This window comes from Flexivirga meconopsidis (genome assembly GCF_026162425.1).
Classification (GTDB): domain Bacteria; phylum Actinomycetota; class Actinomycetes; order Actinomycetales; family Dermatophilaceae; genus Flexivirga; species Flexivirga meconopsidis.
In genome coordinates this window covers 170,510-226,945 of sequence record NZ_JAOBQJ010000001.1, presented here as the reverse complement: position 1 = coordinate 226,945, position 56,436 = coordinate 170,510, and the positions used below count along the sequence as shown (strand labels likewise).

The 56,436-nt window shown below is 67.6% G+C and carries 57 protein-coding genes, 2 tRNA genes and 2 pseudogenes (1 of these 61 running past the window's edge); 26 read left to right on the top strand and 35 right to left on the bottom strand.

All coding sequences use genetic code 11. The annotated features are described in order from the left end of the window. The 3 genes in view from N2M23_RS01130 to N2M23_RS01120 are tightly spaced (each overlapping or abutting the next) and all read left to right on the top strand, a layout consistent with a single transcriptional unit that may run on beyond the window. Positions 1-515, top strand: partial view of an ABC transporter ATP-binding protein gene (locus tag N2M23_RS01130; RefSeq protein WP_265442670.1) — the end only. The gene continues 529 nt to the left of window position 1, outside the view; the window shows 515 of its 1,044 coding nt (coding positions 530-1,044); its start codon lies beyond the left edge, outside the window; its stop codon occupies positions 513-515. Beyond that, the gene (locus N2M23_RS01125) at positions 512-1,195 is read left to right on the top strand and encodes a glycerophosphodiester phosphodiesterase (RefSeq protein WP_265442668.1); all 684 of its coding nucleotides are present in this window, start codon (positions 512-514) and stop codon (positions 1,193-1,195) included. The genes N2M23_RS01130 and N2M23_RS01125 overlap by 4 nt, the downstream gene beginning before the upstream one ends. Then, positions 1,195-1,986, top strand: coding sequence for an inositol monophosphatase family protein (locus N2M23_RS01120; protein WP_265442666.1), 792 nt, complete (start codon positions 1,195-1,197; stop codon positions 1,984-1,986). Before N2M23_RS01125 ends, N2M23_RS01120 begins: the two co-directional genes overlap by 1 nt. 5 nt (positions 1,987-1,991) lie before the next feature. Here the strand turns inward: N2M23_RS01120 and N2M23_RS01115 are convergent, their stop codons facing one another. After that, the gene (locus N2M23_RS01115) at positions 1,992-2,618 is read right to left on the bottom strand and encodes an aminodeoxychorismate/anthranilate synthase component II (protein WP_265442665.1); all 627 of its coding nucleotides are present in this window, start codon (positions 2,616-2,618) and stop codon (positions 1,992-1,994) included. Next, on the bottom strand, positions 2,615-3,343 hold the full coding sequence (locus N2M23_RS01110; RefSeq protein WP_265442664.1) for a DUF881 domain-containing protein: 729 nt from the start codon (positions 3,341-3,343) through the stop codon (positions 2,615-2,617). Before N2M23_RS01110 ends, N2M23_RS01115 begins: the two co-directional genes overlap by 4 nt. Positions 3,344-3,414: 71 nt before the next feature. Between N2M23_RS01110 and N2M23_RS20855 the strand changes: the two genes are divergently transcribed. Then, complete coding sequence (locus N2M23_RS20855; RefSeq protein WP_341870571.1) at positions 3,415-3,918, top strand: cell division protein CrgA; 504 nt, start codon at positions 3,415-3,417, stop codon at positions 3,916-3,918. A 22-nt stretch (positions 3,919-3,940) separates the two neighbouring features. On the opposite strand, the gene N2M23_RS01100 is transcribed toward N2M23_RS20855, so the two are convergent. The 3 genes from N2M23_RS01100 to N2M23_RS01090 all read right to left on the bottom strand — a co-directional run bounded on the left by N2M23_RS01100 (position 3,941) and on the right by N2M23_RS01090 (position 6,114). After that, positions 3,941-4,489, bottom strand: coding sequence for a hypothetical protein (locus tag N2M23_RS01100; RefSeq protein WP_265442663.1), 549 nt, complete (start codon positions 4,487-4,489; stop codon positions 3,941-3,943). A 205-nt stretch (positions 4,490-4,694) separates the two neighbouring features. After that, the gene (locus tag N2M23_RS01095) at positions 4,695-5,579 is read right to left on the bottom strand and encodes a rhomboid family intramembrane serine protease (protein ID WP_265442662.1); all 885 of its coding nucleotides are present in this window, start codon (positions 5,577-5,579) and stop codon (positions 4,695-4,697) included. 16 nt (positions 5,580-5,595) lie between these two features. Next, positions 5,596-6,114: a peptidylprolyl isomerase gene (locus tag N2M23_RS01090; RefSeq protein WP_265442660.1), complete on the bottom strand. Its 519-nt coding sequence runs from the start codon at positions 6,112-6,114 to the stop codon at positions 5,596-5,598. 153 nt (positions 6,115-6,267) lie between these two features. Between N2M23_RS01090 and N2M23_RS01085 the strand changes: the two genes are divergently transcribed. Further along, positions 6,268-7,026: a hypothetical protein gene (locus N2M23_RS01085; protein ID WP_265442658.1), complete on the top strand. Its 759-nt coding sequence runs from the start codon at positions 6,268-6,270 to the stop codon at positions 7,024-7,026. Positions 7,027-7,084: 58 nt separating this feature from the next. Here the strand turns inward: N2M23_RS01085 and dinB are convergent, their stop codons facing one another. Beyond that, complete coding sequence (gene dinB, locus N2M23_RS01080; protein ID WP_265442657.1) at positions 7,085-8,296, bottom strand: DNA polymerase IV; 1,212 nt, start codon at positions 8,294-8,296, stop codon at positions 7,085-7,087. Between the two features lie 77 nt (positions 8,297-8,373). Here dinB and N2M23_RS01075 point away from each other — a divergent pair, with 77 nt between their 5' ends. From N2M23_RS01075 to N2M23_RS01060, 4 genes are all read left to right on the top strand, one after another. Next, positions 8,374-9,588 (top strand): ATP-grasp domain-containing protein, encoded by a 1,215-nt coding sequence (locus N2M23_RS01075; RefSeq protein WP_265442655.1) that lies wholly within the window; start codon positions 8,374-8,376, stop codon positions 9,586-9,588. A 7-nt stretch (positions 9,589-9,595) separates the two neighbouring features. Continuing rightward, entirely contained in the window at positions 9,596-10,573 is a 978-nt protein-coding gene (locus N2M23_RS01070; RefSeq protein ID WP_265442653.1) for a Type 1 glutamine amidotransferase-like domain-containing protein, read from the top strand. Continuing rightward, entirely contained in the window at positions 10,566-11,711 is a 1,146-nt protein-coding gene (locus N2M23_RS01065) for an alpha/beta hydrolase-fold protein (protein WP_265442652.1), read from the top strand. The genes N2M23_RS01070 and N2M23_RS01065 overlap by 8 nt, the downstream gene beginning before the upstream one ends. Positions 11,712-11,863: 152 nt before the next feature. Next, entirely contained in the window at positions 11,864-12,895 is a 1,032-nt protein-coding gene (locus N2M23_RS01060) for a GH25 family lysozyme (protein ID WP_265442650.1), read from the top strand. A 242-nt stretch (positions 12,896-13,137) separates the two neighbouring features. On the opposite strand, the gene N2M23_RS01055 is transcribed toward N2M23_RS01060, so the two are convergent. Both N2M23_RS01055 and N2M23_RS01050 read right to left on the bottom strand, forming a co-directional pair. Continuing rightward, on the bottom strand, positions 13,138-13,578 hold the full coding sequence (locus N2M23_RS01055; RefSeq protein ID WP_265442648.1) for an OsmC family peroxiredoxin: 441 nt from the start codon (positions 13,576-13,578) through the stop codon (positions 13,138-13,140). A gap of 26 nt (positions 13,579-13,604) precedes the next feature. Beyond that, complete coding sequence (locus N2M23_RS01050; RefSeq protein WP_265442647.1) at positions 13,605-14,072, bottom strand: MarR family winged helix-turn-helix transcriptional regulator; 468 nt, start codon at positions 14,070-14,072, stop codon at positions 13,605-13,607. A 72-nt stretch (positions 14,073-14,144) separates the two neighbouring features. On the opposite strand from N2M23_RS01050, the gene N2M23_RS01045 reads away from it, so the two are divergent. Further along, the gene (locus N2M23_RS01045; protein ID WP_265442646.1) at positions 14,145-14,630 is read left to right on the top strand and encodes a hypothetical protein; all 486 of its coding nucleotides are present in this window, start codon (positions 14,145-14,147) and stop codon (positions 14,628-14,630) included. Between the two features lie 54 nt (positions 14,631-14,684). Here N2M23_RS01045 and N2M23_RS01040 read toward each other — a convergent pair. After that, positions 14,685-15,428, bottom strand: a pseudogene (locus N2M23_RS01040) (phosphatase PAP2 family protein); the annotation flags it as partial. Between the two features lie 102 nt (positions 15,429-15,530). Between N2M23_RS01040 and N2M23_RS01035 the strand changes: the two are divergent. The 3 genes from N2M23_RS01035 (at position 15,531) to N2M23_RS01025 (ending at position 17,968) form a co-directional block, all read left to right on the top strand. After that, positions 15,531-16,178, top strand: coding sequence for a TetR/AcrR family transcriptional regulator (locus N2M23_RS01035; protein WP_265442645.1), 648 nt, complete (start codon positions 15,531-15,533; stop codon positions 16,176-16,178). 110 nt (positions 16,179-16,288) lie between these two features. Next, positions 16,289-16,672 carry a YciI family protein gene (locus N2M23_RS01030; RefSeq protein WP_265442644.1) on the top strand — a complete coding sequence of 128 codons (384 nt, stop codon included), beginning with the start codon at positions 16,289-16,291 and terminating at the stop codon, positions 16,670-16,672. A gap of 24 nt (positions 16,673-16,696) precedes the next feature. Next, positions 16,697-17,968: an RNA polymerase sigma factor gene (locus N2M23_RS01025; protein WP_265442643.1), complete on the top strand. Its 1,272-nt coding sequence runs from the start codon at positions 16,697-16,699 to the stop codon at positions 17,966-17,968. Here N2M23_RS01025 and N2M23_RS01020 read toward each other — a convergent pair. Then, the gene (locus tag N2M23_RS01020) at positions 17,965-18,360 is read right to left on the bottom strand and encodes a VOC family protein (protein WP_265442641.1); all 396 of its coding nucleotides are present in this window, start codon (positions 18,358-18,360) and stop codon (positions 17,965-17,967) included. The genes N2M23_RS01025 and N2M23_RS01020 overlap by 4 nt on opposite strands. A 254-nt stretch (positions 18,361-18,614) precedes the next feature. On the opposite strand from N2M23_RS01020, the gene N2M23_RS01015 reads away from it, so the two are divergent. Together N2M23_RS01015 and N2M23_RS01010 are read left to right on the top strand one after the other, a co-directional pair. Further along, the gene (locus N2M23_RS01015; RefSeq protein WP_265442640.1) at positions 18,615-20,819 is read left to right on the top strand and encodes an MMPL family transporter; all 2,205 of its coding nucleotides are present in this window, start codon (positions 18,615-18,617) and stop codon (positions 20,817-20,819) included. A gap of 19 nt (positions 20,820-20,838) precedes the next feature. After that, a complete protein-coding gene (locus N2M23_RS01010) occupies positions 20,839-21,450 on the top strand; it encodes a TetR/AcrR family transcriptional regulator (protein WP_265442639.1) in 612 nt (203 codons plus the stop codon). A gap of 209 nt (positions 21,451-21,659) precedes the next feature. Here N2M23_RS01010 and N2M23_RS01005 read toward each other — a convergent pair. The 9 genes from N2M23_RS01005 to recF all read right to left on the bottom strand — a co-directional run bounded on the left by N2M23_RS01005 (position 21,660) and on the right by recF (position 30,662). Then, a tRNA-Ala gene (locus N2M23_RS01005) sits at positions 21,660-21,732 on the bottom strand. A 29-nt stretch (positions 21,733-21,761) separates the two neighbouring features. Then, on the bottom strand, positions 21,762-21,890 hold the full coding sequence (locus tag N2M23_RS01000) for a DLW-39 family protein (protein ID WP_265442637.1): 129 nt from the start codon (positions 21,888-21,890) through the stop codon (positions 21,762-21,764). A gap of 31 nt (positions 21,891-21,921) precedes the next feature. Then, positions 21,922-21,998: transfer RNA gene (locus N2M23_RS00995), tRNA-Ile, on the bottom strand. 118 nt (positions 21,999-22,116) lie between these two features. Then, positions 22,117-22,728 carry a DUF3566 domain-containing protein gene (locus N2M23_RS00990; protein ID WP_265442636.1) on the bottom strand — a complete coding sequence of 204 codons (612 nt, stop codon included), beginning with the start codon at positions 22,726-22,728 and terminating at the stop codon, positions 22,117-22,119. Continuing rightward, the gene (gene gyrA, locus N2M23_RS00985; RefSeq protein ID WP_265442634.1) at positions 22,725-25,388 is read right to left on the bottom strand and encodes a DNA gyrase subunit A; all 2,664 of its coding nucleotides are present in this window, start codon (positions 25,386-25,388) and stop codon (positions 22,725-22,727) included. The genes N2M23_RS00990 and gyrA overlap by 4 nt, the downstream gene beginning before the upstream one ends. 140 nt (positions 25,389-25,528) lie before the next feature. Beyond that, positions 25,529-27,625, bottom strand: coding sequence for a DNA topoisomerase (ATP-hydrolyzing) subunit B (gene gyrB, locus N2M23_RS00980; protein ID WP_265442632.1), 2,097 nt, complete (start codon positions 27,623-27,625; stop codon positions 25,529-25,531). 433 nt (positions 27,626-28,058) lie between these two features. Continuing rightward, entirely contained in the window at positions 28,059-28,883 is an 825-nt protein-coding gene (locus N2M23_RS00975; RefSeq protein WP_265442631.1) for a hypothetical protein, read from the bottom strand. A 101-nt stretch (positions 28,884-28,984) separates the two neighbouring features. Continuing rightward, positions 28,985-29,524, bottom strand: coding sequence for a DciA family protein (locus N2M23_RS00970; RefSeq protein ID WP_265442630.1), 540 nt, complete (start codon positions 29,522-29,524; stop codon positions 28,985-28,987). Further along, the gene (recF, locus tag N2M23_RS00965) at positions 29,514-30,662 is read right to left on the bottom strand and encodes a DNA replication/repair protein RecF (protein ID WP_265442629.1); all 1,149 of its coding nucleotides are present in this window, start codon (positions 30,660-30,662) and stop codon (positions 29,514-29,516) included. Before recF ends, N2M23_RS00970 begins: the two co-directional genes overlap by 11 nt. A gap of 97 nt (positions 30,663-30,759) precedes the next feature. Between recF and N2M23_RS00960 the strand changes: the two genes are divergently transcribed. After that, on the top strand, positions 30,760-31,815 hold the full coding sequence (locus N2M23_RS00960; RefSeq protein ID WP_265442628.1) for an alpha/beta hydrolase: 1,056 nt from the start codon (positions 30,760-30,762) through the stop codon (positions 31,813-31,815). Here the strand turns inward: N2M23_RS00960 and N2M23_RS00955 are convergent. The 4 genes and pseudogenes from N2M23_RS00955 to N2M23_RS00940 all read right to left on the bottom strand — a co-directional run bounded on the left by N2M23_RS00955 (position 31,775) and on the right by N2M23_RS00940 (position 35,675). Next, complete coding sequence (locus tag N2M23_RS00955; protein WP_265442626.1) at positions 31,775-32,569, bottom strand: class I SAM-dependent methyltransferase; 795 nt, start codon at positions 32,567-32,569, stop codon at positions 31,775-31,777. The genes N2M23_RS00960 and N2M23_RS00955 overlap by 41 nt on opposite strands. A gap of 18 nt (positions 32,570-32,587) precedes the next feature. Further along, entirely contained in the window at positions 32,588-33,886 is a 1,299-nt protein-coding gene (locus tag N2M23_RS00950; protein WP_265442625.1) for a DUF3422 family protein, read from the bottom strand. A gap of 271 nt (positions 33,887-34,157) precedes the next feature. Next, a pseudogene (gene gnd / locus N2M23_RS00945) lies at positions 34,158-35,072 on the bottom strand (phosphogluconate dehydrogenase (NAD(+)-dependent, decarboxylating)); the annotation flags it as partial. A 120-nt stretch (positions 35,073-35,192) separates the two neighbouring features. Continuing rightward, positions 35,193-35,675, bottom strand: coding sequence for a MarR family winged helix-turn-helix transcriptional regulator (locus tag N2M23_RS00940; protein ID WP_265442623.1), 483 nt, complete (start codon positions 35,673-35,675; stop codon positions 35,193-35,195). Between the two features lie 47 nt (positions 35,676-35,722). On the opposite strand from N2M23_RS00940, the gene N2M23_RS00935 reads away from it, so the two are divergent. After that, entirely contained in the window at positions 35,723-36,337 is a 615-nt protein-coding gene (locus N2M23_RS00935) for an NAD(P)-dependent oxidoreductase (RefSeq protein WP_265442621.1), read from the top strand. Positions 36,338-36,355: 18 nt separating this feature from the next. Here N2M23_RS00935 and dnaN read toward each other — a convergent pair whose 3' ends face one another. Next, on the bottom strand, positions 36,356-37,486 hold the full coding sequence (dnaN, locus tag N2M23_RS00930) for a DNA polymerase III subunit beta (protein WP_265442620.1): 1,131 nt from the start codon (positions 37,484-37,486) through the stop codon (positions 36,356-36,358). A 672-nt stretch (positions 37,487-38,158) separates the two neighbouring features. Continuing rightward, a complete protein-coding gene (dnaA, locus tag N2M23_RS00925; protein WP_265442619.1) occupies positions 38,159-39,619 on the bottom strand; it encodes a chromosomal replication initiator protein DnaA in 1,461 nt (486 codons plus the stop codon). A gap of 486 nt (positions 39,620-40,105) precedes the next feature. Between dnaA and rpmH the strand changes: the two genes are divergently transcribed. From rpmH to N2M23_RS00885, 8 genes are all read left to right on the top strand, one after another. Further along, entirely contained in the window at positions 40,106-40,243 is a 138-nt protein-coding gene (gene rpmH / locus N2M23_RS00920) for a 50S ribosomal protein L34 (RefSeq protein WP_171152134.1), read from the top strand. A gap of 29 nt (positions 40,244-40,272) precedes the next feature. Beyond that, positions 40,273-40,629, top strand: coding sequence for a ribonuclease P protein component (gene rnpA / locus N2M23_RS00915; RefSeq protein WP_265442618.1), 357 nt, complete (start codon positions 40,273-40,275; stop codon positions 40,627-40,629). Further along, positions 40,626-40,904: a membrane protein insertion efficiency factor YidD gene (gene yidD, locus N2M23_RS00910; protein ID WP_265442617.1), complete on the top strand. Its 279-nt coding sequence runs from the start codon at positions 40,626-40,628 to the stop codon at positions 40,902-40,904. The genes rnpA and yidD overlap by 4 nt, the downstream gene beginning before the upstream one ends. A gap of 13 nt (positions 40,905-40,917) precedes the next feature. Next, the gene (yidC, locus tag N2M23_RS00905) at positions 40,918-41,976 is read left to right on the top strand and encodes a membrane protein insertase YidC (RefSeq protein WP_265443850.1); all 1,059 of its coding nucleotides are present in this window, start codon (positions 40,918-40,920) and stop codon (positions 41,974-41,976) included. An 88-nt stretch (positions 41,977-42,064) separates the two neighbouring features. Then, a complete protein-coding gene (locus N2M23_RS00900; RefSeq protein WP_265442615.1) occupies positions 42,065-42,598 on the top strand; it encodes a Jag family protein in 534 nt (177 codons plus the stop codon). A 10-nt stretch (positions 42,599-42,608) separates the two neighbouring features. After that, positions 42,609-43,343 carry a 16S rRNA (guanine(527)-N(7))-methyltransferase RsmG gene (rsmG, locus tag N2M23_RS00895; RefSeq protein WP_265442613.1) on the top strand — a complete coding sequence of 245 codons (735 nt, stop codon included), beginning with the start codon at positions 42,609-42,611 and terminating at the stop codon, positions 43,341-43,343. Positions 43,344-43,384: 41 nt separating this feature from the next. After that, the gene (locus N2M23_RS00890) at positions 43,385-44,503 is read left to right on the top strand and encodes a ParA family protein (protein ID WP_341870570.1); all 1,119 of its coding nucleotides are present in this window, start codon (positions 43,385-43,387) and stop codon (positions 44,501-44,503) included. A 34-nt stretch (positions 44,504-44,537) separates the two neighbouring features. Next, positions 44,538-45,701 (top strand): ParB/RepB/Spo0J family partition protein, encoded by a 1,164-nt coding sequence (locus N2M23_RS00885; RefSeq protein WP_265442611.1) that lies wholly within the window; start codon positions 44,538-44,540, stop codon positions 45,699-45,701. Between the two features lie 69 nt (positions 45,702-45,770). Here N2M23_RS00885 and N2M23_RS00880 read toward each other — a convergent pair whose 3' ends face one another. The 7 genes from N2M23_RS00880 to N2M23_RS00850 all read right to left on the bottom strand — a co-directional run bounded on the left by N2M23_RS00880 (position 45,771) and on the right by N2M23_RS00850 (position 52,589). Beyond that, on the bottom strand, positions 45,771-46,397 hold the full coding sequence (locus N2M23_RS00880) for a superoxide dismutase (protein WP_265442610.1): 627 nt from the start codon (positions 46,395-46,397) through the stop codon (positions 45,771-45,773). Between the two features lie 125 nt (positions 46,398-46,522). Further along, a complete protein-coding gene (gene trxA / locus N2M23_RS00875; protein ID WP_265442609.1) occupies positions 46,523-46,852 on the bottom strand; it encodes a thioredoxin in 330 nt (109 codons plus the stop codon). Positions 46,853-46,915: 63 nt separating this feature from the next. Then, on the bottom strand, positions 46,916-47,893 hold the full coding sequence (gene trxB, locus N2M23_RS00870) for a thioredoxin-disulfide reductase (protein ID WP_265442608.1): 978 nt from the start codon (positions 47,891-47,893) through the stop codon (positions 46,916-46,918). Between the two features lie 118 nt (positions 47,894-48,011). Further along, a complete protein-coding gene (locus N2M23_RS00865) occupies positions 48,012-48,737 on the bottom strand; it encodes a hypothetical protein (RefSeq protein WP_265442607.1) in 726 nt (241 codons plus the stop codon). 156 nt (positions 48,738-48,893) lie between these two features. Further along, complete coding sequence (gene sigM / locus N2M23_RS00860) at positions 48,894-49,457, bottom strand: RNA polymerase sigma factor SigM (protein WP_265442606.1); 564 nt, start codon at positions 49,455-49,457, stop codon at positions 48,894-48,896. Beyond that, a complete protein-coding gene (locus N2M23_RS00855; RefSeq protein ID WP_265442604.1) occupies positions 49,454-51,124 on the bottom strand; it encodes a hypothetical protein in 1,671 nt (556 codons plus the stop codon). The genes sigM and N2M23_RS00855 overlap by 4 nt, the downstream gene beginning before the upstream one ends. A gap of 217 nt (positions 51,125-51,341) precedes the next feature. Beyond that, positions 51,342-52,589: an MFS transporter gene (locus tag N2M23_RS00850; protein ID WP_265442603.1), complete on the bottom strand. Its 1,248-nt coding sequence runs from the start codon at positions 52,587-52,589 to the stop codon at positions 51,342-51,344. Positions 52,590-53,461: 872 nt separating this feature from the next. On the opposite strand from N2M23_RS00850, the gene N2M23_RS00845 reads away from it, so the two are divergent. Then, positions 53,462-53,797 (top strand): helix-turn-helix domain-containing protein, encoded by a 336-nt coding sequence (locus tag N2M23_RS00845; RefSeq protein WP_265442601.1) that lies wholly within the window; start codon positions 53,462-53,464, stop codon positions 53,795-53,797. Between the two features lie 36 nt (positions 53,798-53,833). Here N2M23_RS00845 and N2M23_RS00840 read toward each other — a convergent pair whose 3' ends face one another. The 3 genes from N2M23_RS00840 to N2M23_RS00830 form a co-directional block, all read right to left on the bottom strand. Beyond that, positions 53,834-54,265 carry a hypothetical protein gene (locus N2M23_RS00840; RefSeq protein WP_265442600.1) on the bottom strand — a complete coding sequence of 144 codons (432 nt, stop codon included), beginning with the start codon at positions 54,263-54,265 and terminating at the stop codon, positions 53,834-53,836. 344 nt (positions 54,266-54,609) lie between these two features. Further along, a complete protein-coding gene (locus N2M23_RS00835) occupies positions 54,610-55,869 on the bottom strand; it encodes an MFS transporter (RefSeq protein ID WP_265442598.1) in 1,260 nt (419 codons plus the stop codon). Positions 55,870-56,032: 163 nt separating this feature from the next. After that, a complete protein-coding gene (locus N2M23_RS00830) occupies positions 56,033-56,380 on the bottom strand; it encodes a general transcription factor IIF subunit 2 (RefSeq protein WP_265442597.1) in 348 nt (115 codons plus the stop codon). Positions 56,381-56,436: the final 56 nt, after the last annotated feature.

Genomic DNA, 56,436 nt, shown 5'->3' with positions numbered 1-56,436 from the left:
TCCGCGCGCTCCAGCAGCGCACCGGCACCACGATGGTCTTCGTCACGCACGACCAGGAGGAGGCTTTGGCTCTGGCTGATCGCATCGCAGTGATGAATGCCGGCCGCATCGAGCAGTTCGACACCGCGGACGCCGTATACCGCCACCCGGCAACCGAATTCGTCGCGAGGTTTGTCGGCACGATGAACCTGCTCGACTGCACGCTGACTCCGGGGAGCGCGAAACTGGACGATGGCACGCTGCTGCCGGTCACCGGACCTGTGGAGCCGATGTCCAGCTCGGGGGCGACCGGTCGCGTGCGTCTCGCCATACGCCCGGAAGACGTGCGGCTCGACGATCCGGACGGCACACCCGCGACCGTGATCCGCCAGGTCCCGCTCGGGCATTACCGCGAGGTCGTGCTCGGTGTCGGGGGCGTCGAGTTGCGGGCATTCACGGGCGCGGCCACCGCGACCCCGCCCACGGTCATGGTTTCGGCAAGCCGCGCGGTCGGCTATCCGCTCGCTCCCGCATGAGCATCATCACCGTCGCCCACCGCGGCGCGCCAACCGTGGCACGAGAGAACACCCTCCGGTCGATCCGCGCCGCGATCGACCGCGGCGCGGACTGGGTCGAGATCGACACCCACGTGACGGCGGACGGCCGGCTCGTCGTGGTGCACGACCCGACGTTCGAGCGGCTCTGGGGTGTGAAACTAGCCGTCGCAGAAGGAAATTGGCCGCAGCTCGAGAAGGCACTGGACGGCGGCACCGACGACGGAGTGCCGCTGCTGGGTGAGGTGCTCGAGGTCGTGCGCGACGCCGGCCGCACCCTGATGATCGACCTGCCGGACAGCCGCATCGCACGGGTGTGCTGCGACTTCCTGCAGCAGGACCAGTCCGCAGTCGTGCTCACCGGCGATCCCGACGGCCTCACGCTCGCTCGTGACCGGTTGCCGCGGATCCCGATCGCGCTGAGCTGGGAGTCGCCCGACCTTCCGGGTGCTGACCTGCTCGCCGCCTGCCGGCCGCAATGGGTCAATCAGCAGCACGACCTGCTGGACGACGCCGCGGTGGATCAGTTGCACAGTGGCGGTCACGGGGTGTGCTGCTACACCGTCGACGATCCCGACGACATGCACCGCCTTGCGAGCCTAGGAGTCGACGCGATCATCAGCAACGACATCTCCCTGCTCCGAAAGACGTTGGTGCCCTGATGGATTCGGCCCAATTACCGCAGCGCCTGAAGGCCGCGCGCGCGATCGCACGCGACGCAGCCGACCTGGTCCGCCGGTCGCCACCGGGACTTGTGGACGAGAAGCACGACGCGGCCGATCTGGTGACCGAGGTGGATCGCGCGGCCGAGTTGCAGATCAGACTCGCGCTCGGCGAGCAATTCCCCGAGGATGCCGTTGCCGGCGAGGAGTTGCAGGACACTTCGGGCAGCAGCGGGTTTACCTGGCTGATCGACCCGATCGACGGCACCACCAACTTCGCGTCCGGGGTGCCATGGTGCTCGGTGAGTGTCGGCTGCCAGGACCTGTCCGGACCGCTGCTCGGCGTCATTGCCGACCCGTGGCGCCGCGAAGTCTTCAGTGCCGCACGGGGATCGGGATCATGGATCGACGAGCGGCCGGTGACCGAGCCGGCCCACGTGCAGCTCGCCGGTGGCGTGGTCTTCACCGAGTGGCTGAACCACGTGCCGTGGCCGGGCATGGTCGAGACGCTCGCCGCACTGTCCGACGACTTCGCGACCGTGCGCATCATGGGCTCCTCGGCGCTGTCGCTCGCCGCGACGGCGGCCGGTCGCGGCTGCGCCTTCCTCAACGGCAGTTACTCACCGGTGGACACGCTGGGAGCCACCGTCATCGCGCGCGAATCCGGGCTGGTGGTGCGTGATTTCGCCGGCGGTGAGCCGCAGGTCGGACGGCCGTTCTACGCGGCGTGGCCGGCGGTCGCCCCACGCATCGCCGCACTCGCCGCAGCGGCGGCGGCGAAGCGCGGCTGAGCCGGTCAGGCCGTGTGCACCAAGGGCGCCAGACCGACCGACTTGTCGACGGCGTCCGGCATGCCGCACATCGCAAGCCAGTTGGCGAGCATCCGGTGGCCGCCTTCGGTGAGCACCGACTCGGGGTGGAACTGCACTCCGTGCAGCGGCAACTCACGATGCCGCACCGCCATGATGACGTCGCTGTCGGTGCGCGCGGTGACCTCCAATTCGCCCGGCACAGTGCCGTTTTCGATCGCGAGCGAGTGATAGCGAGTCGCGGTGAACGGACTCGGCAGTCCCTCCAGCACGCCGGCGTCGTCGTGCACGATCTGTGAGGTCTTGCCGTGCAACAACTCCGGGGCGCGATCGACGGTGGCGCCGAAGACGACACCGAGGGCCTGGTGACCGAGACACACCCCGAACATCGGCTGCGCGCGGTCGGCGCACGCTCGGATCATCGCGGTCGAGACGCCTGCCTCCTCAGGCGTGCCCGGGCCCGGGGAGATCAGCACACCGTCATACTCCGCGCCATCGGCGGGCGTGATGGCGTCGTTGCGCACGACAGTGGTCTCAGCGCCGAGCTGCTGCAGGTATCCGACGATCGTGAAGACGAAACTGTCGTAGTTGTCGACGACCAGAATTCTTGTCATTGCTTAACTTTCGCGTACTTGAGATCGGTGCCGCCGACGTATGCCGGGAAGGTCGCCTTGCTCTCGGTCTTGACGTCATACCCCAACCCGACCGCGTCGACGTAGTCGCGGTAATTGGCCACGGCGGGGTCGTCGGTGAGCGCCTTGCGGAGTTTGGCCGGGTCTCCCATGGCTCGGATTACGAACGGCGGCGAGTAGACCCGTCCCTGCAACAGCAGGGTGTTGCCGACGCAGCGGACCGCCGAGGTGCTGATCACCCGCTGGTCCATCAGCATCATCGCCGTGGCGCCGCCCGCCCAAAGCGCATTGACGACCGCTTGCACGTCCTGCTGGTGCACCACGAGCCAGTCGAGGTTGGCGCCGTCGGGCAGGGTCGACGGGTCGCGCTTGGAGTCGTTGAGCGCCACGCTCACCACCCGGCCGGTGACACTGGTCAGCCCGGCAGCCGTGGCATACCGGTCAGCCCTTTGCTGGGTGGTGGCGAGCTTGCTCGACCCGGGAGCGTCCTTCTTGGACAGCGAGTCGACCTCGCCCTGCAGGCTTTTCACACCGGCCGCCTGGTCGGCAACGCGACGGTTGCCCGCCTGGACGACCTGCACCAGGTCGCGGGTGCCAGGTCGCAGGTCGGAGCCCTGGGACGTGCTGGCGCTGATGCCGAACATGCCACCGGCAGCGATCGCGACGACCGGCACGGCATAGGCCCACCGGCTGCGTGGTCTGCGCACCTGCCCGCACCTTCCCTGAATTACGCTGTACCGCAATTCTGTCATCCAGACCGATCGCAGGGAGCAGCGCCGTGAGTGAGTCCGACAAGCCGTCGACCGACGACCAGGACGGCGCCGCGACCGAGCGCGAACTCGTCGAGGCCGAAGCCGCGGACGACGCCCCGGCCAAGGCGGCGGCCAACAAGGCGGGCGCAGCGCAGGAGGAGGCGGACGCCAAGCAGGCCAAGGTCAAGAAGGCAGCAACCGAGAAGGCCGATGCGCAGGACGCCGAAGCGGCCCGCGACAACCAGGACGCCAAGGACCTCGCCGCGCAGGCCAAGCAGAAGAAGGCCGAGGCCAAGGCGGAGGCCAAGCAGGCCCGCGCCGACCGTCGAGCGGCAGGCATCGCCGACGGCCCGAACCCCAGCTGGTGGGTGCCAACCATGTGCGGCCTGATGATCGTCGGCCTCTTCTGGCTGGTGACCTACTACCTGTCGTCCGAGAAGTACCCGATCCCCGGGATCGGCCTGGGCAACATGGCGATCGGCTTCGGTCTCATCCTGGTCGGCTTCGCGATGACCACCCGCTGGCGGTAGCCCGCAAACCGCCTGCGGACGCTCAGGCGCACACGACTCCGACTCCGAACACGACCGGCCGCACGCCGGCGGTGGCGGAGTCGTTGGTGGTGACGGTGTTGGTGTTGCCGACGCTGGACCCGAGGCCGAGGGTGAAGGTGGTCGTGCTGTTGAAGATCGACACACCGTTGAAGCTCAGACTGAGCGACCAGCAGGAACCGGCGCCCAGATCTCTCGTTGTGGTGTAGCTGATCTGCCTCCCGGAGCTGACCGTGGCAGAGCTGTTGGCAGCGAATGTGCCGGAGATCGCCGGTCCTGCGGTGTCGAAGGCGTTCCGGGTAGCTGTCAGAGTGAAGGTCGAACCGGCCAGCATCGCGGCGTTCACCGCGCACACCCGGAACGTGATCGTGGGGCCGAGCACACCGTCACGGCATGCCCCGCTGACCGACACGTCCTGCGCGGATGCCGTAGCCGCGAGCGCCGGCACCCCGATCACCATCACCGGCACGGACCACGCGGCGCCACGCGCGAGTGTCCGGCGAGACAGCGCGCCGTCCGGCGGGCCGGGCTCCCTGCCTGACAGCTGACTCATGCGGCAATCTTCCGCCCGTCAAGCAGCGCTGTCCACAGGGTTATCCACAATGGTGGATAACTACATCCGTGTGACTTCGCATCTTCGTTCGTATGACGGGAGCCGCGCGAACGTCACTGTCCACAGGGTTATCCACAAGAGGTGGATAACCACATCGATGTAACTTCGATCAGTTGTGCCCGGCTGTGCGGCGGGAACGGCAGGCTCAGCCGGTCGGCAGGTGCACCGACTCGAACCGGACTGCGGCCAGCACGGCGAGCAGCACCACGATCGCGGCGAGCGCGGCCCACTGCCACTGCCGGCGCTCCCGGCCGAGCAGAGCGATCGCGCCGGCGCAGACGGCACCGGTGATCGCGCCACCGAGGTGCGCCTGCCAGGCGACATTGGGCACCACGAAGCCGATGACGGCATTGATCACGATCAGCGTGACCATCGGGCCGATCTCCCGGCCCATCCGCCGGTTGAGCACGACCACGGCGAGGAACAGTCCGAAGACCGCACCGGAGGCGCCGACGGTCGGGGTGTTCCAGCCGGTCACCTGATCCGACACCGAGCTCGGTGTTGAGGCGAGCAGTTCGTAGCCGACCGAGCCACCGATCGCCGAGATCAGGTAGATCGCGAGGAACCGGGCGCGACCGAGCAGCGGCTCGAGGTACTGCCCGCAGATCCAGAGCGCATACATGTTGAACAGCAGGTGGAACGGCGAGTAGGGCGAGTGCACGAACGCCGCCGTCAGGAAGCGCCAGGGGTCTTCCTCCGAGAGGATCGGCGCATAGAGCAGGTTGTCGGTCACCGTCGGGTCGAGCCGCTGCGCAACCCAGACGACCGCACAGATCGCGATCAGAGCGATCGTGACGACCGGCCGCCCCTGCGCCAGGCCTCCGCCGAAAACGGAGACCTGGCGCGGGGTTTCGCGCCTGGCTTGATTGACGCAGTCGACGCACTGGATGCCGACGGCGGCGGGCCGCTGGCACTCGGCGCAGGCCGGCCGGCCGCACCGTTGGCACGACACCATCGCCACCCGGTCCGGGTGACGTGGGCAGGTCGGCGCCTGGGTCGCCGGGTCGTTCACGTCGGGTTCCTGCGTCATACCGAGGTCGATCCGATCACTTCTCGACGGTGACCTTCTCGATCACGACGGGCTCGACCGGCTTGTCCTGCGCACCGGTCTGGACCGCCGCGATCTGGTCGACCACGTCACGGCTGGCCTGGTCGGCGACCTCACCGAAGATGGTGTGCTTGCCTTGCAGCCAGGTGGTCGGGCCGACGGTGATGAAGAACTGCGAGCCGTTGGTGCCCTTGCCGCCACGCTTGCCGGCGTTGGCCATCGCGAGCATGTACGGCGCGGAGAAGTTCTTGTCCGGCGAGATCTCGTCGTCGAACTCGTAACCCGGGCCGCCGATGCCGATGCCCTGCGGGCAACCGCCCTGGATCATGAAGCCGGGAATGATGCGGTGGAAGGTCAGGCCGTCGTAGAACGGTGTCGGGCTGGTGCGTCCGGCGTCGTCGCGGTAGTCCTTGGTGCCCTCCGCGAGGCCGACGAAGTTGTCGACGGTCTTCGGCGCCTCGTTGGGGAAGAGGTTCAGCTTGATGTCGCCATGATTGGTCTGCAGCGTTGCGATCATGCGTCAAGTCTCGCATTTCGTATGGCGAGAGCGGCGCGCGAGCCTGGTGCTCGGTTCCAACTTCAAGCGCCCGCCCGGCTGCGGACCGGCGGCCTGGCCTGGCAGGATGAGCCGAAGCGCCATACCAAGGCTTCATTTCCAAGGAGGGCACCAGTGCTTCGCAGGACCTCGCGTTCCGACGCGGTCAAGGACAAGGCTTCCGACCTGCTGTCGGCCGCTTCCGACGCGGTCGAGGACGTCGCCGGCACCGTCAAGGAGAAGGTCGGCCCCGTGGTCGACGACCTCGCCGAAAAGCTCGACGACGCCAAGGGCTCGGCCGCGGACGCGGCAGCTCCGCACACCAAGGACCTCGGCAAGCGGGCCAAGAAGGTCAACAAGCAGGCCAACCGGCAGCTCAAGAAGGCGAACAAGAAGGCCCAGCAGGCGGCTGCCCCGCACCTGGCCCGGGTGCAGGACGCGGGCCTGACCCGCGAGCAGGCGCACAGCCTCTTCTCCGAGGAGTGGATGCCGCGCATCCAGCAGGCGATCCAGTCCGCCTCGGCCACCGGTCAGCAGGCGTATGCCGCATTGCCGGCGCAGGCCCGCGACACCGTCGAGACCGTGGCGCCCGCGGTCAAGAAGAAGAAAAAGAAGAAGGGCGGGCTGCTGATCGCGCTCGGGCTGCTCGCCGGCGCAGGCGCCGTCGCGCTGATCGTGTCGGGCAAGAAGGGCGGCGCCAGCCCGGTCGGACCCGGCGGTGAGGCCGTTCCCGAGCAGTTGGTCGAGGTCGAGCAGGTCGACATCACCAAGGCCACCGACGATTCGTCCGACCTGGTCGGCAAGGTCGAGACCAAGGTCGAGGGGACCATCGCCGGCGGCAGCCGGCCGGCCGGCAAGGACCAGCCCCGCGGGCGGCACGCCGCGCGCGACTGACCGGCGAAACAACGGACCCGACAAGCACGGGCCCGAACAACACACGGAAGGGACGTGCTCACCGGGCACGTCCCTTCGGTGTGTCCGGCAGGAGCGGCGCCTCGAAGCCGGGGTCGCGCCCGACCAGCACCCCGCGGGTGATCGAGGAGCTGCCGAATTTGTCGCGCACCGCGTCCAGGGCGCCGTCCAGCTGGGACGGTTCGCGGGTGTCGAACGGCAGCTCCAGCTGCTCGGTGTCGCTCTCGTCGAGCCCGCTGATGCTGATGCCGAGCAGGGTCAGCCCACGGTCGGCGATCAACGGCCGTGCTTCGGCCAGCAGCTCGCGGCCGGTTGCCAGCCACGCGTCGGTGCCGGCCCCGGAGCGGCGCACGGTGCGCGACCGGGTCGCCCGGGTCATGTCCTCGAAGCGCAGCCGCAGCGTGAAGGTGCGCCCGACCCGCTCACCGGCGCGAAGTCTGCGGGTCACCCGGTCGACCAGGCTGATCAAGGTCGCGTCCAGCTCTTCGGCGGTATGTCGACCGCGGCCGATCGCCCGCTGGGACCCGATGGACCTGCGTCGACGGCCGACCTCGACCCGCCGCGGATCGCGGGCGTTGGACACCTCGTGCAGGTGGCGGCCTCCCGGTCCGACGATCGAGACGAGCGTCTCGCGGTCCAGCCGGGCGAGCTGGCCGACCGTGCCGATGCCCCGCTCGTGCAGCTTGCCCGCGGTGACCTTGCCGACTCCCCAGAGTGCCTCGACCGGCAGCGGGTGCAGGAAGTCGAGCTCGGACCCCACGGGCACACTCAGCAGCCCGTCGGGTTTGCTCGCGGCGCTCGCGATCTTGGCCAGGAACTTGCTGGCCGCGATGCCGACCGAGATCGGCAGCCCCACCTCGACCTTGACCCGGCGTCGCAACTCGGCCCCGATCTGACTCGGGGTGCGACCGGTGCGGCGCAGGCCTCCGACGTCGAGGAACGCCTCGTCGATCGAGATGCCTTCCACCAGCGGGGTGATGTCCCTGAAGACCTCGAACACGGCGTGACTGGCATCGACATACGCGGTGAAGGTGGGCGGGACTTCGATCAGGTCCGGGCACAGCCGACGGGCAACCCGGGTGGAGATGGCGGTGCGCACGCCATGGGCCTTGGCCTCGTAGCTGGCGGCGAGCACGATGCCGCCGCCGACCACGACCGGCTTCCCGCGCAGGCTCGGGTCGTCGCGCTGCGCCACGCTGGCGAAGAACGAGTCGAGATCCGCGTGCAGGAAGCTGCCCTCTGCCACGAACATATGTTCGCATATCCGGCGGGCGAATTCTGCCCGTTCGAGGGGAGTTACCCGGTGGTACGCCGTTAGCCTGGCGACCCATGAACGTCGTCTTCGTCGAGCCCAACTTCCCGCGCAACCAGCGCGAGTTCGTGCGGGCGCTCAGCCAGGTCGGCGCCACGGTCTTCGCCGTCGGGGAGACGCCCTGGGAGTGGCTGGACGAGGAGCTGCAGTCCTGGATCTCGCACTACTACCAGGTCGGTTCGGTGACCGACGTCGACCAGCTGCGCACCGCGGTGCAGCATTTCGCCTCGCTCGCCTGGATCGACGGCATGGAGGCGACGATCGAGTCGCACATGCTGCCCGCGGCGGTGGTCCGGGAAGAGCTCGACATCCCCGGCACCTCGGTGCACACCACGTGGCTGTGCCGGGACAAGCCGGCCATGAAGGATGCGCTGCGCGCGGCCGGGGTGCCGACGGCCGCCTCGGCGGCCGCGCACAACCTGGACGACCTGCGCGACTTCGTCGACGAGCACGGCTACCCGGTGATCCTCAAACCCCGCGACGGCGCCGGGGCGTCCGGCACCGTCCGCGTCGACTCCTACGACCAATTGCGAGCAGCCGCAGAGTCTTTCGGTGGCGTTGACTCGATCGCGATCGAGGAGTTCGTCGAAGGGCACGAGGGCTTCTACGACACGCTCAGCGTCGACGGCCACATCGCCCTCGACTTCGCGTCGCACTACTACCCGGGCGTGCTCGAGGCGATGCGCACCCGCTGGATCAGCCCGCAGTACATCTCGACGAATCGGGTGGACGAGGCACCGTTCTACGCGGAGCTGCGGGAGATGGGCGAGCGGGTCAACGAGGTGCTCGGCATCCACACCTCGGCGACCCACATGGAGTATTTCGTCAGCCCGAAAGGCCTGCGGTTCAGTGAGATTGGGGCCCGGCCGCCCGGTGTCGGCTGCTGGGACCTCTATGCCGCCGGCAACGATCTCGACATCTACCGGGCCTGGGCGGATGCGATCGTGCACCGGCACGTCTGGCACGTGCCCTCCCGGGCGTATGCCGCCGGCATCGTCGCGCTGCGCCCCGACCGCGACGGGCGCATCGTAGCGATCGACGGCATCGACGAGATCCAGCAGCGCTATGGCGAGTGGGTGCTCGACTCCCACCTGCCAGTGGGCGCGGACACCCAGCCGATCGAGGCCGGTTACATGGCAAACGCGTGGATCCGGATGAAGCATCCCGACTACGACGTGCTGCGCGAGATGCTCGATGACGTCGGACGGACGGTCCAGGTGCGCGCCGAGTGAGGATCGCGTGAATCTCACTGTCGATGCTGACAGCCCGTCGATGGTGCTGCTCGGTCCGCAACGTCGTCCAGGGCTCGACAAAGTGGTCGCCACGCTGGGGCTGGACGGCCCCTTCGCGACGATCACGGCGGGCTGGCAGGAGCGCGAGTCCGCCGACGACGAGCTGACCCAGCACCTGGGTGGAGCAGCGGTGAACCTGCGGCTGTGGCAGCGACGCCAGGACGTGCTCGATCGCGATCCGGAGTTCGCCGCGGCCTGGCGCCACCGGCGTGCGGTGATCGACGAGATGCAGGAGCTCTACCTGCTCGGTGTGGGTCACACCGTCGCGGCGCTGGATGACCTACGGGCGCAGGACGAGGCGTCGGATCGGGTGCGGGACTTGGCGATTCGCGATGCGGAGGAGGTGCTGCGGTCGCTGGACCGACGCCACCTGGAGCGGGTGCGCGAGGTGCACGCGGAGTTCTACGCCGCCGTGCGTCCGCACGAGCGCGACCTCATCGCCGGCCATCGGGCGGAGGTGGCCCAGATCCTCGGGCAGGCGCAAGCGGTGGTGATCGCCGGAGGGCACGTCGCGGAGCTGCTCGACTCGCAGCACCTGTTCAACGTGGTGCCCGCCGGGCTGGACCGGCTGCCGATCATCGCCTGGTCGGCCGGCGCGATGGCACTGACCGAACGCGTTGTTCTCTTCAATGACAACGCTTCTCGCGGGCCTCGGTCTCCGGAGATCTACGACGACGGCCTCGGCCTGCTGCGCGAGACGGTGGTCTTCCCGTCCGCTCACCAACGCCTACACATGCACGACCTGCCGCGAATGGCGACGATGACCCGCCGGTTCGCACCGGCATGGTGCGTGCCGCTCGACCCCGGCACCCGAGTCACGGTGGATGCCGGTGGCCGGTTGGAGGCGGGCACGACGGTGATCGGCCCGGCCGGTTCGGCCGCCTCCCTGGGTCATGGAGAGAACCAAGGCGGCATCAATGGCTAGGCAATTGGCCATCCACCGGCTTCGCGCTCGAAAGCCGTTGGACGAGAACGCCATCGACCGTTTCCTGGAGCGGCACGATGTGCCGATCGTCGAGGGTGAGAAGTGCACCTTCCTCTTCCGCGGCGCGGCCGACGAGGTCTGGGTGCGCCACCGCATCGTCGGCCAGCCGCAGCAGGTGCCGATGCGCCGCATGGGCGACACCTCGCTCTGGTACGTCATCCTCGAGCTGCCGGCCGGCTCGCGCGTCGAGTATCAGCTGGAGGTACGCCGGGGCGAGCACTACGAGCAGGGCAACGACCCGCTCAACCCCCGGGTCGCCAATAGCCCGGTGGGTTCCTCGTCGGTGTGCCAGGCAAGCGGCTACGTCGAGCCCGACTGGAGTTTCCCCGACCCGGAGGCGCGGCCGGGTGAGATCATCGACCTGGCCGTGCAGTCACGCGCCCTGCGCCGCGAAAACGTCTGTCGCGTCTACCTTCCCGCGCGGTTCCGCGACACGCACAGCTACCCGTTGCTGATCGTGCACGACGGTGACGACTACCTGGGCTACGCGTCGATGAAGCCGGTGCTGGACAACCTCATCCATCGTCTCGACGTGGCCGAAGCGATCGTGGTCTTCACCAGTCCCGGCGATCGCAACCGCGAGTATGCCAACTCGGCCCAGCACGCCCGGTTCGTCGCCAAGGAGCTGGTCCCGCGCCTGGAGTCCGAATTTCCCCTGCTGTCAAAGCCGTCCGGACGATGTCTGATGGGTGCGTCGTTCGGCGCGGTGGCGAGCCTGACCACGGCATACCGCTATCCGGACGTCTTCGGCTCGCTGCTGCTGCAGTCCGGGTCGTTCGTCTTCACCGACATCGGCAACGAGCACGGCGGGGGTGAGGTCTTCGACCCGGTCGTGCGCTTCATGAACCGTTACCGCGCGGCGCCACGCAAGGTCGCCGACCGGCTGTTCGTGTCGTGCGGCATCTACGAACCGCTGATCGTGCCCAACCGGTCGATGATCCCGGTCTTCGAGGGCGCCGGCATGCAGGTGCGCTATGTCGAGGCCCGCGACGGCCACTCCTGGGAGGACTGGCGCGACCGGCTCCGGGACGGTCTGTCCTGGATCTACCCCGGTCCGCAGAAGTACGTCTACGAATAGGCCAGTTGCGCTCGGCGAGGTCACTCGACGACGGCGGTCCGAGGAGGTCGCAGCCGCATCGCAGCGAGATCGCAGCGGGTGCGGCCAGGGTTTGTGGCGCCCGCGGGAGGAAGCGCGGCCCCCGTCATACAACATCAAGGAGCTGACCGCAGATGGGTACATCGCGACCGACGCTGACCGCCCTGCTCACGGCGCCGCTGCTGGCAGCCGGCATCGGGGCGGTCGCCGTGCCGCAGGCACAGGCGGCGGCACGCGACGGCGGCTGCGACGCCGGGGAGTTCTGCTACTACTACAACTCCGGCCAGGGCGGGTCGATCTCGGACTTCACCACCTCGATCTCCGACTACGGCGCCACCCAGCCGAGCTGCTACGACTTCAAGGGTGCGGGCGCCGGCCAGGGGCTGTGCGTGAAGAACAACGCCGCCTCGGTGTGGAACCGCACCGGCAAGGCGGTCACGGTCTTCTTCAACTCCGGGTATGGCGGAGCATCCCAGACGATCGCGGCCGGCGCGAAGGCCGACCTCAACGCCACCCTCAAGAACCAGAACGCTTCCCACCGGATCGGCGCGGCGACCGGCAGCGTGGCCGGCATCGACGTCAGCCACTACCAGGGCACCGTCGACTGGGGTGCGCAGTACTCCGCGGGCGTGCGCTGGGCCTACGTGAAGGCGACCGAGGGCAGCAGCTACATCGACCCGAAGTTCGCCACCAACTACGCGGGCGCGCGGAACAAGGGGATCATTCGCGGCGCGTACCACTTCGCCAATCCGGGCGGCGCGTCCGGCAAGGCCCAGGCCGACTACTTCATCGCCCATGGCGGCGGCTGGAAGGCCGACGGCTACACGCTGCCCGGGGCGCTCGACCTGGAGGCCGGCTGCTATGGCAAGACCGACGCCGCGATGGTGGCCTGGATCAAGGACTTCGTCGCGCAGTACAAGACCCGCACCGGCCGGGCGCCGGTCATCTACACGACGACCAGCTGGTGGAAGGACTGCACCGGCAACAGCACGGCCTTCGGCGGCACACCACTGTGGATCGCCCGCTACAACGGCGCGACCACGCCAGATGAGCTGCCGGCGTCGTGGAGCCGCTGGACGATGTGGCAGTACACCAGCTCGCCGCTGGACAAGGACAAGTTCAACGGCACGCTCGCCGCGTTGAAGAACTTCGCCAACAACACCTAGGCGAATCTCGAGCCCACCGGGAGGGTCACGGGCTATCCCCCGATCCGGGGCCCTCCTGGTGCACCAGCTCACCGTTCAGCGCGTCACCGTTCAGCGCGTCGGGATCCGCCGGACCTGCCGAGACTCACCGAAGAGGAAAACCCGGCGATACTCACCGAAAAGGTACGTGGCGCGCCGCGATTGGCCGCTATCACGGCGCGTCGTCCGCCTTATCGGTGAGTTTCGCGGGGTGTCGGGAGCGCTCAGCGCTCGAGCGCGGCGTCGAGGGTGATCTCGACCCCGGTCAGCGCCTTGCTGACCGGGCAGCCGGCCTTCGCGTCGGCGGCCGCCTTGGCAAAGCCGTCGGCATCCAGTCCGTCGACCTCCGCGCGCACCTTCAAGGTGATGCCGGTGAGCCGAAAGCCGGCGGCCGGGTCCGGGCCGAGCGAGACGTCGGCCTGCACATCGAGCGCCTGCGGGGTGCCGCCGGCCTCGGCGATCAGCGCCGACAGCTGCATCGCGTAGCAGGCGCTGTGCGCCGCCGCGATCAGCTCCTCGGGGCTGGTCGTGCCACCCGCATCCTCGGCGGCGCGCTTGGGGAAGGACACCTCAAATGTCGCCAGCTTGGAGCTGCTCAGCTCGACCTTGCCTGATCCGTCCTCCAGGCCGCCGGTCCAGTCGGTGCGTGCGGTGCGTGTGGGCATGCGAATCTCCTTGATTTTCAGTGGGTTCAGCGGGTCTTGGCATTTTCGGTCGGTATGGCGGTGCGCACTCGATCGGCGACGTCCTCCACCTGGTCACGCAGTCCGATCAGTTGCGCGCGCTCCAGCCCGATCGCCTCCGTAATGGCGTCGGGCACGGTCACCGCCTCCGCGCGCAGCGCCGTCCCCCGCTCGGTGAGGGCGACAAGCACCACCCGCTCGTCATGGTCGGCGCGGTTGCGACTGAGCAGCCCGAGCAGTTCCAGCCGCTTCAACAGCGGCGACAGCGTGCCGGAATCGAGCTGCAGTTGCGCGCCGAGCTCGCTGACGGTCAGCGGGGACTTCTCCCACAAGGCGAGCAACACAAGGTATTGCGGATAGGTCACGCCAAGCGGTGCCAGCAGCTCGCGATAAAGCCCGGTCAGCGCCCGCGAGGCGCTGTAGAGCGAAAAACAGAGCTGCTGGTTCAGCCGCAGGTTGTCCGGAGTGTCGGTCACGCCATACAACGTATCAGGTTGTGCACGATTGTGTTGTGCTCAACTTAAAAGCGTGTCGTAGCCATGCGTCGCATGGCATCTGGGGGAACGGATCGGGCGGCAGCACTGCGCCGCACCTATCTGAGTCTTGGCCTGGGCGAGTTGTGCGCGACGGCGGTGTTCGTCGGCGTCGCCCTCACCGGGGTGGTCCCGTCAAGCGCCGCGCTCTGGTCCGCGCTCATCCCGTTGGTGCTGGTCCTGCTGCAGGGCGGCGTCTACTGGCTGCTGGCCCGCCGATGGCTGGCGCGGGGTGTGATGCCGCGTGCGGTGGCCGCCGCCTACCGCAGCTTTCGGCTGCTCGACCCGCTGGTCATTGCGGCCGGACTCGTCGGCGTGCTCGTCACCCAGGTCTCAGCGGAGCAGCGTGTGCTGGCGCTGATGGTCTGGTTGCTCGCGGTCGTCGAATACGTCAACTACTTCGTGGTTCGGCTTGCCTATCCGGCCACCAGCTGGCTCAGCAAAGTCGGTGAGCGCCGCATCCCTCGACTGGTGAAGGACATTCAGGCGAGCGGCAGCTGAACCGGCGGCGCGCTGACGCTCCGACGTCACCCGATCGACCACCCACCAGGCAAGAGCCACGATGGCCCACCCGACCACCACATCGATCACCCAGTGGTTCGCGGTGCCGACCACGACGACGGCGGTCATCGCGGCATACCCGACACCGAGTGCGCGCAGCCACCACGAGCTGGTCACCGCGGCAACCGCGAGCGCGACCCACAGCGCCCAACCGGCGTGCATCGACGGGAACGCGGCGAGTTCATTGGTGGTGTTCGCGAAGGCGCGGGGTGCCGAAGCGTCTCCGCCCCACCAACCCGCGTCGGAGTGCAGGCTCAGTACGTCGGTGAGGCCGGCCATCCGCGGCGGAGCGGTCGGCATTGCCAGGTAGAAGCCGAGCGCGATGAAGGTCGCGAGCGCCAGCGCGTTCCGGGCGCGACGGTAGACCTCGCGGTGTCGGGTGAAGAGCCACACCAGCACGCCGAGGGTGACCACGTAGTGGGCGGTCGCATACCAATAGCTGCCGAAGAGCCCGAGCCAGTCGTGCTCGGTGAACAGCCCGTTCAGCGACCGCTCCCAGTCGAGGTCGAGCACCGACTCGAAGCTGAGCAGGTCAGCGGCGCGGCCCGCCGCGGCGTCGAACTTGTCGCTCGCGAGCAGCCGGCTCCCGGTATACGCGACATACAGCGCGGTCACCAGCAGCAATTCCCGTATGACGGGGGCCGCGTGCAGGGCCGCCCGCGACTGCCGGCGGGGCGCGCTGCTAGCGCGGGCACGCAGTCGCGAACCGCAGGGGCTGAGGGTGTGTCCGATGCTCATCGTCTATCGCCAACGTCTTAAATGGAGGTTTTCTTCCAGATACCCCCAGGCTACCGCGTGATCCGGAAGAAACACTCCACTTGTCTCGTTAGACTGTGTGATATGCCGAACACTCGCGATCCCGAGGCCTGCGCGCCGCTACGTGCGGATGCCGCGCGCAACCGCAGCAAGGTGGTCGAGGCCGCGTGCGAGCAGTTCCGACTGGGCGGTCTGGAGATCCCGCTGGAGGACATCGCCAAGGCGGCCGGCGTCGGCATCGCGACGCTCTACCGCCGGTTCCCGACGCGGGAAGACCTCATCGCCGCCGTCTTCGAGGAGATGTTCGCGTCATACCGCCCCGTGCTGGAGGACGCGGTCGGGCAGGACGACCCGTGGACCGGAGTCGTCCGGTTGGTCAACGGCCTCTGCGCGCTGCAGGCCGCCGGCGCCGGGCTCGGCGACCTGGTGGCGCTACGTTTCCCCGACAGTCCCGCGCTGGAGGAGCTGCGGCTGCAGGTCGAGACGCAACTGGACGACTTGCTAGATCGGGCCCGGAAGTCAGGACAGCTGCGGCCGGACGCCGACCCGTCCGACCTGATGTTGATCTTCCTGGGCAACGCCGAGGTGGTGCGTCGTACGGCCGAGCACGCGCCCGACGCGTGGAGGCGCTACGCCGCGCTGCAGCTTGAGTCGCTCCGGGCACGCCCGGACGCCGACAAGCTGCCCACGCCGATGACGCGCGAGCAACGGGTGTCAGTGCTCACGCGCTGACGACAGCGGACCGCGCGAAAAATTCTTTGGCGATCGATGTCGAAGGACGGGCAACTCACTCGACGTGTGGGTGGTAAGCAACCGACAACCAACCAACAGGAGTGATCGAAATGCCACGGTTCATGGGATTCGTGCGGATGGAAGAAGGCATCGGCACCCCGCCCAAGGAGATGTTCGCGGCGATGGACGCCTTCATCGGCGAGCAGGCCGCCAAGGGCGTCTTCGTCGACGGCGGCGGGCTCTACGGCACCGAGGACGCCGTCAATTTCGTCGCCCGCAACGGGCAGGTCAGCCGGGTCGACGGGCCGTACGCCGAGGCAAAGGAGGTCGTCGGAGGCTGGGCGATCCTGCAGTACGACACCGTCGAGGAGGCGATCGCCGGGCAGCAGGCGTTCGCCGAGCTGCACGCCAAGCACTGGCCGGAGGCGACCATCGTGGCAACACTGCGGCAGATCTCCGAGGGTCCGGAGGGCCCTGACACGCCCACCGACTGAGGACGGTGTCACTAGCCTGGCCCCGTGCCGGCACCGACCACTGGGCAGGATCCGAACGGGGCAATCGTCGCCGCGTGGCGGGCCGAATCGGCCCGCCTCGTCGGCGCCCTCACCCGGATGACGCGGGACCTGGCGCTCGCCGAAGACCTCGCGCAGGACGCGCTGGTCGCGGCACTCGAGCAGTGGCCGGCCACCGGCATACCGGACAACCCCAGCGCATGGCTGATGACCACCGCGAAGCGACGTGCCGTCGATCACTTCCGGCGCGCTGCCGTGCTGCGCCGCAAGGTCACCGAGTTGGCGCACGCCGGCCGGGAGAGCGAGACCGAGATGCCCGATCTCGACGCGCAGGTCGACCACATCGAGGACGACGTCCTGCGGCTGATCTTCCTGTCCTGTCACCCGTCGCTCACCCCGGAGTCGCGCGCCGCACTGACCCTGCGGCTGGTCGGCGGGCTCACGACCGCGGAGATCGCGCGCGGCTTCCTGGTGCCGGAATCGACCATGGCACAACGCATTTCGCGCGCGAAGAAGACGCTGGCGTCGCGTCGCGCGGAGTTCGAGCTGCCGACCGGCGCAGCGCGGACCGCACGGCTCGACGACGTAATGGCCGTCGTCTACCTGATCTTCAACGAGGGGTATGCCGCCACCTCCGGCGCCGACTGGATGCGGCCCGACCTCGCGCACGAGGCGATGCGCCTGGCGCGGATGCTTGCCGCGCTCGCACCCGATGACGTCGAGGTGCTCGGGCTGCAGGCGCTGCTGGAGATCCAAGGTTCCCGGATCCCGGCGCGCCTCGACTCCGACGGCACCCCGGTGCTGCTGGAGGCGCAGGACCGGACGCTCTGGGATCAGTTGCTCATCCGGCGCGGCCTCGCGGCGCTGTCCCGGGCCGAGGCCATCGCCGAGCGGGGCGCGCCCGTCGGGCGCTACTTCCTGCAGGCGTCGATCGCCGCGCAGCACGCCCGCGCCGCACGAGCCGAGGACACCAACTGGCGGCGCATCGCGGCGCTGTATGACGTGCTCGCATCCGCCGCGCCGGGGCCCGTCGTCGAGGTCAACCGGGCGGTCGCGCACGGCCGGGCGTTCGGCCCGGACGCGGGTCTCGTCATACTCGACGCGCTGGGGGAGGACGCGCTCGGCGACTCACCGCTGGTGCCGAGCGTCCGCGGCGACCTGCTGGAGCGGGCCGGTCGCCGCGACGAGGCACGGGCGGCGTTCACCGAGGCGGTGGCCCGCACCCGCAACGACGGCGAGCGCGCGATCCTGCGCCGCAGGGCGGGCGCGCTCGGTTAGCTACCCGCCGGCAGCTGCACGATCTGGATCAGGTTGCCGCAGGTGTCGTCGAAGACCGCGGTCGTCACCTCACCCATGTCGGTCGGGGGCTGGGTGAAGCGAACTCCCTTGTCCTGCAAGCGATCGCACTCCGCCCGCACGTCATCGACCGCAAACGACGCCGCCGGTATTCCGTCGGCGACCAGCGCCTTCGTGTAGGGACCGACCGCCGGGTGGCCGTTCGGCTCGAGCAGGAGCTCGGTGCCGTCCGGTGCGTCGGGCGAGACCACGGTCAGCCACCGCGCGTCACCGAGCGGGATGTCGTGCTTGACCCGGAAGCCGAGCACCTCGGTGTAGAACTTCTCGGCCGCGGCCTGGTCCTCGACGAAGACCCGGGTCAGGTAGATCCGCATGCGTTCACCTCGTAGTGGAGTCGGTCGATGTGGTGTGCTCGGTCGATGGCGTGGGCGTGCCGGGAAGACTACGCGGCGTCTTCGCCCAGGCCGACCTGGCCGACACCGAGCACCGACACGTCCTGCTTCAATCGCGCGACCACATCAGCCACTTCATCCTGGATCCTTTCCGTACTATCGTACTGAAAGATTTGAGAGCACCCACCGCTGACGTCGGTGTGCTGTCGGTGTGGTTGTCGTGTTCGGGAGGAACAGTGTCGAAATACCTTGCAAATATTGCCCGTTGGTGTTTCCGCCATCGCAAGACCGTGGTCGCCCTCTGGATCCTGGTTGCTGCTGCAGTGATCGCCACCGCGCAGCTGAGCAACGGCAAGACCAACGACAACTTCACCATCCCGGGCACCGAGTCCCAGCAGATGCAGGACCTGCTGGCCAAGGACCTGCCGGCGGCGGGCGGCGCACAGACCCGGGTGGTGTTCGCCACGCACGGCAGCCAGAAGCTGACGTCCCCGACCAACGTGCAGGCGGTCAAGGAGACGATGGCGCAGCTGGCCAAGATTCCGGGGGTGGTCGCGACCACCGATCCCTACACGACCAAACAGGTCTCCCGGTCCGGGCAGGTCGGGCTCGGCACCATCCAGTACAAGGACGCCGCGCAGGACGTCAGCACCTCGACGCTCGACCGGGTGAACGCCGTCTCCGACACGGCTCGCAACTCGGGGGTCCAGGTCGAGTACGCCGGATCGGTCTACCCAGGCTCGGAATTCACCATCAGTGAAATCCCCGAGATCATCGGCATCGTCGTCGCGTTCATCGTGCTGCTGGTGACCTTCGCGGCATTCGTCGCGGCCGGTCTGCCGATCATCAACGCGATCCTCGGCGTGATCGTGACGGTCATGTCGGTCACCGCGCTGGCCGCAGTCGTCGACATCGCGTCGACGTCGACCACGGTTGCGCTCATGCTCGGCCTGTCCTGCGGCATCGACTACGGGGTCTTCATCCTCGCCAGGCATCGCAACAACCTCATCGCCGGACTCGACGTCGAGGACTCGGTCTACCTCGCCGTCGGGACAGCCGGCAGTTCGGTGGTGTTCGCTGGCCTGACGGTCATCGTCGCGCTCTGCGGTATGGCGGTCGTCGGCATTCCGTTCCTCACGGTGATGGGCCTGGCCGCCGCCGGAGCAGTGTTCATCGCCCTGTTGATCGCGCTCACGTTGCTGCCCGCCTCGTTGGGGTTCGCCGGTCGCAAGGTCATCCGGTTCATTCCGTCGCCCGGCATGCCGGGGCACCACGAGGCGATCGCGCGGCAGGCGGTCGAGGCCCCGGAGAAGAGCGCGGGCGGGGTCTGGGCGCGGTTCGTCGTCCGCTTCCGGGTCCCCGTGCTCATCGTGGGTGTGCTGGGTCTGCTCGTCCTGGCCTCGCCTGCTCTCGATATGCAGCTCGGCCTGCCGAGCGGGGCGTCGCAGTCCAAGGACAACACCGCCCGGAAGGCGTACGACCTGACCACCGAGGGCTTCGGCGTCGGGTTCAACGGGCCGCTGCTGGTCACCGCACAGAACGTCGACAGCCCCGCCGACGTGCAGCAGCTCGTCGGCGCCCTGCAGAAGCAGGACAACGTGGTGACCGCGGCGCCGACGGTGAGCCAGGGCAAGCTCGCGATCATCTCGGTGATCCCCAAGACCGGGCCCAATGACCCCAAGACCGCTGACCTGGTCACCCACCTGCGCGACAACCGCAGCCAGATCGAGGGCACGACGGGCACCAAGATCCAGGTGGGCGGGCAGACCGCCTCCAACATCGACGTCTCGGCCAAACTCACCGATGCGCTGCCGATCTTCCTGGCCGTGGTGGCAGCACTGGCGTTCGTGCTGCTGACGTTCGCGTTCCGGACCATCCTCATCCCGATCAAGTCGATCGTCGGCTTCATGTTGTCGGTCGGCGCGGCGTTCGGCCTCGAGGTCGCGATCTTCCAATGGGGTTGGGGCGCAAGCCTGTTGGGCGTCACCAAGGGTGAGATCATCAGCTTCCTGCCGCTGATCATGCTCGCGATCATCTTCGGCCTCTCCAGCGACTACGAGGTGTTCGTCGTCTCGCGCATCAAGGAGGACTACACCAAGACCGGTGACGGCCGAGGCGCCGTCGAACGCGGGACCACTTCGTCAGCCCGAGTGGTCACCGCGGCGGCGCTCATCATGTTCTCGATCTTCGTCGCGTTCATGGTCACCGACGACCCGACCATCAAGGCGATCGGATTCGGTTTTGCCGCAGGCGTTTTCATCGATGCCTTCGTCGTACGGCTCACGCTGGTGCCGGCGCTGATGGCGATCGTCGGCTCGAAGGTCTGGTATCACCCGCAGTGGTTCGCCCGGCACGTTCCGGACCCGGACATCGAGGGTGAGAAACTCAGCAAGGAGTTCGAGGACCGCCTCCACCCAGCCGAAGCAGAACCACTGACCTAGCAACAAGGACCGACCCCGCATGACCGACGGCCGTCGCGCCCGCAGCGCACGCACCCGGGCCGCGCTCATCGATGCAGCACTGGAGCTCATCGTGCGCGAGGGTGCGGGGTCGGTCACCCAGCGGAAGGTGGCGGCAGCCGCGGGCACCTCACTTGCCTCGACGACCTACCACTTCCGCACCGCCGAGGACCTGGTCGTCGCGGCATTCGAGGAGAGTGTGCGCCGCACCAGCGCGCAACTGCGGGCGATGGCCGATGACGTCCTGTCCGGGAGAAGTGAGCTGATCGATGCCGCTATGGCGTTCGCGGCCAGGGCACCGTATGGCGTCGACTTCCCGTCCGATGCGATCCCGCAGTTGGTCGCCGCCGCGGCCCATAACCCTCGACTTCGCGCGGTCAGCGACACCTACTTCACCGGTATGGCGGAGCTGTTCTCCCCATGGACGACTCCGCCGGACGCCGGCAGCACCGTCGCCCACGCCCTGACCGGCATGCTGCTGCACGAGCTCGAACGCGGCGAGCACCGCCCGACGGCCGCCTTCCGCACGGACGTCACGCGGTTGTTCGACGCGTTCGGGATCACCGAGCGGGTGGCCGACGCCGCCCGTCGGGCGCGCGCCGCAGCCGAGTGACGCCGAGCGCGCCGCGATCCGCGCCCGGTCGCGCGCAAAGTCGACCCTCGGCATACGGACACGCCGACGATCCGCGCCGACGCGGCGTGTTGCTCTGCCGAGGGTCGACTTTTGCCGGCTCAGCGCAGCGCGCCACCACGACGAAGGCCGCCTCACCACGACGAAGGCCGCCTCCCACGCACGGGAAGCGGCCTTCGATCAAACACCAGTGGAGCCAAGGGGACTCGAACCCCTAACCCCCTGCTTGCAAAGCAGGTGCGCTACCAATTGCGCCATGGCCCCGTACTCGCCGCGCGAGAGGCGGCGGTGGGTCAGCCTTGCTTCGGCTGGTCGGCGGCCTGCGCCCACAGGTCCTTGGTGGACTTCTGCTGCTGCATCTTCTGCTTGACGGCGACCGCACCCGCGGCGACTCCGACGACCAGCAAGAGCTTCTTCAACATGTGGGGCTCCGATCCGACGAGGACGGTGCGGTGGTGGGCCTAACTGGACTTGAACCAGTGACCTCTTCCTTATCAGGGAAGCGCTCTAACCGACTGAGCTATAGGCCCGTGCACCGTTCGAACGCCCCGGCAGGGATCCGCCGTGGGCGCCGAACGAGGCTACCTCACCGGGGCGCGCCACACCAAAACGAGCCGGTATGACGGGGGCCCCGATCAGCGGCGACGACTACTCGTCCGACAGGGTCATCTGCACGCCGCCGACCAGCGAGGCGCAGATGTTGTAGAGGAACGCGACCAGCGTCGCGAGCGCGGTCATCAGCACCACGTCGATCACCGCGAAGACGACCGACAACGACACCACCCGGCCGAAGCCGATGTAATCCATGATGTCGAAGGTCGAACCGTTCTTGTCGAGCGTGCGCAGCACGTCGTTGAGGTTGCCCCACACGCCCATGCCCTGCAGCACGGTCCACAGCACGGCGACCATCACGACCATCGCAATGCCGAGCGCCACCGACAGCAGGAAGGCGATCTTCATCACCGACCACGGGTCGACCCGGGAGAGGGTCAACCGAACCCGGCGCGGGGTGGAACGGGCGGGGCGCCTGCCCTGCGGGCCACCCGGTCGCGGCGCCGGGCGCCGGGGCTGACCGGGCCGTCCCGGCGTACGCACCGGAGCCTGCTTGCCGCCGGGTCGGGGAGCGGTGCGCGCCGACGACCCCTTGCCGTCGCCCGACCCGCTGGAACCCGCTGCACCCGGCAGCTTGGCGGCGGGCACTTCCGCGGTGCGGGCGGATCCGCCGCCCTCACCGCGGCCGTCGGATGCGTCGCTGCTCACTCGTCGTCTCCCGGCTCGTCGGTCTCGTCAGTAGTGGGCGCGTCGCGGTCCTCGATCACGCCCTCGGCGTCGGAAGTGTCCGACTCGCCCGACGGTACGCCATCAACCTCGGCATCCTCGACTTCCCGCTCGGCGTTCCGCGCAACTGCCACGATCGCGTCGCCCTTACCGGGCACGGCGAACCGCACGCCCTGCGTCGAGCGACCGGTGCGGCGTACCTCATCGACCCGGGAGCGGACGATCTTGCCCTTCTCCATCACCACGAGCACCTCGTCGGTCTCGTCGACGGTCAGCGCGCCGACCAGGTCGCCACCGCGCTCGGAGATCGCAGCCACCTTCACGCCCAGCGTCGCGCGACCCTTGACCGGGTAGTCGGACGCCGCGGTGCGCTTGGCCAGTCCGTTCTCGAATACAACGAACACATCGGGGTCGGTGCCATCGCGCACGATGTTGAGCGACAGCAGGTCGTCGCCGTCGCGGAACTTCATGCCGGTCACGCCCGAGGTCGAGCGACCCATCGGTCGCAGCGTCGCGTCGGAGGCGGTGAAGCGCACCGCCTGCCCCTTGTGCGACACCAGCAGCACGTCGTCCTCGCCGCTCGCGAGCTGGGCGCCGACGAGCTCGTCGCCGTCGCGCAGATTGACCGCGATCAGGCCGCCGGTGCGTGGCGAGTCGTACTCGGACAGGCGCGTCTTCTTCACCAGGCCGCGCTTGGTGGCGAGCAGCAGGTATGGCGACTGCTCGTAGTCGCGCAGCGCCATCACCTGGGCGATCTCCTCGCCCGGCTGGAAGGCCATCAGGTTGGCCACGTGCTGACCCTTGGCGTCGCGACTGCCCTCGGGCAGCTCGTAGGCCTTCGCCCGGTAGACCCGGCCGGCGTTGGTGAAGAACAGCAGCCAGTGGTGGGTGGAGGTGGTGAAGAAGTGCGACACCACGTCGTCGCCGCGCAGGTTGGCCCCGCGCACGCCCTTGCCGCCGCGCCGCTGCGCGCGGTATTCGCCGAGCTTGGTGCGCTTGGCGTAACCGCCCCGGGTGATCGTGACGACCACGTCCTCCTCGGGGATCAGGTCCTCCATCGACATGTCACCGTCGAAGGGCACGATCTGGGTGCGGCGGTCATCGCCATACTGCGCGACGATCTCGGCCAGCTCGTCGCTAACGATCTGCCGCTGCCGCTCGGGCTTGGCGAGGATGTCCTGGTAGTCCTCGATCGCCCGCTGCAACTCGTCGTGCTGGTCGATGATCTTCTGCCGCTCGAGGGCCGCGAGGCGACGCAACTGCATGTTGAGGATCGCCGTCGCCTGGATCTCGTCGACGTCGAGCAGCTCCATCAGGCCGGTGCGCGCCTCGTCGACCGACGGGCTGCGGCGGATCAGGGCGATGACCTCATCCAGCGCATCGAGCGCCTTGAGCAGGCCGCGCAGGATGTGGATCTCTTCCTCGGCCTTGCGCAGCAGGTATGCCGTGCGTCGCTGAATGACGTCGATCTGGTGCTCGACCCAGTGCCGCACGAAGGCGGAGATCGGCAGCGTGCGCGGCACGCCCTCGACGAGGGCCAGCATGTTGGCGCCGAAGTTCTGCTGCAGCTGGGTGTGCTTGTAGAGGTTGTTCAGCACCACCTTGGCCACGGCATCGCGCTTGAGCACGATGACGAGGCGCTGACCGGTGCGGCCCGAGGTCTCGTCGCGCAGGTCGGCGATGCCGGCGATCCGGCCGTCCCGGACCAGGCTCGCGATCTTCTCGGCGAGCGCGTCCGGGTTGACCTGGTAGGGCAGCTCGGTGACGACCAGGCACTGCCGGCCCTGGATCTCCTCGACGTTGACCACCGCACGCATCACGATCGAGCCGCGGCCGGTGCGGTAGGCGTCCTCGATGCCCTTGCGCCCCATGATCAGCGCACCGGACGGGAAGTCCGGGCCAGGGATCAGCTCGATCAGCTTCTCCAGCAGCTCCTCACGCGACGCCTCCGGGTGATCCAGCAGCCACTGGGCGCCGGTCGCTACCTCGCGCAGGTTGTGCGGGGGGATCTGGGTCGCCATACCCACGGCGATGCCGCCGGAGCCGTTGACCAGCAGGTTGGGGAAACGCGACGGCAGCACGGTCGGCTGCATCGTCTTGCCGTCGTAGTTGGGCTCGAAGTCGACGGTTTCCTTGTCGATGTCACGCACCAGCTCCATCGCCAGCGGCGCCATCCGGCACTCGGTGTATCGGGGTGCGGCCGCACCGTCGTTGCCCGGGGAGCCGAAGTTGCCCTGGCCGTCGATCAGCGGGTAACGCAGCGCCCACGGCTGGGCGAGCCGCACCAACGCGTCGTAGATCGCGCTGTCGCCGTGCGGGTGGTACTGACCCATCACGTCACCGACGACGCGGCTGCACTTGTTGTAGCCGCGGTCGGGCCGGTAGCCGCCGTCGAACATGGCGTAGACGATGCGGCGGTGCACCGGCTTCAACCCGTCGCGCACGTCGGGCAGCGCGCGGCTGACGATCACGGCCATCGCGTAATCGATGTAGCTGCGCTGCATCTCGGTGTTGAGGTCGACCGGGTCGATGTTCGTCCCGGTGCCGGTGCTGGTGATCGCCGTGTCGCCGACCTGGTCCGAGGTGCCGAGGATCTCGTCCGGGGTGTCGCCGGGAGGAGTCTGGCCGTCGTCGTCAGTCATCAATGTCCTTGCTAGTCAGCATGTTTCACGTGAATCGCTTGGCTGGTCGAGTAGCGGAGTCGCCTCGCTGGTTGAGTAGCCGGAGGAGCGCAGCGGGGGAGGCGTATCGAAACCAGCCCCAACCTCCGCTGCGCGCTCCTTCAGATGTCAAGGAAGCGCACGTCCTTGGCGTTGCGCTGGATGAACCCGCGCCGGCTCTCGACGTCCTCGCCCATGAGTACGGCGAAAATCTCGTCCGCGGCGGCCGCGTCGTCGAGGGTCACCTGCAGCAGGGTGCGGTGGTCGGGATCCATGGTGGTCTCCCACAGCTCCTGGTAGTTCATCTCACCAAGACCCTTGTAGCGCTGCACCGAGTTGTCCTTCGGCAGCCGCCAGCCGTTCGCCTGGCCGACCTTGATCAGCCCGTCGCGCTCCTTGTCGGAGAAGGCGAACTCGTGCTCGTGGTTGCTCCACTTGATCCGGTAGAGCGGCGGCTGCGCCAGGTAGACGTAGCCGGCCTCGATCAGCGGCCGCATGAAGCGGAAGAGCAGCGTCAGCAGCAGGGTGCGGATGTGCATGCCGTCCACGTCGGCATCGGCCATCAGCACGATCTTGTGATAGCGCGCCTTGCTGATGTCGAAGTCCTCGCCAATGCCGGTGCCGAAGCCGGAGATCAGCGCCTGCACCTCGTTGTTGGCCAGCACCTTGTCGATGCGGGCCTTTTCGACGTTGAGGATCTTGCCGCGGATCGGCAGGATCGCCTGGTTGAAGGGGTTGCGGCCCTGCACCGCCGACCCGCCGGCCGAGTCGCCCTCGACGATGAAGATCTCCGAGACCGTCGGGTCGTTGCTCTGGCAGTCCTTGAGCTTGCCGGGCAGGCCGCCGGACTCCAGCAGGCCCTTGCGGCGGGTCGCCTCGCGCGCCTTGCGGGCGGCGAGGCGCGCGGCCGCGGCCTGGATCGCCTTGCGGACGATGCCCTGACCCTCCTTCGGGTGCTGCTGGAGCCAGTGGTCGAACTCGTCGCGCACCGCGCCCTGGACGAAGCCCTTGACCTCGGAGTTGCCGAGCTTGGTCTTGGTCTGGCCCTCGAACTGCGGCTCGCCGAGCTTGACCGAGATGACCGCGGTGAGGCCCTCTCGGATGTCGTCACCGGTGAGGTTGTCGTCCTTCTCCTTAAGCAGCTTCTGCGCCCGGGCGAAAGTGTTGATCAGCGAGGTCATCGCGGCCCGGAAGCCTTCCTCGTGGGTGCCGCCCTCGTGAGTGTTGATCGCGTTGGCGTAGGTGTGCACCGACTCACTGAATGCCGTGGTCCACTGCATCGCGACCTCGACCGACAGCAGCCGGTCGGTGTCCTCGTGCTCGAAGGCGATGATGTCCTCGTTGACCGGCTCGTTGCGCTTGGAGGAGTTGAGGTGCTTGACGTAGTCGATCAGCCCGTCGTCGTAGCGGTAGGTGATCGTGCGCGCCTCACCGCTCGCCACCGACTCCTCGCCCTCGGCGGTGGCGCCGGCCATCGCCTCTTCCTCCGCGCCCTCGTCGACCTGCTGGGGCCGCTCGTCGGTCAGCGTGATCGCCAGGCCCTTGTTGAGGAAGGCGTACTGCTGGAAGCGGGCGCGGATCGTCTCGAAGTCGTAGTCGGTGGTGTCGAAGATCGCCGCATCGGCCCAGAAGGTGATCGTGGTGCCGGAGTCCTCGGGGTCGGCCGAGCCGACCTCCTTCAGCGGCTCGACGCGAGTGCCGTGGTCGAACTCCATGTAGTAGACGATGCCGTCGCGTCGTACCTCGACGGTCAGCTTGGTCGACAGTGCGTTGACCACCGACGAACCGACGCCGTGCAGGCCGCCGGACACCTTGTAACCGCCACCACCGAACTTGCCGCCGGCGTGCAGCTGGGTGAGCACCAGCTCGACCGTGGACACGCCATACGCCTTGTTGATGTCGGTCGGGATGCCGCGCGCGTGGTCGCGCACCCGCACGCCGCCGTCGGCGAGCAGGGTGACCTCGATGCTGTCGCCGTAGCCGGCCATCGCCTCGTCGACCGCGTTGTCCACGATCTCCCAGATCAGGTGGTGCAGGCCGCGGGCGCCGGTCGAGCCGATATACATGCCGGGTCGTTTGCGGACCGCCTCGAGGCCTTCCAGCACCTGGATGTCGTCGGCGCCGTAGGACGCGCTGCCCTTGGCCGCAGTCTTGGCCGCCGGCTTCTTCTGCGGCTGCTCGTCGTCGGGCGAACCCTGGGGCGCAGGTGTCTCGGGCACAGTGCTCCTTCACGCAGCATGGTGGTCGCATCCGGGCACACAGGCGGCCCGCCGACGTCGCGGCGAGCCGTCATTCGATCCTGTATGCCGAATCAGACTTCCATGATACCTGCTGGTAGCCCGTAAGTGGCGCGTGGCACGCCCTGAACGCCGATGTGAGCCGCGAACCCACCCTCCGCCGACTCCCCACACCTGACCCCGGCCGGAAATCGACTCACGCAACGCTCAGCGCACTTGTCCGGTGCCGGTCCACTTGTCCACTGTGTGCGGACTTGTCCGCGGTTGGTGGACTTGTCCACGTTCGGTCGTCTTGTCACGTGCTACTGCACGTGACAAGACCACCCACGACGTGACAAGTCGACGTCGACGTGACAAGTGCGGCCCGACGTGACAAGTCCACCAAAGGCGTGACGAGTCCGCGCCGGTATGGCGGCTACTTGCGCAACATGTAGACGGTGGCGTTGGTGGTGGTGACACAGGTGACGACGTCGCCCGCGGTGCACGTCACGTCATACGACTTGCGCGTCTCCGGCGAGGTCGCCGAGAAGGAGGCGTTGCCGTCGCTGTCCTTGGCGGAGTTGTACTTGGTGGCCACCACCGCGGCGAACGCACAGGTCGTGCGCGGACCGACGCCGTAGTCGGCGCTGCCCGGGCACGGGCTCGCCGAGCCGGGCAGGGCGGTGGCGTAACTGGCCGACGACTGCGAACTGCTCGGGCTGGAGCTGCTGGACTCCGAGGACGACGAGCTGTCGGTCGAACTCGGCGATTGCTCGCTCGGCGATTGCGTCTGGGTCTTGGTGACCGTCTGGGTGGGCAGCGGCGAATTGGCCTGCTGCCCGCTGTCACCCGACCGGTTCAGCGCGATCGCGGCGATCACGCCGACCACGAGCAGCGAGGCGACGATGACCGCCACCGGCGCCCAGATGTTGCCGCGGCGGCGCGGCGGCTGCTGCCCGTAGTAGGGGCCGCCCTGCTGCTCATAGCCGTAGTAGTCCTCGTCCGGACGCGGCGGCTGCACGTAGCTGTGCTGGTCGTCATACCCCTGCCCGTTGTCGTATGACGGGGGCAGCGCGGTCTGGGTCCGGTCGTCATAGGGATCGCCGGAGGCCGGTTGGTCGTAGCCACCCTCGGCCCAGGCGGTTGCGTCCGGGTCGCGTTGCTGCGCGCGACGCGCGTCACGGTCGGTGAAGAAATGGTCGAACTCGTCCCGGCCCCCGCGCGGGTCTTTTCCGTCCTGACCGTTCTGGTCATGACTCACGTGTCTACTGCTTCCTGCCGGTGCCGGTGTGCAAAACGAGTTCACTGTAAGCGGTGGCAGGGGTGACCGGGCAACTGTCGGCGACGGTCCTCAGCAACTACTTATCCGTAGGTGTCACGGGGTCCGCGACCGCCGTGTGCCTTGCGTGGTCCCTTGGACCAGCTCGGTGCGTTGGGTCCCACGACCCGCAGTTCCTGCACCACGTCGGGCCCGACAGCCTGCTCCATCTTGCCCAGCAACGTCGAGCTGAGCAGCCGCAGCTGGGTGGCCCACGCGGTGGATTCGGCGCGCACGGTGAGCACCCCGTCGGTGAAGGTGACCGGTCGGGCGTGGGCGGCCACGTCGGCGCCGACGATCTCGGCCCACCGGCCCATCACCGAACCCGCCGCGACGTCGACCTGCCAGCCGCGGTCGACCAACAACCGGTCCAGCTGGTCCCCGAGCACCCCGGGGTCCCGCCCATCGTCCCGGGCCCGTCCGGTGCCGAGGTCGGCCGCCTTGCGAGCGCGGCGACGCACCGGACCGCCGGGGCGAAAACCCTTGTCCCGTGCGGTCAGTCGGGCGCGACGCAGTGCATCCCGTGCTGCATCGAGCGCGTCTTCGGGTTCGGTGTCCGTGGGCTCCGGCTCGTCACTGGTCATCGGGTGTCACCTTCCCGAGGGTGACGGTGAAGGTGGCGCCGGTCAACGAGTCGGGCACGTCGTCGCCGACGGCCGCGGTGATCAGCACCTGCTCGCAGTCGGCCACCATCAGCGCAAGGCGACGTCGCCGACCGGCGTCGAGCTCGGCGAACACGTCATCGAGCACCAGCACCGGGTCGGTGCCGAGGTCGTGCCGCAGGAGTTGGAAGGCCGCGATCCGCAGTCCGAGCGCGAACGACCACGACTCGCCGTGACTGGCATAGCCCTTCGCCGGCAACGCCCCGAGTTGCAGCACGACGTCGTCCCGGTGCGGGCCGACCAGGGTTTGACCGCGCTCGACCTCGGCCCGGTGCTGCTGCTCGAACGTCTTGGCGAACCCGGCTTCGAGCTCACCCACCTCCGGCACCTCCCCGGCGGCCAGTTGCTCGGCGAGCTCGTCATACATCGAGCTCTTGTATGACGTCCGCGCGTCCGACTGGCCCGCGCTCACCTCGTCATACGCCAGCTGCAGGTAGGGCTGCAGGTCCCGCAGGAGGCGCAATCTGGCGTAGACGAGGTTGGCGCCGACTTTGGCCAGGTGGCTGTCCCACACCGGCAACGTCGAGAGCGCTGACTGCCGATCCGTAGCGGTACGAGCGGTTTTCAGCAGCGCATTGCGTTGCTTGAGAATTTTGTCGTAGTCGGCGCGCGCCCCCGCCCAGCGCGGTTGCCGGGCAACGAGCAGGCCATCGAGAAAGCGCCGCCGCTCGCTCGGGTCGCCCTTGACCAGCGCGAGATCCTCGGGTGCGAACAGCACCGTGCGCAGATTGCCGAGCAGGTCGCGGGGCCTGGTCAGCGGTGACCGGCCGAGTCGGGCCCGGTTGGCGCGGCCCGGGTTGATCTCGAGTTCGAGTTGCTGCTCCCGGTCGTCACGCACGACCGCGGCCCGCACGATCGCCTGCCCGGCCCCGGCGCGCACCAGCGGCGCGTCCTGGGCGACCCGGTGTGAGGAGAGACTCGCCAGATAGCCGAGTGCCTCGACGATGTTGGTCTTGCCCTGCCCGTTCAGACCGACGAATGTCGTGACCCCACTGGCGAATTCGAGGTCGGCCGACTCGTAGGACCGGAAGTCCTGCAGGGTCAGGTGACGGACGAACACACCGCCAAGTCTAGGAGCCGTCCAGCCCGCGATCGGCCCCAGCGACATCCAGCCGATACCCAGTCAACGCTCGGGGACGCTGCTTAGCGTGCGGCAGGTGAGCCTGACGGGGGATGCGTTCTACTACGCGCTGATCGCGGGCACGGTGCTGATGGCCGTGCTGACCTTGCTGCTGTGGAGTCGGGTGCCCGGACCGGGCCTCCTCCGCGTCGGGCAGCGATTGGTGTTGCTGATGCTGTGTCAGGCGTGCGCGATCGCGGTGGCCGGCACCTGGGTCAACAACCACTACGGGCTCTACGCCTCATGGTCGGATCTGCTCGGCACCGACACCTCATCGCACCTGGTGATGTCCGGGCCGCCGCCGCAGACCGCCGACTTCACCCGCTTCGAGGGCGGCACGGTCAGCACCTTCTTCCGCGGACCGCACTCGCGGCTGGCCGGGCAGGTGATCGTCTGGACCCCGCCGCAGTATGACGAAAAGGCTTATCGGAAAAGGAATTTCCCGGTGATCGAGCTGCTGCACGGTGATCCCGGAGAGCCGGTCGACTGGATCCACCGCAGCGGTATGCCGGGGCGGCTCGCCAAGCTGATGGCCGACGGCCGGATGAAGCCGGCATTGGTGGTGATGCCGCAGATCATGCCGGGCGGGGTGGACACCGACTGCTCGGACACCCCGCAGTCGAAGGTCGCGACCTGGCTCGCGCAAGACGTGCCCGGGGTGTTGCACCGGCATTTCCGGGTGCAGCGGGCCCCGCGTGCCTGGGCGTTGGTGGGTCTGTCGACCGGAGGTCTGTGCGCGATCAAGCTGCCGATGCAATATCCGAAGGTGTTCGGGATCGGTGCCGCCATGAACGCCGACCCTTTCGCCGGTGACCCGTCGATCCTCCCCGACTCCGCGACCCGCGAGGCGAATGCGCCGCTAGTGCTGGCGAGGAAGCGCCCGCCGGTGCAACTCTTCGCGGCCACCAGTGCCCAGGACGTGTCGAGCCCGCCGGCCAACATCGCCGCGCTCGCCGCCGCGGTGCGGCCGCCGACGACGCTGGCACCGCCATACGTGCTGTCCGACGGGGGTCACAACTGGCAGACCTGGAACCGTCTGGAACCGGCGCTGTTCAGTTGGCTGAACGGAGTGCTCGCCTCGCCAGGTGGATGATCAGGTCCGCTCGGAGGGCGACCTGCTCCGGCAGGACGGCGCCAATCTGCGCGAAGACCGCGGCACGGTCGTCGTCGGTCAGTTGCAGGTATGCCGAGATCGTCCCGAGATGACCGATGAAGTCCTCGCGGCTCATCGGGATCTCCCGCGCTATCGTCTCCTGCCGTATGTCGATGAACCCGCTCACCGTCAGCAGCTCGCTACCGGGCCACTGCATCGCACTGTCGGCCGCGGTGCCGTCCGGTGCGGGAATGTGGTGGTCGCCCCCGAGATAGGGCCGGGTGATCTGCGCAACCGCGTCGTCGAGATCAGGGTCGGCGAGATCCATCGGGCCACCGAAGGACGCGAAAACGCCTGTGTCGCTGAGCAATCGAGCGATGCGGCTCCATCGGGTCGCCTGATCCGTCCAATGCAATGCCGCGGCGGCGAAGATCAGGTCGAAGCCGCGGGCTTGGTTCGGGTCGTCGAGTTGTTCCAGTTGTTCGAGAGTGGCCTGCCTGACGGTGACGGTCTCCGGGACGTGCCGACGCAGCTCGGCAAGCATGGCGGCGTCGGGATCCGTTGCAGTGACGGCGATGCCGTGGCCGGCGAAGGCCCGGGTGGCTTTGCCGGTGCCGGCACCGATCTCCAGCGCGGTGCGCACCGGCCGCCCGGTGTAGTCGAGCACCAGGTCGACCAGCTGGTCCGGGTAGCCCGGCCGGAAGCGTTCGTATGCCGCAGCGACCGCCCCGAAGCTGGTCGCTCGATTCGTCATACCCGAAAGCTCCCCATGTCAATGGTCGTGTGGTGGGTGTGACATGCGGCGGTGAATGCGCGACCGGACGGCCCGCATGCCGAGCCAGGTGAGGGCCACGACGACAGGGACGCAGCAGGCCAGCACCCATGCCTTGTTGAACCCGTAGTCCTCGGCGAACGGCGCCAGCAGGTAGGACAGGAGTGCGATCGCGTAGTAGCTGATCGCGATGACCGACAGGCCCTCGACGGTCGTTTGCAACTGGAGCTGCGTTTCACTGCGTTCGTCGAGTGAGCGCAACAGGTTCTGATTCTGCGCGGTCCGGGAGACGTCGACGCGGGTGCGCAGCAGGTCTCCGGCACGACTGGCCCGGCTGAGCATCCGGTCGAGGCGCGCCTCGCCGGCAAAGGCGGTCCGGATCGACGGTTCGTAGCGCCTGGCCAGGAAGTCACGCAGGGTCTGACGGCCACGGAAGCGTTCGTCGCCGAGGGCGTCGAGACGACCCTCGACGATGGCGGCATACGCTCGGGTGGCGCCGAGCCGGAAGTCGTTCTGCATGGCCAGCGCCTCCAATTGCTCAGTGAGAGTGAGCAATTCGTGCAGGACCTCCTCGGTGTTGCGTTCCTCGGAGTCGACGTGGTGGACCAGATCGCGCAGCTTGGGGTTGAGGTGGTTGAGCTTGGTGGTCAGGTCCCGCGAGTCGAGGAAGCCGATCATTGCCAACGCCCGGTAGGTCTCCAGGTCGAGCAACCGCTGGACGGTGTATCCGGTGCGGCCGGGCCCGGTGTCGGGGGAGACGAAGACGACGAACCGGGTATAGCCGTACTCGTCCGGACGGAAGTCGCCGGCGATGACTGCCGTGCCGTCCAGCACTCGCATGATCACGGTGCGTCGCGGGTCGAGCCACTGCTCGACCTGCCTGACCAGCTCGGTGTCGTCGGCGGGCATCGGCAGCACTTCGATGACCACGGCTGCGATGCGTCGCGCGGGGCTCGAGGTCTCCCATTCGGTGGGGAACAGCGCGCTCGGATCGGCCGAAAACGGCGCCGACCGGTTGTTGCGCAGCAGCGCGGTGTAACCGGCGTACTCGGTGTGGTTCTCCCAGTCGACGGTGTAGCCGCGGCGCTCGAACTCGAAGCTGCGCCGGTCCGGCACCGGCTCGCCGGCGAGCTCGGACAGCATCCGCCGGTCCTCGGCGCGATCGCGGGCCGCGGCGTCCCCGGGAGCCTTCAGCGCAAGGTGGACCACTCGCGCCGGCGCGCTGAAACGCGGCGCGGCACGAGCGTGCAGCTCGTCGAGCAGTGGCCGCCGCTGCGGGTGTTCGACCTCAACAGTCACGGCGAAACCCTAGCGACGATCACGTCCTCCGGCGGCCCAAGCGGCCGACCCGATCACCACACATCGAGCGGCCCACAACGGCCTCGAGAGGTCCACGAAACCGGGCCGCTCTCGTGGGCCTCTCGGTGGGGGCGCCGCGGAGCAGAGGTTCCGTTGCGAGGAATGCCACAGAGGACCGCTGCGACGACGACCAGGTCAGGCAGGGACTCGAGCGAACGCAGTGAGCCGAGTTCCTGCCTGACCTGCGAGGAGTCGGAGCAGAAGATTCAGTTCAGTGGTCGGTGACGACGCCCTTTTCGCCCTTCTTGGTGACCGCGTGGCCACCGAACTCGTTGCGCATGGCGGCGACCGCCTTCATCGCGGGGGAGTCGGTGCCCTGGCGGGAGAAGAACCGCTGGTAGAGCGAGCCGGAGATGACCGGCATCGGGACGCCGTACTCGACACCCTCCTGCACCGTCCAGCGGCCCTCGCCGGAGTCGTTGACGAAGCCTTCGATGCCGCTGAGGTTGCCGTCCTTGGCGAGCGCGGCCGCGGTGAGCTCCTGCAGCCAGGACCGCACCACGGTGCCGCGGGTCCAGGCCTTGAACGCGGCGGGGACGTCCTTGACGATCTCCTTGGCCTCGAGCAGCTCGTAGCCCTCGGCATACGCCTGCATCATGCCGTACTCGATGCCGTTGTGGACCATCTTCACGTAGTGGCCGGCGCCGACGTCGCCGGCGTGCACGAAGCTCTCGTCGCGCGGGCCCTCGGGGCGCAGCGCGTCGAAGACCGGCATCAGGCGCTCGATGTTCTCCGGCGAGCCGCCGACCATGAGCGCGTAACCGTTCTCCTTGCCCCAGACCCCTCCGGAGACGCCGCAGTCGACGAAGCCGATGCCCTTCTCGGCGAGCTCCTTCTCGTGCTTGGCGTCGTCGGTGAACTTGCTGTTGCCACCGTCGATCACCAGGTCGCCCTTGTCGAGCAGGGTGCCGAGTTCGTCGATCACCGACTGGGTGACCTTGCCGGCCGGCACCATCACCCACACATTGCGCGGGGCCTCGAGCTTGCCAACGAGTTCCTTCAAGTCCTTGACGTCGGAAATCTCCGGGTTGGTGTCGTAGCCGATCACGTCGATGCCCGCGGCCTTCAGGCGGTCACGCATGTTGCCGCCCATCTTGCCCAGGCCGATCAGTCCGAGTTGCATGTCACGCCCTTCGTTGGAAGCGGGAAGTCATCGCGCCCAAACGCTACTCCCGCGGACCCGGTGCTGAGTTGGTGCCCCGAGACCGACCTGCTGAAGGGCAACAACGCACCACGCGCGGTCCGCTCAGGTCCGGTCCGTGTGCCGGTTGCTGGCGAGGTGCGGATGTATGCCGGGTGTCAGGCCGGCGGTGTCGGCGAGCGTCTGCAATGCCCGCACCAGGGCTGCCTGCTCAGACTTGGTCAGGACGGCGCCGAGTTCGTGGTCCAGGTCCGGCACGATCCGCGCAGCGCGTTCCAGTCGGCGCCGGCCGGTCGCTGTGAGCTGCAGGACAAACGACCGTCGGTCCCGCGGATTGCGTTCTCTGCGCACGAGTTTGGCGGCTTCGAGGGCATCGACGAGGGCGACCACGTTGTTGCGGTGCATGCCGAGCTCGTCCGCGAGCTGCTGCTGATTGCGCGGCCCGAACTCCACCAGATTGCTCAACGCGGCGAACTCACGGGGCGTTAGTCCGGCGCCGACGAGGGCTTCGGCGAAGCGGCGGGCAGAGTGCGCGCCAACCTGCGAGAGCAGGAAGGACAGTGAGTTCGCGTAGGGCACCGTGTCCACCGACGCAACTGTAGCGTCATCAGTGATTGTCACCTAGAGTGACAATCATGGAGATTGCGGTGTGTGGTGCGACGGGGAACACCGGCCGGGCAGTCGTGGCGGAGGCGGTGCGGCGTGGCCTCCTCGTGCGGGCGATCGCGCGGTCGGCGACCGCTCACCCGTGGCCGGCCGGGGTGAGCGCGCAGGCGGTGGACGTGACGGACGCGGCGGCGGTGCGAGCCGCGCTGGACGGCGTGGATGCGGTGGTCTTCGCCGTCGGTCACGGCAGCAGCCGCGAGCGGACCGAGCTGTACTCGCGCGGCATACGCAATGTGCTGGCTGCTCTCGGAGAAGACCGGCCACTGTCGGTGATTTCGGCCGCGCCGGTGGCGCCGCGGGCCAGTTTGCCACTGCCGCAGCGGATCGTGGCCGCGGTGCTGTGGCGCTTCTTCGGCGCGACCTACACGGACATGCGGCGGATGGAGGCGGAGCTTCGGGGCAGCACGGCCGACTGGACCTGTCTGCGTCCGCCGCGGCTGACCGCTGGTCGCGCTCGCGGCGCGTATCAGATCGGCGCTCGGCCCGAAGGTGCCAGCATCACGCACGCCGATCTGGCGGCAGCGCTGCTCGATGCGCTCGACCGGCCCGAGCTGCGACGGCAGCTGCTTTTCGTCGCGAACTGACGGCAGCTCCCCGCCGGATCAGCTGGCGAACCGCACCGGCATCAGCACGTAGCGGTAGGACTCGTCGGCGTCGCCGTCCGCCTCGGCCTGACCGGACAGCACCGCCGGCCGGGACGGCTGGGTGAAGGACATCCGAGCGAATGACGTGCCGATCGCACCGAGACCGTCCAGCAGGAATTGCGGGTTGAACGCGATCTCCAGCTCCGGGCCGGTGAGCGTCGCCTCGACCGCCTCGGACGCTTGCGCGTCGTCGCCCTGACCGGCCTCGATCGCCACCTGTCCCTCGGAGAATCGCAACCGCACGGGCGTGTTGCGCTCGGCGACCAGCGACACACGCTTCACCGCCTCGGTGAGTGCGCTGGTCTCGATCACCGACACGGTGTCGACGCTGGTCGGGAAGATCGAGGTGACCTTCGGGTACTCGCCGTCGAGCAACCGCGTCGTCGTACGACGCTGCCCGGCCTCGAACCCGACCAAGCCCTCGCCGCCGGCCGCGGAGCCGAGTGCGATCTGCACCGAACCCGACGCGCCCAACGCCTTGGCGGTGTCGGACAGCGTGCGAGCCGGGATCAGGGCGACCTGGTCGGCATCGGATTCGGTGGGATTCCAGGTGAGTTCACGCAACGCCAGGCGGTAGCGGTCGGTCGCCAGCAGGCTCAGCTTGTCACCCTCGATCTGCAGCCGGACCCCGGTCAGGATCGGCAGGGTGTCGCTCTTGTCGGCCGCGATCGCGACCTGCGAGACCGCCTGGGTGAAGACATCACCGGCGATCGCACCGGTCGGCTCCGGCGCGGTAGGCAGCGTCGGGTAATCCGCGGTCGGCATCTGCTGCAACGAGAACCGACTCGAACCACAGGTCACCTCGACCTTGTGGCCGTCGGCGTTGATCGTGACCGGCTTGTTCGGCAGCGACCGTGAGATCTCGGCAAGCAGTCGGCCCAGCACCAGCACCTGACCGGGCTCGTCGACCTGGGCGTCAACGGTGACCTTGGCCGACACCTCGTAGTCGAAGGCACTGAGGGTCAGGCCTTCGTCGTTCGCGTCCAGCAGCACGCCGGCCAGCACCGGGACCGGCGGCCGGTTGGACAGGCCGCGCACCGCCCAGGTGACGGCCTCGGCCAGGACATCGCGATCGACGACGAGCTTCACGTGCAAACCATCCTTGTTGCGTGGGGGCCTCGCGGTATGACGGGCCGGCCGTGTGACGCGAGCGATGCGTGCCACGGCAGGTCGACCCTAATGCCCTGGGTCCCGAATAGGCGAGCGGGACGGCAGTGGGCAATGCGTGAAACGCATCGTTTTCTTGGTTGGTAGGAGTAGTAGCACCTGTGGATTCTGTGGATAACTACGTCCTGCGTTGCGGTACTGGGGATAACGGGTGTGGGCAGCGTGTGTGCTGCGTTGTGGATAACTTGCGGGGATTGGGGACGCGATCCGGTCGTCCCCAGGTCGTGCACCGCAGCGAGCCCCGTCATACCGGAGAAATCACAGGTTCCAGGACGCAAACCACAACCAGGATGTGGATGTTGTGCGGGTGTGCGGTGCGCCATCGAACGCACGTTGCACACAGGGTTATCCACAGGCTGGGGACAATCGTTCGCGGCGGGTTCGGTCCACCGACCCGATGAACGCCGGATGAACGGCCCGAATCCGGCGGGCTGACGCGGTAGGGACGGGTGCCGACGGGCACCTGTGGATGACGACATCAGTCACACCGGCCACGTGCGTTGTCCACAGATTTCTGTGGGAGCGGCTGTGGAAAGCCGAAACCCCGCGGGCGACGGGGTCGCTCGCGGGGCCTCGCGGATGGGCACCAACCCGTCAGGTGGTGGCCCGCCGGATCTGGGTGGTCAGCTCGCTGATCTGCTCGTAGAGGTTGGCCCGCTCACCCATCAGCTGCTTGATCTTGCGCTCGGCGTGCATCACGGTCGTGTGGTCGCGGCCGCCGAACTGCTGGCCGATCTTGGGCAGGGACAGGTCGGTGAGTTCCCGACACAGATACATCGCGATCTGCCGCGCGTTGACCAGCGTGCGCGAGCGCGACGACCCGCACAGCTCCTCGACGGACAGGTCGAAGTACTTCGCGGTCTGGCTCATGATCGTCGCCACGGTGATCTGGCCGGCGCTCGCACTCGGCACCAGGTCCTTCAGCACGTGCGCGGCAAGCTCCTCGGTCACCCGCTGATTGGACACCGAGGCGTATGCCGTCACCCGGATCAGCGCCCCCTCGAGCTCGCGGATGTTGCTCGGCACCTTGCTGGCGATCAGGCTGAGCACCTCGTCGGGTGTCTGCATCGAGTCGGCGACCGACTTCTTGCGCAGGATCGCGATGCGGGTCTCCAGGTCCGGCGGCTTCACGTCGGTGGTCAGGCCCCACTCGAATCGCGAGCGCATCCGGTCCTCGAGGCCTGACAGCATCTTCGGCGGCTGGTCGGAGGTCAGCACGATCTGTTTGTCGCTGTTGTGCAGCGCGTTGAAGGTGTGGAAGAACTCCTCTTGCGTGCCGTCCTTGCCTTGCAGGAACTGCACGTCGTCAATGAGCAGCACGTCGACGTTGTCGCGGTAGCGCTTCTGGAAACTGAGCGCATTGTCGTCGCGGATCGAGTTGATGAAGTCGTTGGTGAACTCCTCGGAGTTCACGTAGCGCACCCGCATGTGCGGGTAGTAGTTGCGCACGTAATTGCCGATCGCGTGGAGCAGGTGGGTCTTGCCGAGACCGCTGTCGCCATACACGAAGAGCGGGTTGTAGGAGCGGGCCGGTGTCTCGGCGACGGCCTGGGCGGCGGCGCAGGCGAAGCGGTTGCCGGCGCCGATCACGAAGGTGTCGAAGGTGTACTTCGGATTGAGCCGGGCGTCCTGCAGGTTGACCACGGAGGCGGGAGCGTGTTGCTCGGCTGCCCGGGGCCGGGGTGCGGTCTGCGCGGTGAAGAGGTCCTCGGCCGGTTCGTCGGCCGTCGCTGTCGTCGGCGAAGCGGCGGGCGCCCGAGTCGGCTCGACCACCTCGTCCTCAGGTGGTCGCAGGCTCTCGTCGACTGTGACCGCCAGCCGAACGTCGCGGCCGAGACCGTTACCGAGCGCCCGGCATACCGGCTCGTTCAGGGTGGTCTCCACGAAGACCTTGGTGTGGTCGAAGGGCACCGCCAGCAGCGCGGTATCACCGACGAGGCCGACCAGCCGGGTCAGCCGCAGATAGGCGCGGTCGCGGGCGGGAATGCCGGAATCCTCGATGGCGAGCAACGCTCCGTGCCAGACATGGGCCAGGTCGATCTCGGTGTCGCTCACGGGGCTTGGTCCTCCTGCTGCAGGCGGTGGGTCATGCGGTGGAGGGTCGCTCCGAAGAGACATGCTAAGCCGTTCGTCCACAGAGTTATCCACAGCCTGTGTATAGAGGGAGGCCAACAGATCGCCAGGGCAGCGGCCCGGCGCGGAAGATGCGACGCTAACAACTTCGAGACGCCGACGGCAACCCGCGACCCGACATTTTCGGCGCCCCTCGGCGTGTCGAGTGGCGGCGGTGCCGAATGTGACTCTTGAATCGTCGGTTTGCCCGTGGTTCGTGCCGCCCTCGCTCGGTTTGACCCTGCTACGGCGCCGCCCGTATCGTGGATCGGAACTTCCTTGCTTCCGCCTGCCTTGACGCCGACCAGTCGACTGGTCGACGCGAGTCTTGCGCAGGTGCGGTCATCCAGACCTCGGATGCACGGCGAGGATCCCTGACCCTGCACCACCCGGGCGACCTGCCCGCAGATGTATCCGACGGAGACGACAGTGAGCAAGCGCACCTTCCAGCCGAACACCCGCCGCCGCGCCAAGACGCACGGCTTCCGCCTGCGGATGCGGACCCGCGCGGGCCGCAGCATCCTGTCGGCTCGCCGCGCCAAGGGCCGCGCCAAGCTCTCGGCCTGAGGGCAACCGACCACGCTGCGGCCACGAGCATGCTGCCGGTCGAGCACCGACTGCGCGACAGCGCGGATTTTTCCGCGGTGTTGCGCAGTCGTCGTTCTGGCCGGGCAGCGAGCAAGCTGCTGGTGGTGACGGTCGCCGCAACCGGTTCGGCCTCGCCACGCGTCGGCTTGGTGGTCTCCAAGACGGTGGGTAACGCGGTGGTCCGCAATCGGACCAAGCGGATCCTGCGCCATTTGATGGCGACCCGGTTGGCGATGCTTCCGCCTGGCACCGACGTGGTCGTCCGGGCCAACCCGGCCGCGGCGGGCCACTCGTCCGCAGACCTCGGGACCGAGCTCGATCGTTTGCTGACGCAGGCGACCAAGCGCGGGGGGTGCCGCCGATGAACCTGGGCCGGCTCCTGGCGCTACCGCTCATCTGGTTGGTGCGGGCCTACCAACTGGTGCTCTCCCCACTCCTGCCGCCGACCTGCCGCTTCACGCCGAGCTGCTCGGCATACGCGATCACTGCGCTGACCCGCTTCGGGCCGATCAAGGGCAGTTGGCTGGCCCTGCGTCGCCTCCTTCGGTGCCACCCGTGGAACCCGGGCGGCGTCGACCACGTTCCGCCTAAGGCCAACGCGGGCTCCGCCGGCGCCCACACGCCGGCCCCGCTTAACTGACAAGGACCTCGCCATCTACGACTTCTTCGACACGATCCTCTACCCACTCGAATGGTTCGTCGCATTCGTCATGGTGGGGTTCCACAAGGTCTTCACTGCCATCGGCATGCCGTCCGACGGCGGCTGGACCTGGGCGCTGTCCATCGTCGGGCTGGTGATCGTCCTCCGCATCCTGCTCATCCCGCTCTTCGTCAAGCAGATCAAGTCCTCTCGACGGATGCAGCTCATTCAGCCGGAGATCCAGAAGATCCAGCAGAAGTACAAGGGCAAGAAGGACGCCGAGTCTCGTCAGAAGATGTCTGAGGAGACGATGGAGCTCTACCGGCGTACGGGCACGAACCCGTTCTCGTCGTGTATGCCGATCCTCCTGCAGTCCCCGTTCTTCTTCGCGCTCTTCCGGGTGCTCAACCGGCTCAAGGACATCGGTTCGGGCAAGACCGACCCGATCGGGTGGATGACGCAGGACCTGGCCAGCCAAGCCGAGAAGTCGACGCTCTTCGGCGCGCAGCTGTCGTCGTCCTTCATGCACCCGGGCGACTCGCCAATCAGCGCGGTCCGCGTGCTCACCGTGGTGCTGATCATCATCATGTCGGTCACGGTGTTTACCACTCAGCACCAGCTGATGCGCAAGAACATGCCCGCCTCGGCGCTCGACAACCCGCTGGCGAAGCAGCAGAAGTACATCATGTACATCATGCCGGTCTTCTTCGCGATTTCCGGTGTGAACTTCCCGATCGGTGTGCTGCTCTACTGGGTGACCACCAACCTGTGGACGATGGGCCAGCAGTTCTACACCATCCGTCGGATGCCCGCACCGGGCTCCGCCGCGGAGAAGGCGCTTGAGGCGCGCCGAGCTGCCAAGGGCAAGCCGATCACCAAACTCACCATCCCCGGTCTGCACAAGGACGGGGACGCCGACGACGCGGGCAAGAAGGATGACTCGGTCGATCTCAGCAAGCCGAAGACGCCGGCCGGTTCACCAGGATTGGTGACCGCAGACGGAGGCACCGCTGGGAAGGCCGGCGGCCAACGCGTGCAGCCGAAGCGGAACAACAAGAAGCGCAAACGCTAGCCCGTTCCGCCCGCTTGGCGAACTCGGCGGGGCCGCTGCCCGGCCCCGCCCGAAGACTCTGATTCACCTGATGCAACTGGAGAAGTGAATGACTGACGTGACCACCGAGCCGACCGGCGAGGACACCGCGACCGATGTCACCGAAGCGCCCGCGGTCGACCTGGACCGCGAGGGCGAGATCGCCGCGGACTTTCTGGAGACTCTGCTGGACATCGCCGATCTGGACGGCGACATCGATGTCGACGTCGACGGTGACCGTGCGTCGGTGTCGATCGTCGACTCCGACGAGGGCCGTGTCCCGCGCCGCCTGGTCGGCGCGGACGGCAAGGTGCTGGACGCACTGCAGGAACTGACCCGGCTCGCGGTGCAGGCCGAAACCGGCGTGCGTACCCGACTGATGCTGGACATCGCGGGATTCCGCGCCGATCGTCGCGCCGCCCTGGTGAAGCAGGCCGAGGAGGCCGTCGCCTCGGTGAAGGCATCCGGCGAGCGGGTCGAGCTGGAACCGATGAGCGCCTTTGAGCGCAAGGTCGTGCACGATGCGGTCCTCGCCGGTGGGCTGACCTCGGAGTCCGAGGGTGCGGAGCCGCGTCGGTACGTCGTCGTTCTGCCGGTTGGCTGAGGCGTTCCACGTGAAACCGGAGCCCTCGGCGGCGCCGGCACCTCCTCCGGCACCTTCTGCCGTTGCCGCCACGATCTTCGGGGAGCAGCTGCCGGTCGCCGTCCGGTATGCCGAACTCCTGGCCGACTCCGGGGTGGTGCGTGGCCTGATCGGGCCGCGTGAGACCCCGCGTATCTGGGACCGGCACATCCTCAACTGCGCGGTGCTGACTGAACTTCTCGAGCCCTCCGTCACCGTGACCGATGTCGGTAGCGGAGCCGGTCTACCCGGGCTCGTCATCGCCATACGCCGCCCTGATCTCCAGGTCACCCTGGTCGAACCGCTGCTGCGACGAGTGAGCTGGTTGACCGAGGTGATCGACGAGCTCGAGTTGTCGAACGTGTCGGTCACGCGCGGCCGGGCCGAGGAGTTGTGGGACAAGCTTCCGGCGGCCGATGTCGTCACCTCTCGCGCGGTGTCCGCATTGGAGAACCTCGCCAAGTGGTCGGTCCCGCTGGTGCGACCCGGTGGCCTGTGGTTGCCGATGAAGGGTGCGTCGGTGGGTGCGGAAATCGAGCAGAGTATGACCGTGCTCCGGGCCGTCGGCGTCGACGGCATCGAAGTAGTCGAGTGCGGTGTCGACCTGCTGGACGAACCGACTACCGTGGCCAAGTTGCATGTCGGCAAGCCGCGCCGGGTGCGTGGCCGCAGCGGCGCCAAACCGAAACCGAAGGCGAAACGCACGGGTGGCAACAGCCACCGTTGAGTGTTGCCGAGGTCAGCCCAGACGAAGAGGAAAGACTGCTCGTGACGACCACCTCTCAGCCCACCGGTTGGTTGCCCACCGAACCGCAACCGAGGTCGACACAGCCGGTGGGCTGGCGCAACGCCGCGACACTGCAGCCCGCGGTCACGATCGGACCGCTGGCGCCCGTGCCCGCGGGCACCGGCCAGTCTGACGACGACGTTTCACGGGAAACATCCGTGCCCACCGACCCCGCCGAAGGGCCGGATTCACGTGAAACAACCAACACCGCGCCACTGGCCGACGCGCTGCTGGCCGAGGCAAAGCGTCGCGATCGGGTCCAGCAGACGCAGGTGCGCCCGCCGCATCAGCCGCGGGTGCTGACTGTCGCCAACCAGAAGGGTGGTGTCGGCAAGACGACCACCACGGTGAACGTGGCGGCTGCGCTGGCCCAATCCGGGCTGCGGGTGCTGGTCATCGACATCGACCCTCAGGGAAACGCCAGCACCGCGCTCGGGATCGATCACCACGCCGAGGTGCCGAGCATCTACGACGTGATCGTCGAAGGAGACGAACTGGCTAGTGTGCTCCAGGAGTGCCCGGACGTGCCCGGTCTGTGGTGTGCGCCGGCAACGATCGACCTGGCCGGTGCAGAGATCGAGTTGGTCTCGCTGGTGGCCCGTGAGTCACGCCTGAAGCGGGCGATCGACCACTACCAGCAGACCCCTGGCACCGTCGGGGTGTTCGACTATGTACTCGTTGACTGTCCGCCCAGTCTGGGTCTGCTCACCGTGAACGCGTTCGTGGCGGCGACCGAGGTTTTCATCCCGATCCAGAGCGAGTACTACGCCCTGGAGGGGCTGAGTCAGCTACTCAACAATATTGAGCTGATCAAGGCGCATCTCAATCCGGCGCTGCACGTGTCCACCATCCTGATGACGATGTATGACGCCAGGACGCGCCTGTCAGCACAGGTGGCCGAGGAAGTGCGCACGCACTTTCCCGACCGGGTGCTGAAAACCTCGATCCCGCGATCGGTGCGCATCTCCGAGGCGCCGAGTCACGGTCAGACCGTGCTCACCTACGACCCGTCGTCGAGCGGCGCGCTGTCCTATCTTGAGGCTGCCAAGGAACTTGCGACGCGACTGCCTAAGATCGAGTCGATAGAGTCCGGCAACTGATCCGTCCGGCCCCAGACGAAAGGCATGACCACTGATGAGTGACAAGCGGCGAGGGCTGGGACGCGGTCTGGGCGCCTTGATCCCGACGGCGCCCGCGCAGGGAGCTGCGGGACGACCGTCGGACGTGTTCTTCCCGGACGGCACCCGCAAACCGGAGGCGCCTGAGCCGGTCGAGGCTGCTGGTTTCACGGGAAACACCGCCGCACCGGCCGAGCGAGTGGCTACGGACCTCCCCGCCGATTCCGGGTCGACCGAAGCCAAGTCCGGGGTCGAGGCTGGGCCTGCCGGGTCAACGACGATCGATCCGGGTGCGGTCCCATCGGTGGCGGAGCCGGCCGTGACGGCGGATGAGCCCGAGGAAACGTTGCGGGCAGTGCCCGGTGCCGCCTTCGCCGAGCTTGACGTGACCGACATCCGGCCCAACCCCCGTCAGCCGCGGACGGTCTTCGACGAGGACGACCTGGCCGAGCTGGTGCACAGCATCAGCACCGTCGGGGTGTTGCAGCCGATCGTGGTGCGGCCGCTGGATCCCGCCACGGCGCAGGAAGCCGGCGTCTCGTTCGAACTCATCATGGGCGAACGGCGACTGCGCGCCAGTCGGGAGGCCGGTAACGGCACGATCCCCGCGATCGTGCGTAGCACCAGCGAGGATGACCTGCTGCGGGACGCGCTGCTGGAGAACCTGCATCGAGCACAACTCAACCCGCTCGAGGAAGCAGCGGCATACCAGCAGTTGCTGGACGACTTCTCGTGCACCCACGACGAACTCGCCGGGCGAATCGGGCGGTCCCGTCCGCAGATCACCAACACCATGCGCCTGCTGAAGCTGCCGGCGCTGGTGCAGCGCAGGGTCGCGGCCGGAGTGCTGTCGGCCGGCCACGCGCGGGCGCTGCTCGGCCTGCCCGACGCTGCCGCGATGGAGCGGTTGGCGCAGCGAATCGTCGCCGAGGGTCTGTCGGTGCGCAGCACCGAGGAGATCGTCGCGCTCGGTGGCGACAAGGAGAAGGCAACCCGGCGTGCGACCAACCAGACTGCTCAGCATCCCGAGCTGGATGACCTAGCGGCGTCCCTTGCCGATCGGCTCGACACCCGGGTGAAGATCGCGATGGGCAAGAGCCGTGGCAAGGTGACCGTGGAGTTCGCCGGAGTCGATGACCTGAACCGCATCATGGATCAGCTCGGGGTCGCCCGCGACTGATCGGACAGACGCCACGGCCCCGCTTGTTTCCCGTGAAACAAGCGGGGCCGTCTGCGGAGTGGGGTCGCTTCAGCCGGGGAGGATCAGACCCTTGGTCTGCTGGCGCGCGCGGTCGAACCGGTCCTGCACGTCGGCCCAGTTGGCGATGTTCCACCAGGCCTTGACGAACGACGCCTTGTCGTTCTTGTAGTCCAGGTAGTAGCTGTGCTCCCACATGTCGAGCATGAGGAGCGGGGCAATGCCGGTCGGCAGGTTGCCCTGGTGGTCGTAGAACTGGAAGATGAACGGCCGGGCGGCCAGTGAATCCCAGCCGAGCACCGACCAGCCCGACCCCTGGATGGCCAGTGCGTTGGCCTCGAACTGGGCCCGGAAGGCGTCGAACGAACCGAAGTATTCGTCGATCGCCGCGGCCAGCTCTCCCGTGGGCTTGTCGCCACCGTCCGGTGACATGTTCGGCCAGAAGACACTGTGGTTGACGTGCCCACCGAGGTGGAAGGCAAGATTCTTCTCGAGCGTGCCGATCGCGCCGAACGTGCTCTTGTCGCGGGCATCCGCCAGTTGCTCGATCGCGGTGTTGGCGCCGGTCACGTAGGCCTGGTGATGTTTGTCGTGGTGCAGCTCCATGATGGCGCCGCTGATGTGCGGCTCCAGGGCTGCGTAGTCGTACGGAAGGTCCGGGAGGGTGTAGTCAGCCATACCAGAACTCTATATGCGACTTGTTCGCATGTGAACACCGGACGCCGAAAACCGTTGGCATTACATGAAATAGGCGGCCCGTCATACCAACTTGGTATGCCGGGCCGCCCGATGAAGCGAAAGGGTCAGCCGATGAACGGCTCCAGCTCCTTGACCAGCTTCGGCTTCGGCATGACCCCGACGATGGTCTTGACGACCTCACCGCCGGAGTAGACGTTGAGCGTCGGGATGCCGGTGATGCCGTACTTGGCGGAGGTCTGCGGGTTGTCGTCGGTGTTGAGCTTGACGACCTTGAGCTTGTCGGTGTTGGCGGCCGCGATCTCGTCGATGATCGGCGCGATCGCCTTGCACGGACCGCACCAGGGTGCCCAGAAGTCGACCAGCACCGGCTTGTCGCTCTTGAGCACGTCCGCCTCGAAGGTCGCGTCGGAGGTGTCGGCGGTGTTTGCACTCATGACATGAGTCCTTTCGTCATACTTTGGGCGCTGAATTGCGTTGGTATCTATCAGGATTGACGATCAGGCGTCGACAGTTTGTGCCGCGTCGACGGCGGGTCGGCCGGCAGCTTCCAGGCTGGCCAGGAAGCGCTCGGCATCAAGGGCGGCCGCGCAGCCGGTGCCGGCAGCGGTGATGGCCTGTCGGTAGGTGTGGTCGACGAGATCGCCGCACGCGAAGACGCCCTCGACGTTGGTCGCGGTGGTGCCATCGCCGGTCAGCACGTAGCCCTCGGCGTCAGTCTGCACCTGACCCACGACAAGTTCGCTGCGCGGAATGTGCCCGATCGCCACGAACACTGCCGAGGTGTCCTGCTCCCGGGTGTCGCCGGTGCGGGTGTCGCGCAGGGTTATCGACGACACCTTCGGGTCGCCCTGGATGCCGGCGATCTCGCTGTTCCAGGCGAAGTCGATCTTGTCGTTGGCAAGCGCGCGCTCGGCCATGATCTTGGAGGCGCGCAGCTCGTCGCGGCGGTGCACCAGGGTGACGTTGCGAGCGAAACGGGTGAGGAAGGTCGCCTCCTCGATGGCGGAGTCGCCGCCGCCGACGACGACGATGTCCTGGTCGCGAAAGAACGCGCCGTCGCAGGTCGCGCACCACGAGACACCGTGCCCGGAGAGCCGCTTTTCGTCCTCGAGGCCGAGCTCGCGGTATGCCGACCCCATCGCCAGCACGACCGCACGGGCTTCGTGCACGTTGCCCTCACCGTCGGTGACCTTTTTGATCGGACCGTCCAGCTCGACCGCGGTGACGTCGTCGCGGACCAGGTCGGCACCGAAGCGCTCCGCCTGCTCGCGCATCTGCATCATCAGCTCGGGGCCCATGATGCCGTCGGCGAAGCCGGGGTAGTTCTCCACCTCGGTGGTGTTCATCAGTGCGCCACCTGCGGTCACCGAACCCTCGAACACCAACGGGTGCAGGTTGGCCCGCGCGGCATACACGGCAGCGGTGTAACCGGCCGGGCCGGAGCCGATGATGATCAGATTGCGAGGCTCGCTCACGAAACGTCCTTCGGGGTTGAGGCCATGAGGCCCGCTCACCGGACCTCATGCAGCACAACAGATCGTAGGCGGCGGATGTTCCGCGGGGCGAGGCCCGCCTCCTGCGGGCATGTCCGGGTCAGACCGTGCGCGGCGCTGCGTACGGCGTGGTGCCCTTGCTGCAGGTGGTCGACACCGCGAACGCGGTCTCGGTGGTGCCCTTGCGGACGACCACGACAAGGGCGGGCTTGCCGTCGAAGCGGGCCAGGTCGACCTTGATGTCGTCGGGGTCGTCGAGCAGCGAGCCACCCACCGAACGAGCGCAGGTGGCGATGCCTTCCGGGGTAGCCAGGGACCCCAACTGCGTCACGATCGCCGGGTCAGGGGTGCCGGACGCAGTGTCCCCGGCCATGCTCGCCGCCTGCGCATTGAACGAGGCGCTGGTGTAGTCGGTGCCGGTCGAGGCCACCTTGACCTTCCCTGCCAACTGGGCGTTGCTGAGCGAGGTGGAAGCACCGGCGGACGGGACCGCCGAGGTCGGGGCCTGATCGTTGTTCAGCGAGTTGATGCCGACCACGGCGACGGCCGCGACCGCTGCGGCCGCGACCAGCCCACCGACGAGTTGCATCGGCCGGCGGGAGGCGGATTTGCGCGGGGCCCCCGTCATACCGGAGGACGCGGGGCGAGCAAGTGGCGTCACGTTCGAGTTGTCGTCGCCGGCGCGAGCCTCTTGCTCGCGGGCGAGTGCGGCAGTGATGCGGTCGGCCACGGCAGGGGGCATCGGCCCGGGGTCGGGCAGTGAGCGCAACAGATCGCGCATGCCGGTCGGGTCTTGGTCGAAGTCCTCAGATGGCGGCGTCGTCACGGCATTCCTCCAATCGAGTCAGGAACTGAGACGACAAATGCCAGGCGTGGGTTCCGCCTCGCCAGCCGGCGGGGCGGTGTCAGGGGGTCCAACATCAGTCGCGGGTATGACGACGCGGCGCGCAGCAGGGTTCCACGGGATTGCCTCGACATCCGGTCAGTCCTCGACGGCGGGTGCGTAACCGTCGCCGTGCTTGTCCCGCAGCAACTCGGCGAGCGCGGTGCGGCCTCGGGCGCACCGCGACTTGATGGTGCCCTCGGCGACGCCGAGCACCTGCGCGGCCTCGGCGACCGGCAGGCCCTGCATGTCGACGAGAGTGAGCGCCAGGCGCTGGCCCTCGGGGATTTTGCCGAGCGCCTCCTGCACGTCCAGCCGTACGACGGTGCTGCCGTGCACGTCGTGCCGGTCCGCCAGGTCGTACTCCGGCAGCTCCGAGGTCGGCTTGATCCGGCGCAGTCGGTCCAGGCAGGCGTTGACGATGATGCGGTGCAACCAGGTGGTCACCTGCGCGTCGCCGCGGAACGAGTCCGCGCGCCGGAAGGCTGAGATGAATCCGTCCTGGACCGCGTCGGCGGCGAGCTCGGGGTCGCGCGTGGTGCGCAACGCAACAGCCCACATGCGGTCCTTGTGTCGTCGGAACAGCTCCCCGAAAGCGTCGGGGTCGCCGGCGCAGTGGGCCGCGAGCAGCTCGCGGTCGTTGCGCTCGGCGGGATCAGTCACGACAGCACCTGGATCTCGTTGATTCTTTCTCGGTATTCGCCGGTGTCCTGCTGGCTCAGCTGGGTCACCCACACCGTGAGGTATTTGCCGGTGGCGCCGTTCAGGTTAGCGGTCTGGGTGCCGGAGCCAGTCAGGGTTGCCGCGGGAGTCTTGTCGCTCACGGTGCCGACCGTGTCGGTGAGGTAGAGCTTGATCGTCGACGGACCGCCGGTGGTGGTGATCTTGACCGTGCTGACTTTCTGGCTGCTGCCGAGGTTGAGATAGAGGCCGACGCCGCTCTTGACGCCGCCGAACGCCGCCGAACCGTAGCGGAAACTCTGCCAGTAGGTGGCGGGGTCGCCGTCGATCACGTTGTCCGTCATCTGCGGGTTCTGGGCACCGTCGGTCCCGTAGTAGCCGACGTTGGTGATCTGCACCGGCTTGGCGGACGGTGACGGTTTGCTGCTGGGGCTGGCCGACTTCGAGGCCGACGCAGACCGGGACGTGGCCGGGCTGGCCGCCTTGTTGTCCCCACTGCCACCGCCGATGCCGCGCAGCCCGATGGCTGCGAAGACGATTGCGACTACCACCAGCAGTGCGACGAGCAGGAGCGCGAGCTTGCTGCTGCTGCGGTCCGGCTCGAAGCGCCCGGTCAGACCGGGCACCGGCGGCTCGAGCTCGGTGAACGACGGGTCGTAGTCGTCGTCGTGTGCCGCCGGGGGCGGCGGTGCAGTGCGCTCGCGGGCGGCGTCGAGCACCGAGCGGGAGATCTGCGCGGTCTCGTCGGCGTCGGGCTCCCGTGCGGGCGCCGTCTCCACGGCTGCTGTGCGGTCGGCGGCGTCGTCCGTTGCCGGGGCCTTGGTGAGGGAGGGTTGGCCCGGCATACGGGTTGCTGAGGGGGCGCCGCCGGGCACCGACTGCAGCGGCGCAGCGTGAGCCGCCGAGGCCGGACGGCTCGGGCGTCGGCCGCTGTCGGAGACGCGCTCGGACGACCAGGGAGCCAGTTGCCGGGCGAGTTCGCCGGGGGTGCGGGGGCCCTCGTCGGCGCCCAATGTGGTGCGGCAGAGCGTGTCGAGATCACCGGGTACGCCGGGAGCGAGCTCGCTCGGCGCCGGCAACTCGCCGTCGGCGCGGCGGTCGACATCGAGCAGGCCTGGCACGGATTCGGCACCGGGCCAGCGGGTGGTGAGGCCGGCGTACGCGATCTCGACGAGAGCGACGGTGTCGATGCGGGAGGCCTCGTCAGACGAGACGTCGTCGGTGCCAGCCAGCGCGGCGTCGGTCGGCAGCCCGAGCACTGACACTGCGCCGTCGGGGGAACGGACGATGTCGTGCGGGGTCAGCCGGAGGTGGTGGAGTCCGCGAGCGGCCGCGGCGCCGAGCCCGCTGGCGGCTTCCCCGATCAGGCGGCGGACCTCTTCGGCGGGCAGGCGGTCGAACTGCAGCAGCGACGCCATCGACTCGGCGCCGTGCAGTGCCTCGGTGATGACGTATGCCGTGCCGTCCTGCACGCCGACGTCGAGCACTCGGGGCAGGTGGTGGTCCTCGACCCCTGCGGCTCGTCGGGCGCTGTCCAGTGCCGCGTCGGCGTGGGCCGATGTCGCCCGGAAAAGGGTTGCGGTGACTTCCCGGTCGAGCGTGGAGTCAGCGGCCGTCCACAGCTCTTGGTCGTCGCGTTGCGCGAGCATCCGTGTCAGCGTGTAGCGGTCCGCCAACACGGTGTTTTCGCCGATGCCCTGCACTCGCCAACGCTCCCGTCGGCACCGGTGCGTGGTCCGGTGCGCTCGTTCGTCCGATAAACCGGACCGTCTGGCGGCCCGGCATGTCCCGGGTCATCCTAAGAGGCCAGGTTGCCCAGTGCGGTGACCTGGCGCGGTGTGCCGGGTCACGGGATCGGCGTCAATCTCAGTGGCTGACCTGGGTGCGAACTGCCCTCACGCACAACGTGCCGCACCCGGCGAGCACGATCACCCCGCCGATCACACTGAATGCCAGGTCGATTCCGGTGCCGAAGGCGACCAGCCCGACTGCGAGGTAGCCGAGGGGCTCCAGACCGGTGATGGCGAATGTCAGGATGCCGAGGACCGCGCCCTTGCCGCCCGGAAGACTCATCGACCGGGCGCGGACGAATCCGCTGAGTGCGGGCCCGGTCGGTCCGGAACAGAGCCCGAAGAGTGCCGATAGCACGATGAAAACGGTGAGGTTGTCGGCTGCGCCAAGCGCGATGATGCAAGTCCCGACGGCGACCATCAGCACGACGGCAGCGCGCACCTTGTGGCGAAGTTTGTTGACCGCGCGGATCATCACAAAGGATCCGATTGCCAGCCCCGCTGCCCACACGGCGTACCCGAGGCCGAACTGAGCGGCTGACCAGTGATGTCCCCGCGCTTTGAGGGGGTAGCCGGTGAGGGTCAGACCGGCGGTCAGGGCGTTGTAGACGCCGTGCAGGGGAATCGTGTGCCGCATTACCGGATCCACGGCGACGATCCCCCAGCCGGCACGCGCGGCACGGAACAGATCTGTGTCTGCAGTGGGTGGCGTCAATTGTTGCGTGGTCGTGATCCTGGCGAACAGCCCGAGCGCGACGAAGAAGGCGACGGCACCGGCAATCGACGGACCGGCGAGTCCGACATCGGAGAGCAGCCAGCCTCCGGCGGCTCCGGCGATGACCTGGGCACCGCGCATGATGAGCTTTTCGATGCCGGCGATGGTCGTTTGTCCGTTCTCCGGCACCAGATCGGTGGGGAAGACCTCCATCGCCGGTTGGTGGAGTCCGTCGACCGCACCGATGACGAAGGCAAGGACCGGCAACACCACGAGCGGTGTCGTGTCGACCACCATCGCGACCGTCCACGCCAAGAGGACCGCGAGTCTGACCGACTCGGTCATCAGCACAGCCCGGCCGGAGCCGAGCCGGTCGATCAACGCCCCACCAAGCAGGGTGAAGGCTGCCGCCGGAACGGCGCCGGCGCAGAAGATCAGGCCACTCCACAACGCGGACGGGGCTCGGGCCGCGACCCATCCGAGCGTGACGAACCACAGCGAGTCGCCGATCAGGTCGAGCGCGAGGGCTGCGAGATACGGGCGTACGTGGCGGTGCCGGATGACCTGTCCGGCGGTTAGTGACGCCTGCCCACCTGTTGTTGCGGTCACTTCGTCTCGAGAGCAATCGCGAGTGAGACCGACGGTCGTGGTGAAGATGTGACGAGTTGAGACCCCGGGGCGGATGTTCCCCCATTGACGACAGCCGGTCGAACGTGCCCTCTAGGCAGTTGAACGGGAGTTGCGGACGATAGCCGCGCTCTTTCGGCACCCGATCTTCCTCCAAGGGGTGCAACGGCCATCACAGATTCAGTAGACCAGAGCCGAGGACCGTTGAGGGCTATTCACATCCAGTACTCGCCCTGGAATAGTAAAGACTTGGCAAGACGAGACGTACTACGAGAGATTCGCATCAGTGTGGGCAAAGGCTTCGATTGCAACGCAGAGTGCGCCAGCTTGGCCGATCGTGCGCTGTTCTCGACCCCAACGGGCCCAGGAACCCGGTGGTAGCTGAACGTGGCCGGAAGCTGCAACTCGCGCGGTTGCCGCGATCGCTTCCGCGCGCCGTCGAGAGAGTTGCGTCAGCAGGTGGAGAGCTGCAATCAGTTGGGAGTCCTGCAGCCCCCTGATGTGCAGGTGTCCTTCCAAGATTGAGACTTCGACCGGTTGTGGCGAGAGCATGTCGGCGACAGCACGTCCGAGAACGAGGCACAACTCATGGTCCCAGCGTTCTGCGAGCGGAACGCTGATCGCCCCATCTTGAGGCAGAGAACTTGGTGACGGACTACGCATGGACAGACTCCGACCTCGGTGTGACGTGGTGCCACCTAGCTAGAAGATCCAGCTTCATGAATCTCCTAAAGGTTGAAGGCTAGGTGTGGCATCTCTACGGAACCACGTGTTTGGTCAAGGGAGTTTCCGCGTTTCGTAAAGGTTCGGTATTGCCCCGTTGACGACCATGATCTCCTTTAGGATGTGTAAGCGTGAGGGTGACAGACGAGTGCTGGGGGATGGTCCCGGACTTTTCGGACCGTCTGGCGGCGGCGATGGACTACGCCGGGCTGACGAATCGACAGCTGAGCGAGCGTTTGAACGAACTCGGCCTCGAAGGGATGAACCCCAACCACGTCCATCGGCTCTTGAAGGGCCGGTCAGACCAGCCTGAGTCGCGACATGCCAATCCCACGTTCATCGTTATCGCGGGTATGTCGCGGGCATGTGGCGTACCGGTGCAGTGGTTCTTCAGCATGAGCGACTCATTGATCGATGAACAAGACACACTTATTGAGCGCTATGCCGAGAATCTTCTCGCCGACTGACTCCTCTGCTCGAACGCGAATGCGAAGGAGTGACGACTAGCGATCCCTGACCGGGACCGCATTGGCCGGCACGTACACCAGTACCGTGGTGTCGTCTGCACCCACGCGTTCAACCGTCTTGCTGGCCCACTTCTCAGACTCAAGCACAGCGCGCAATTCGTTCGTGAGCTCCTCCAGTTCCCTCGCATTGAGCCTGAACCAGTAGTCGTGATTCATGCTTGCCTGTGCCCACTCGACCGGCCAGTTGGTCTCGTCGAGGACCCATTCGCGAAGGAACTGGTGTTGGCTGAGAAGGAAGGCCTGCATCCATCGACGCATCGCCAAGGGGTCGACCGCGTCGTTCCCAACGAGTTGCGTCAGTCGGAGTCCCCCCGGAACATGGCTCCACAGACGCTGCCGTTCCGGCTTGCCTTCGTCATCTGGCGCGACGAAGCCGACCTCCTGCATCGCGACGAGGTGGCGCTGCATGCTCGTCTCACCGACCCCCAGGCGCCTGGCGAGCCCAGCGGCCTTCATTGGCCCAAAGTTGCGAAGGTGAATGTACGTCCGCCACCGCACAGGCTCTGACATGGTTTCGAGTACGCCCGCAGTAACGTCTGGTGTCCGAAGATCTCCCACTCGACAGAGTGTATGTGGGCAAGAGTTCGGGTACGCTCATCAAAGGATTTGGTCATCGGGGCGTACGCGTTGGAGGTGCAGGCGTGGTGCTTCTTAGCGGCCGCGGAGGATGAGTCGGGTGGTGCAGCCACCCGAGGTTCTACGAGGATGAGTCGGGTGGTGCAGCCACCCGAGGTTCTACCGACGAAGAGATGTTAGTCAGAAGTCTCCTGCGCGACAGCCTCGCGGGAGTTGCGCCATACGGCGACAAGGCATGCAGCACACGCGGCGGTGGATAGCCCGCCGAGGATCTGCGCTGTCTGATCGATCGTCACGATTGCCGCGACGCCACCGACGATCAGCGCGCCTATCGGTTCGATGCCGCCGGTCACCGCCGAGACGACGGACATGACCCGGCCGATGAGGGTGTCGGGCACTTCCTCACGCGTGAAGCCACCGAGCATTGGCCCGACGGGCCCGATGCTCAGTCCCATGATCAAGGCGCTGATGGAGGTCAGCATCTGCGTGTTCGCGAAGCCGATCGCCACCACCGCGCCGGACGAGATGACAGCTCCGCCCAGGCCGATGAGGAGCCCAGCTCGGGTGGACAGGCGCGTCAGCCGCAAAGTGCCAGCGGTCCCGAGGGTGATGCCAATCCCGTAGGCGCCGAAGGAGCCGCCATACGCGCTGGCGTCCCAACCGGCGTGCCGTGCCTTCAACGGCAGGATTGCCATGATTGCGGCTGCGCTGATCAGGTTGACGATGCCTTGGCTGGTGATGGTCCATCGCAGGATCCGGTGACGCCGCACATAGCCGAGGCCCTGACCGATCGACGAGTCTTCTGCGGCGGTGGCCACCGTCGTCTTGCCCGGCTGCCGGGCCAGTCGGGCAAGGATGACGACAGTGGTGACGAGCAGCCCAGCGCCGACGAGTGACGCCGCCGACACGCCACCGGTGCCCAACAGCCAGCCGCCCGCGAAAGCGCCTGCAGCCTGGGCGAATCGGGTCGACAACCGTTCGACCTTGAGAGCGCTGGCCCGGCCCTCACGAGGCAGGAGCTCAGTCGGGTACTTCAACATCGCCGGATCGTGGTAACCGGCGACCGCGCCAATTGCGAAAGTCACCGCGAGCACGGCGAGCAGGCGCCACGTGCCGACGGTTGAGGTTGCGATTGCGGCCCATAACAACAGCAACGCCAACCGCACCGGCATCGTCCGGCGGAGCAGCGCACCCGAGCCGATCCGATCTGCCCGCAGACCTCCGCGGAAGAGGAAGAACACGTGAGGGATCGACCCGGCAGCCAACACGACACCGGTGTAGATGCTGTTGGGCGCACCGGCCGCGACCCACCCGACCGTGACCAACCACATCGCGTCGGCGGCGACGTCGAGCACATAGACGGTCAGAAATGCCCGGAACCGGCCGACGCCAAGCACCTCGCCGGCAGTCCAGCGTGTCTGCAAGGGGGTGCTCACGGGTTCACGGTAGTGAGCGGCGACCTACCTGCGGGGCTATCCACAAGGGGCGATCAGCGCCACCGACAAACAAATACCTGAAGGCCCCGGGCAACTACGCCCGGGGCCTTCAAGTTCCCCTCCCATTCCCCCACGACTGTCCGCCGTGCAATTCCCCAGGGATCTAGGCGGTCCTGGCCAGTGAGAGGGCTGCACGCAGCGTCGCGATGTGGTCGAGCTTGCGCTGCGCGTCCTCCCAACGGCGCCAGAGGAAGTCCGGCAGCTGCACGTCGCCGTGCTCACTGATGATCGCGGCGTCCTCCACACGGGAAGCCGTCGCGCGTGCCTGGTCGTCCATGACGTCGAGCCCGTGGAGCAGCTCGGGCAGGTCGATGCCGTCGACATCGAGCACCTCGTCGTGCAGCGCGACGTCGACCGCACCGATGTGCTTGGCGGCGTCCGCGGCACTGGTCACCAAATCGGTGCACGCCATCGGATCCCAGTGGCGGTCTGTCGCTGCTTGGATGCTCACTCGCCAATCACCTCGAACCGGATCAAACGTGTGTAACGTAAAAGTGTCAAGAACCT

Coding starts and splice junctions, on each gene's coding strand:
- N2M23_RS01075 (WP_265442655.1), top strand. CDS start 8,374: ATGAACGTCGTCTTCGTCGAGCCCAACTTCCCGCGCAACCAGCGCGAG.
- N2M23_RS01000 (WP_265442637.1), bottom strand. CDS start 21,890: ATGTTGAAGAAGCTCTTGCTGGTCGTCGGAGTCGCCGCGGGTGCGGTC.
- N2M23_RS01060 (WP_265442650.1), top strand. CDS start 11,864: ATGGGTACATCGCGACCGACGCTGACCGCCCTGCTCACGGCGCCGCTG.
- N2M23_RS00970 (WP_265442630.1), bottom strand. CDS start 29,524: ATGACCAGTGACGAGCCGGAGCCCACGGACACCGAACCCGAAGACGCG.
- N2M23_RS01055 (WP_265442648.1), bottom strand. CDS start 13,578: ATGCCCACACGCACCGCACGCACCGACTGGACCGGCGGCCTGGAGGAC.
- N2M23_RS00885 (WP_265442611.1), top strand. CDS start 44,538: ATGAGTGACAAGCGGCGAGGGCTGGGACGCGGTCTGGGCGCCTTGATC.
- dinB (WP_265442657.1), bottom strand. CDS start 8,296: ATGTTCGTGGCAGAGGGCAGCTTCCTGCACGCGGATCTCGACTCGTTC.
- N2M23_RS01095 (WP_265442662.1), bottom strand. CDS start 5,579: ATGACGCAGGAACCCGACGTGAACGACCCGGCGACCCAGGCGCCGACC.
- trxA (WP_265442609.1), bottom strand. CDS start 46,852: ATGAGTGCAAACACCGCCGACACCTCCGACGCGACCTTCGAGGCGGAC.
- N2M23_RS01035 (WP_265442645.1), top strand. CDS start 15,531: ATGCCGAACACTCGCGATCCCGAGGCCTGCGCGCCGCTACGTGCGGAT.
- N2M23_RS01115 (WP_265442665.1), bottom strand. CDS start 2,618: ATGACAAGAATTCTGGTCGTCGACAACTACGACAGTTTCGTCTTCACG.
- N2M23_RS01125 (WP_265442668.1), top strand. CDS start 512: ATGAGCATCATCACCGTCGCCCACCGCGGCGCGCCAACCGTGGCACGA.
- yidD (WP_265442617.1), top strand. CDS start 40,626: ATGAACCTGGGCCGGCTCCTGGCGCTACCGCTCATCTGGTTGGTGCGG.
- N2M23_RS01120 (WP_265442666.1), top strand. CDS start 1,195: ATGGATTCGGCCCAATTACCGCAGCGCCTGAAGGCCGCGCGCGCGATC.
- N2M23_RS00935 (WP_265442621.1), top strand. CDS start 35,723: ATGGAGATTGCGGTGTGTGGTGCGACGGGGAACACCGGCCGGGCAGTC.
- N2M23_RS00880 (WP_265442610.1), bottom strand. CDS start 46,397: ATGGCTGACTACACCCTCCCGGACCTTCCGTACGACTACGCAGCCCTG.
- N2M23_RS01030 (WP_265442644.1), top strand. CDS start 16,289: ATGCCACGGTTCATGGGATTCGTGCGGATGGAAGAAGGCATCGGCACC.
- N2M23_RS01065 (WP_265442652.1), top strand. CDS start 10,566: ATGGCTAGGCAATTGGCCATCCACCGGCTTCGCGCTCGAAAGCCGTTG.
- N2M23_RS01010 (WP_265442639.1), top strand. CDS start 20,839: ATGACCGACGGCCGTCGCGCCCGCAGCGCACGCACCCGGGCCGCGCTC.
- rnpA (WP_265442618.1), top strand. CDS start 40,273: ATGCTGCCGGTCGAGCACCGACTGCGCGACAGCGCGGATTTTTCCGCG.
- gyrA (WP_265442634.1), bottom strand. CDS start 25,388: ATGACTGACGACGACGGCCAGACTCCTCCCGGCGACACCCCGGACGAG.
- N2M23_RS00840 (WP_265442600.1), bottom strand. CDS start 54,265: ATGCAGCGCCACCTCGTCGCGATGCAGGAGGTCGGCTTCGTCGCGCCA.
- N2M23_RS00955 (WP_265442626.1), bottom strand. CDS start 32,569: ATGACGAATCGAGCGACCAGCTTCGGGGCGGTCGCTGCGGCATACGAA.
- N2M23_RS01020 (WP_265442641.1), bottom strand. CDS start 18,360: ATGCGGATCTACCTGACCCGGGTCTTCGTCGAGGACCAGGCCGCGGCC.
- N2M23_RS00855 (WP_265442604.1), bottom strand. CDS start 51,124: ATGCTCGCGCAACGCGACGACCAAGAGCTGTGGACGGCCGCTGACTCC.
- N2M23_RS01090 (WP_265442660.1), bottom strand. CDS start 6,114: ATGATCGCAACGCTGCAGACCAATCATGGCGACATCAAGCTGAACCTC.
- N2M23_RS01100 (WP_265442663.1), bottom strand. CDS start 4,489: ATGAGTCAGCTGTCAGGCAGGGAGCCCGGCCCGCCGGACGGCGCGCTG.
- N2M23_RS00900 (WP_265442615.1), top strand. CDS start 42,065: ATGACTGACGTGACCACCGAGCCGACCGGCGAGGACACCGCGACCGAT.
- N2M23_RS01045 (WP_265442646.1), top strand. CDS start 14,145: ATGGCATCTGGGGGAACGGATCGGGCGGCAGCACTGCGCCGCACCTAT.